This window comes from Tenacibaculum crassostreae (assembly GCF_964512405.1).
Taxonomy (GTDB): domain Bacteria; phylum Bacteroidota; class Bacteroidia; order Flavobacteriales; family Flavobacteriaceae; genus Polaribacter; species Polaribacter crassostreae.
The window spans coordinates 115,344-173,014 of sequence record NZ_CAZELE010000005.1; the positions used below are offsets into that span (position 1 = coordinate 115,344).

General features: G+C 32.3%; 45 protein-coding genes (2 of these 45 cut by a window edge). 23 read left to right on the forward strand and 22 right to left on the reverse strand.

Features of this window, described 5'->3' with window-relative positions:
- The 3 genes from ACKTST_RS05910 to ACKTST_RS05920 form a co-directional block, all read left to right on the forward strand.
- Positions 1–192 carry the end of an NAD(P)-dependent oxidoreductase gene (locus ACKTST_RS05910; protein ID WP_408046824.1) on the forward strand. Its footprint begins 528 nt before the window's first position, so only the last 192 of its 720 coding nucleotides appear in the window; its start codon lies off the left edge, out of view; the stop codon is at positions 190–192.
- Positions 193–202: 10 nt separating this feature from the next.
- Complete coding sequence (locus ACKTST_RS05915) at positions 203–784, forward strand: Crp/Fnr family transcriptional regulator (protein WP_408046825.1); 582 nt, start codon at positions 203–205, stop codon at positions 782–784.
- 64 nt (positions 785–848) lie between these two features.
- The gene (locus tag ACKTST_RS05920) at positions 849–1,784 is read left to right on the forward strand and encodes a ketopantoate reductase family protein (protein ID WP_408046826.1); all 936 of its coding nucleotides are present in this window, start codon (positions 849–851) and stop codon (positions 1,782–1,784) included.
- A 116-nt stretch (positions 1,785–1,900) separates the two neighbouring features.
- Here ACKTST_RS05920 and mnmE read toward each other — a convergent pair whose 3' ends face one another.
- Positions 1,901–3,295 (reverse strand): tRNA uridine-5-carboxymethylaminomethyl(34) synthesis GTPase MnmE, encoded by a 1,395-nt coding sequence (gene mnmE, locus ACKTST_RS05925; RefSeq protein WP_408046827.1) that lies wholly within the window; start codon positions 3,293–3,295, stop codon positions 1,901–1,903.
- 406 nt (positions 3,296–3,701) lie between these two features.
- Between mnmE and ACKTST_RS05930 the strand changes: the two genes are divergently transcribed.
- The 4 genes from ACKTST_RS05930 (at position 3,702) to ACKTST_RS05945 (ending at position 14,790) form a co-directional block, all read left to right on the forward strand.
- On the forward strand, positions 3,702–6,137 hold the full coding sequence (locus ACKTST_RS05930) for a PKD domain-containing protein (RefSeq protein ID WP_408046828.1): 2,436 nt from the start codon (positions 3,702–3,704) through the stop codon (positions 6,135–6,137).
- A gap of 85 nt (positions 6,138–6,222) precedes the next feature.
- Entirely contained in the window at positions 6,223–11,940 is a 5,718-nt protein-coding gene (locus ACKTST_RS05935) for a gliding motility-associated C-terminal domain-containing protein (protein WP_408046829.1), read from the forward strand.
- A 10-nt stretch (positions 11,941–11,950) separates the two neighbouring features.
- The gene (locus tag ACKTST_RS05940) at positions 11,951–12,892 is read left to right on the forward strand and encodes a PorP/SprF family type IX secretion system membrane protein (protein WP_408046830.1); all 942 of its coding nucleotides are present in this window, start codon (positions 11,951–11,953) and stop codon (positions 12,890–12,892) included.
- Between the two features lie 11 nt (positions 12,893–12,903).
- The gene (locus ACKTST_RS05945) at positions 12,904–14,790 is read left to right on the forward strand and encodes an OmpA family protein (RefSeq protein ID WP_408046831.1); all 1,887 of its coding nucleotides are present in this window, start codon (positions 12,904–12,906) and stop codon (positions 14,788–14,790) included.
- 89 nt (positions 14,791–14,879) lie between these two features.
- Here ACKTST_RS05945 and ACKTST_RS05950 read toward each other — a convergent pair whose 3' ends face one another.
- Entirely contained in the window at positions 14,880–15,374 is a 495-nt protein-coding gene (locus ACKTST_RS05950) for a CAP domain-containing protein (protein WP_408046832.1), read from the reverse strand.
- 200 nt (positions 15,375–15,574) lie between these two features.
- On the opposite strand from ACKTST_RS05950, the gene ACKTST_RS05955 reads away from it, so the two are divergent.
- Entirely contained in the window at positions 15,575–15,910 is a 336-nt protein-coding gene (locus ACKTST_RS05955) for a DUF4870 domain-containing protein (RefSeq protein WP_408046833.1), read from the forward strand.
- Positions 15,911–15,917: 7 nt separating this feature from the next.
- On the opposite strand, the gene ACKTST_RS05960 is transcribed toward ACKTST_RS05955, so the two are convergent.
- Together ACKTST_RS05960 and miaE are read right to left on the reverse strand one after the other, a co-directional pair.
- The gene (locus ACKTST_RS05960; protein ID WP_408046834.1) at positions 15,918–16,355 is read right to left on the reverse strand and encodes a DUF4268 domain-containing protein; all 438 of its coding nucleotides are present in this window, start codon (positions 16,353–16,355) and stop codon (positions 15,918–15,920) included.
- Positions 16,355–16,936, reverse strand: coding sequence for a tRNA-(ms[2]io[6]A)-hydroxylase (gene miaE / locus ACKTST_RS05965; protein ID WP_408046835.1), 582 nt, complete (start codon positions 16,934–16,936; stop codon positions 16,355–16,357). Before miaE ends, ACKTST_RS05960 begins: the two co-directional genes overlap by 1 nt.
- A 115-nt stretch (positions 16,937–17,051) precedes the next feature.
- Between miaE and ACKTST_RS05970 the strand changes: the two genes are divergently transcribed.
- From ACKTST_RS05970 to ACKTST_RS05980, 3 genes are read left to right on the forward strand one after another with little or no spacing between them, the layout of a single operon-like run.
- Complete coding sequence (locus ACKTST_RS05970; protein WP_408046836.1) at positions 17,052–22,553, forward strand: alpha-2-macroglobulin family protein; 5,502 nt, start codon at positions 17,052–17,054, stop codon at positions 22,551–22,553.
- Between the two features lie 3 nt (positions 22,554–22,556).
- On the forward strand, positions 22,557–24,908 hold the full coding sequence (gene pbpC / locus ACKTST_RS05975; protein WP_408046837.1) for a penicillin-binding protein 1C: 2,352 nt from the start codon (positions 22,557–22,559) through the stop codon (positions 24,906–24,908).
- Between the two features lie 58 nt (positions 24,909–24,966).
- Positions 24,967–26,793: a cation:proton antiporter gene (locus ACKTST_RS05980; RefSeq protein WP_408046838.1), complete on the forward strand. Its 1,827-nt coding sequence runs from the start codon at positions 24,967–24,969 to the stop codon at positions 26,791–26,793.
- Here ACKTST_RS05980 and dnaX read toward each other — a convergent pair.
- A complete protein-coding gene (dnaX, locus tag ACKTST_RS05985; protein ID WP_408046839.1) occupies positions 26,782–28,476 on the reverse strand; it encodes a DNA polymerase III subunit gamma/tau in 1,695 nt (564 codons plus the stop codon). The genes ACKTST_RS05980 and dnaX overlap by 12 nt on opposite strands.
- 140 nt (positions 28,477–28,616) lie before the next feature.
- Between dnaX and msrA the strand changes: the two genes are divergently transcribed.
- Positions 28,617–29,273, forward strand: a complete 657-nt coding sequence (gene msrA, locus ACKTST_RS05990; RefSeq protein ID WP_408046840.1) for a peptide-methionine (S)-S-oxide reductase MsrA — start codon at positions 28,617–28,619, stop codon at positions 29,271–29,273.
- A gap of 70 nt (positions 29,274–29,343) precedes the next feature.
- On the opposite strand, the gene ACKTST_RS05995 is transcribed toward msrA, so the two are convergent.
- From ACKTST_RS05995 to ACKTST_RS06020, 6 genes are all read right to left on the reverse strand, one after another.
- Complete coding sequence (locus ACKTST_RS05995; RefSeq protein WP_408046841.1) at positions 29,344–31,605, reverse strand: TonB-dependent receptor; 2,262 nt, start codon at positions 31,603–31,605, stop codon at positions 29,344–29,346.
- A 59-nt stretch (positions 31,606–31,664) separates the two neighbouring features.
- Positions 31,665–31,985, reverse strand: coding sequence for a hypothetical protein (locus tag ACKTST_RS06000; protein ID WP_408046842.1), 321 nt, complete (start codon positions 31,983–31,985; stop codon positions 31,665–31,667).
- A 76-nt stretch (positions 31,986–32,061) separates the two neighbouring features.
- Positions 32,062–32,838: a TerC family protein gene (locus ACKTST_RS06005; RefSeq protein ID WP_408046843.1), complete on the reverse strand. Its 777-nt coding sequence runs from the start codon at positions 32,836–32,838 to the stop codon at positions 32,062–32,064.
- Positions 32,839–32,840: 2 nt separating this feature from the next.
- Entirely contained in the window at positions 32,841–33,257 is a 417-nt protein-coding gene (locus ACKTST_RS06010) for a hypothetical protein (RefSeq protein ID WP_408046844.1), read from the reverse strand.
- Entirely contained in the window at positions 33,257–34,600 is a 1,344-nt protein-coding gene (gene purB / locus ACKTST_RS06015; RefSeq protein ID WP_408046845.1) for an adenylosuccinate lyase, read from the reverse strand. The genes ACKTST_RS06010 and purB overlap by 1 nt, the downstream gene beginning before the upstream one ends.
- 72 nt (positions 34,601–34,672) lie before the next feature.
- Positions 34,673–35,269, reverse strand: a complete 597-nt coding sequence (locus ACKTST_RS06020; RefSeq protein WP_408046846.1) for a Crp/Fnr family transcriptional regulator — start codon at positions 35,267–35,269, stop codon at positions 34,673–34,675.
- A gap of 71 nt (positions 35,270–35,340) precedes the next feature.
- Between ACKTST_RS06020 and ACKTST_RS06025 the strand changes: the two genes are divergently transcribed.
- Positions 35,341–35,739, forward strand: coding sequence for a group III truncated hemoglobin (locus ACKTST_RS06025; RefSeq protein WP_408046847.1), 399 nt, complete (start codon positions 35,341–35,343; stop codon positions 35,737–35,739).
- Here ACKTST_RS06025 and ACKTST_RS06030 read toward each other — a convergent pair.
- The gene (locus ACKTST_RS06030; protein ID WP_408046848.1) at positions 35,732–36,070 is read right to left on the reverse strand and encodes a hypothetical protein; all 339 of its coding nucleotides are present in this window, start codon (positions 36,068–36,070) and stop codon (positions 35,732–35,734) included. The genes ACKTST_RS06025 and ACKTST_RS06030 overlap by 8 nt on opposite strands.
- 130 nt (positions 36,071–36,200) lie before the next feature.
- On the opposite strand from ACKTST_RS06030, the gene ACKTST_RS06035 reads away from it, so the two are divergent.
- The 6 genes from ACKTST_RS06035 to ACKTST_RS06060 all read left to right on the forward strand — a co-directional run bounded on the left by ACKTST_RS06035 (position 36,201) and on the right by ACKTST_RS06060 (position 43,139).
- Positions 36,201–38,219, forward strand: a complete 2,019-nt coding sequence (locus ACKTST_RS06035; protein WP_408046849.1) for a VWA domain-containing protein — start codon at positions 36,201–36,203, stop codon at positions 38,217–38,219.
- Between the two features lie 66 nt (positions 38,220–38,285).
- A complete protein-coding gene (locus ACKTST_RS06040) occupies positions 38,286–38,678 on the forward strand; it encodes an acyl-CoA thioesterase (protein WP_408046850.1) in 393 nt (130 codons plus the stop codon).
- A gap of 93 nt (positions 38,679–38,771) precedes the next feature.
- Positions 38,772–39,059 carry a hypothetical protein gene (locus ACKTST_RS06045; RefSeq protein ID WP_408046851.1) on the forward strand — a complete coding sequence of 96 codons (288 nt, stop codon included), beginning with the start codon at positions 38,772–38,774 and terminating at the stop codon, positions 39,057–39,059.
- 100 nt (positions 39,060–39,159) lie between these two features.
- Entirely contained in the window at positions 39,160–41,313 is a 2,154-nt protein-coding gene (locus ACKTST_RS06050; RefSeq protein ID WP_408046852.1) for a TonB-dependent receptor, read from the forward strand.
- A 66-nt stretch (positions 41,314–41,379) separates the two neighbouring features.
- Positions 41,380–42,279 (forward strand): cation diffusion facilitator family transporter, encoded by a 900-nt coding sequence (locus ACKTST_RS06055; protein ID WP_408046853.1) that lies wholly within the window; start codon positions 41,380–41,382, stop codon positions 42,277–42,279.
- A 29-nt stretch (positions 42,280–42,308) separates the two neighbouring features.
- Positions 42,309–43,139: a prohibitin family protein gene (locus ACKTST_RS06060; RefSeq protein ID WP_408046854.1), complete on the forward strand. Its 831-nt coding sequence runs from the start codon at positions 42,309–42,311 to the stop codon at positions 43,137–43,139.
- A gap of 181 nt (positions 43,140–43,320) precedes the next feature.
- Here the strand turns inward: ACKTST_RS06060 and ACKTST_RS06065 are convergent, their stop codons facing one another.
- Together ACKTST_RS06065 and ACKTST_RS06070 are read right to left on the reverse strand one after the other, a co-directional pair.
- Positions 43,321–43,632 carry a monooxygenase gene (locus ACKTST_RS06065; RefSeq protein ID WP_408046855.1) on the reverse strand — a complete coding sequence of 104 codons (312 nt, stop codon included), beginning with the start codon at positions 43,630–43,632 and terminating at the stop codon, positions 43,321–43,323.
- Positions 43,633–43,644: 12 nt separating this feature from the next.
- On the reverse strand, positions 43,645–44,022 hold the full coding sequence (locus ACKTST_RS06070; RefSeq protein ID WP_408046856.1) for a hypothetical protein: 378 nt from the start codon (positions 44,020–44,022) through the stop codon (positions 43,645–43,647).
- Positions 44,023–44,124: 102 nt separating this feature from the next.
- Between ACKTST_RS06070 and ACKTST_RS06075 the strand changes: the two genes are divergently transcribed.
- The gene (locus tag ACKTST_RS06075; protein WP_408046857.1) at positions 44,125–44,481 is read left to right on the forward strand and encodes a winged helix-turn-helix transcriptional regulator; all 357 of its coding nucleotides are present in this window, start codon (positions 44,125–44,127) and stop codon (positions 44,479–44,481) included.
- A 49-nt stretch (positions 44,482–44,530) separates the two neighbouring features.
- Here ACKTST_RS06075 and ACKTST_RS06080 read toward each other — a convergent pair whose 3' ends face one another.
- On the reverse strand, positions 44,531–46,336 hold the full coding sequence (locus ACKTST_RS06080; RefSeq protein ID WP_408046858.1) for a DEAD/DEAH box helicase: 1,806 nt from the start codon (positions 46,334–46,336) through the stop codon (positions 44,531–44,533).
- Between the two features lie 120 nt (positions 46,337–46,456).
- The gene (locus ACKTST_RS06085) at positions 46,457–47,818 is read right to left on the reverse strand and encodes a hypothetical protein (protein WP_408046859.1); all 1,362 of its coding nucleotides are present in this window, start codon (positions 47,816–47,818) and stop codon (positions 46,457–46,459) included.
- Positions 47,819–47,994: 176 nt separating this feature from the next.
- Between ACKTST_RS06085 and ACKTST_RS06090 the strand changes: the two genes are divergently transcribed.
- On the forward strand, positions 47,995–49,617 hold the full coding sequence (locus tag ACKTST_RS06090; RefSeq protein WP_408046860.1) for an ABC-F family ATP-binding cassette domain-containing protein: 1,623 nt from the start codon (positions 47,995–47,997) through the stop codon (positions 49,615–49,617).
- Positions 49,618–49,649: 32 nt separating this feature from the next.
- Here the strand turns inward: ACKTST_RS06090 and ACKTST_RS06095 are convergent, their stop codons facing one another.
- Genes ACKTST_RS06095 through ACKTST_RS06105 form a run of 3 tightly spaced genes read right to left on the reverse strand, consistent with a single transcriptional unit; the run spans position 49,650 to position 51,746 of the window.
- Positions 49,650–50,207, reverse strand: a complete 558-nt coding sequence (locus tag ACKTST_RS06095) for an RsmD family RNA methyltransferase (protein ID WP_408046861.1) — start codon at positions 50,205–50,207, stop codon at positions 49,650–49,652.
- Positions 50,207–51,028 carry a DUF3822 family protein gene (locus tag ACKTST_RS06100; protein ID WP_408046862.1) on the reverse strand — a complete coding sequence of 274 codons (822 nt, stop codon included), beginning with the start codon at positions 51,026–51,028 and terminating at the stop codon, positions 50,207–50,209. Before ACKTST_RS06100 ends, ACKTST_RS06095 begins: the two co-directional genes overlap by 1 nt.
- Positions 51,012–51,746: a hypothetical protein gene (locus ACKTST_RS06105; protein ID WP_408046863.1), complete on the reverse strand. Its 735-nt coding sequence runs from the start codon at positions 51,744–51,746 to the stop codon at positions 51,012–51,014. The genes ACKTST_RS06100 and ACKTST_RS06105 overlap by 17 nt, the downstream gene beginning before the upstream one ends.
- A 102-nt stretch (positions 51,747–51,848) precedes the next feature.
- On the opposite strand from ACKTST_RS06105, the gene ACKTST_RS06110 reads away from it, so the two are divergent.
- Positions 51,849–53,276: an ATP-dependent DNA helicase gene (locus ACKTST_RS06110; protein ID WP_408046864.1), complete on the forward strand. Its 1,428-nt coding sequence runs from the start codon at positions 51,849–51,851 to the stop codon at positions 53,274–53,276.
- Between the two features lie 106 nt (positions 53,277–53,382).
- Positions 53,383–55,887, forward strand: a complete 2,505-nt coding sequence (locus ACKTST_RS06115; protein WP_408046865.1) for a PIG-L family deacetylase — start codon at positions 53,383–53,385, stop codon at positions 55,885–55,887.
- Here ACKTST_RS06115 and ACKTST_RS06120 read toward each other — a convergent pair whose 3' ends face one another.
- From ACKTST_RS06120 to ACKTST_RS06130, 3 genes are all read right to left on the reverse strand, one after another.
- Positions 55,888–56,427, reverse strand: coding sequence for an NUDIX hydrolase (locus tag ACKTST_RS06120; protein WP_408046866.1), 540 nt, complete (start codon positions 56,425–56,427; stop codon positions 55,888–55,890). It abuts the gene before it with no gap.
- A gap of 114 nt (positions 56,428–56,541) precedes the next feature.
- Positions 56,542–57,633 (reverse strand): M42 family metallopeptidase, encoded by a 1,092-nt coding sequence (locus ACKTST_RS06125; RefSeq protein WP_408046867.1) that lies wholly within the window; start codon positions 57,631–57,633, stop codon positions 56,542–56,544.
- 16 nt (positions 57,634–57,649) lie between these two features.
- Positions 57,650–57,671, reverse strand: the 3' end of a protein-coding gene (locus tag ACKTST_RS06130; RefSeq protein WP_408046868.1) for a lysophospholipid acyltransferase family protein. The gene runs 809 nt beyond the window's last position; only the last 22 of its 831 coding nucleotides appear in the window; its start codon lies beyond the right edge, outside the window; it ends in the stop codon at positions 57,650–57,652.

The following is a 57,671-nucleotide window of genomic DNA, read 5'->3' on the forward strand; positions in this document are numbered from 1 at the left end:
AGACCAGATAACTTAATTAACGAGGATAATGTATCTCAATATGAAACTTACCCTTCTCCAATTAGAGATGCTATTTTTGATGCAGGTAAAACAAGCAGAGTTAATGTTGCTCATTTTATGGCTACACTAATTACTGAGAGCAATGTATGGAATACTTGGAAAGGTCAAATGCCAGTAATTTATAATTCTTAATCAAATAAATATGAATAAAGATAAACTCAATAATTATTTTCATTCATTATTTCCTATAAGTAATGATATAGTTGAAGAAATAACTAAGGAGTTTGAATATTTTAAACTAAATAAAAACACAATATTACTTAATAAAGAAATAATTAGTACGGAAACTTATTTTTTAGAAGAAGGTTACTTACATTCTTATATACTTAATGAGGATAATGAAAAAGTAACGACAAATATATATTCAGCTCCATGTTTTGTTAATGATTTCTTATCTTTTTTTAAGAAGGAATCTACTAAGGAAGTCTATGAAACATTGACTGATTGTGTCTTTTGGAAAACCAACTTAGATAATGTTCAAGCTAATTTTCATGATATTCCTGAATTTAGAGAGTTTAGCAGATTACTTTTTGTTATAAACTATTATAAATTGAATGATAGATTAATAGATATGGTAAGCCAAAAGGCAGAAACGAGATATCTAAATTTATTAAAAACACAACCAAATGTTTTTCAAAATGTTCCTTTGAAAATTATAGCATCATTTTTAGGAATTACAGATAGCACTCTAAGCAGAATAAGGAAGGAAGTAGCTAGAATGTAATTTCTTGATATTTGTCAAGAGCTCATTTAAAACAAAGGTCTCACTTTTGTGAAAAAATAAAATCATGAGTAAAAAAAATATAGTTATTGTTGGTCTAGGAGGTGTTGGAGGATATTTTGGTTATAAAATTAATAAGTCAAATGAAATTAAACAGTCTTATAATATTACATTTATAGCAAGAGGAGATACTTTCAAAATTCTAAATTCTAAAGGATTAACCCTGATTTCTCCAGAATTTAAAGACTCTATAACACGACCAAATCAAGTATGTTCTAATATTTCAGAAATAGAAAAGCCCGATCTAGTTTTAGTTTGTGTTAAAGAGTATGATTTGGAAAATGTATGCAGTCAACTGCTAAATGTGATTACAAATAGAACTATTATTATTCCTATGATGAATGGGGCAAATATTTATGATCGAATCCGAAAAATAGTACCTGATAATACAATTTTACCATCATGTGTTTATGTTGCTTCTCACATAAAGGAAAAAGGGATTATTGAACATAAAGGAAAATGGGGGAAATTATTTTTTGGTAAAGACCCTAAAAATAGTTATGAAGATATAGAATGGGTATTAGATTTAATGAGTGATAGTAATATTGACTTTGAATTTAGAGAAAGCGCTTTGGTGGATATTTGGACTAAGTTTATTTTTATAGCAAGTTTTGGACTTGTTACGGCAAAATATGACTCATCAATCGGTAAAGTTTGCTCTATTCCTGAACAAAAAGAAGCTGCAAAAGACATTATGATTGAGATTAATAAAATAGCATTAAAGAAGGGAATTTATTTACAATCTAATATTGTAGAAGAGACCTTTAATAAAGCTGCTACATTCCCTCCAGAAACTCCAACATCATTACAATTAGATATTAATTCAAATAAGAATAATAATGAATTAGAGTTATTTGGTGGGGCCATTATAGAGTATGGTAAAAAACTGAATATTGATACTCCTAAAACAATTAACATTTATAATGAAATAAAATCCCTTTAAAAAAGGGATTTTTTCTTTCTTTTTTAGAATACGCCTAATTTAAGTATAAGTTTATTTTCTTATTTTTTTCCTTTAAATCTAAAAAGAAAACAAAGTACTACTAAAGGAAAGAAAATCTATTTACCGATACAAAAGTTTCCGAAAATATGCCCTAAAATATCTTTGTCAACATCATATTCACCAGTAATATTTCCTAAGTGACGTAAGCATTCACGAATATCGATTGCAAATAAATCAGAAGAAATATCAAGGTCAATTCCGTTTTTTACAGAATTAATACTTTCTAAAGCTAAGGTTAATGCTTCGAAGTGACGAGAATTAGTTACAATGGTTTCATTATTACTTAAAGCACCAGTATTTACTAATGAAATTAGTTCTTGTTTTAATTCGTCAACTCCGATTTTTTGTTTTGCCGATAGTAAAATTAAATTTTCTATTTCAGATAGTAAAATAGAAGAATCGTGACAAGATAAGGTGTCTATTTTATTAGCAATAACTAACAAACGTTTATTAGGAAAACGTTGTTGAATTGTTTGAATTTCATCTAAGAATAAGTCTTTTGAATGAATATACTTATTAGAATCAATCAAAAAGATAATTAGTTGAGCATTTTCTGCTTTTTCATAAGCTTTTTTAATACCGATATTTTCAACAATATCTTCAGTTTCTCTAATTCCAGCAGTGTCGATAAAGCGGAAAACAACACCATCAATAATCAGTTCATCTTCAATAGCATCGCGAGTGGTACCAGCAATGTCAGAAACAATAGCTCTTTCTTCATTTAATAGAGCATTTAATAAGGTAGATTTTCCAACGTTTGGTTCACCGATAATAGCAACAGGAATTCCGTTTTTCATCGCATTTCCAAAAGCAAAAGAATCAATCAATCGTTTTAAAACAGATGAAATTTTAGCGACTAGTTCTTTAAATTTTGTTCTATCAGCAAATTCAACATCTTCTCCAGAAAAATCGAGTTCTAATTCAATTAATGCAGCAAAATCTAACAATTGAGCTCTTAATTCTTTTAGTTCATTGGTAATTCCACCGCGCATTTGTTGAATTGCCATTTGATGTGAAGCAGCAGAATTAGAAGCAATCACATCAGCTACAGCTTCCGCTTGCGACAAATCTATTTTTCCATTTAAAAAGGCACGCATGGTAAACTCACCATTATCAGCCATTCTACAACCATTCTGTAAAAATAATTGAATGATTTCTTGTTGGATAAAACTCGAACCATGACACGAAATTTCTACCACATTTTCACCCGTATACGAATGCGGATTTTTGAAAATAGATACTAAAACTTGATCTAAAATAGTGTTACCATCAACAATATGCCCCAAATGAAGTGTATGAGATTTCTGATTAACTAATGATTTCTTCTTATTAATTGAAGAAAAAAAAGCGTCCACAATTTTTATTGAATCTTGTCCAGAAAGCCTAATAACAGCTATAGCTCCTACACCCGAAGGTGTTGCTAAGGCAATAATAGTATCGTTTTGTATCATATCGCAAAATTACCTAAATAATAAGTAAGTTGATTAAATAATTTTGTTCATATTTTTTCCTGAAGTAGGTAAGGGGAAATCACCCTTTTTTAGTTTTTGGTTTTTAAAAACTAAAAATTAGCTTTACATTTGGTATAACAGTTTTTAAAACTCATAAAACGTTAATCCCTCAAAATAGTACAATTCCCAAATAGTATTATTTATTTTCCTCATAAATTTTATTGAACATACTTGTGTATTAATGTAATGTATTGTGCAAACAATACTTGGACGTGTGTAACCCTTAATTACCCCACCCCATTATACCCCATCCCCGTATGGTTTTAGGTAAGACTAAAACTTTAATTAAGCATTTGTGATCTGAAAAAAATCAGAGAGCAAAATAAACAAATTTAAAAGTTAAGGTATGGGAATGAAAACTACTCATTTAAAGAAACTTATTTTTATTGTGTTGTTGTTATATGGAAATGTAATGTTTTCACAAACAACAGTTTCAATGCAAGCTCCATGTAATATTTCTGGTTGCGGTGCACAAGATGTAGAAATAGGAAGAGTCTACATAGGAGATATTAATGGTGATCAAATTACTACTTGTACTGTTGGAGATGTACTAAATGACGTTTACTTATACGTAGATATTTCTAAAGCAGCAAGTAAAATAGATTTATATATGCAGTTTTATTTGATGAATGGGTCAGATAAAATTGATAAAGATGGTAATGTTTACGTAGGAAATCAAAAAATTAGTATAGGAATATCAGGTTCAATTACTACAGGAACTTATCAGATGTTTGAGTTAATAAATTACACTTGTGGTGAAGAGTTGACTTTAACAGATGTATATCTTTCGTGGCAAACTCCTGGTAGTGTTGTTGGTCCAGGATGCGCTACACAACAATCAAAATGCTCAGGAGAAAATTTGCCTCCAATTGATGTGCAAACACCGATTGCTCCAGATTTTACTTTTGTTTATAATTGTGAAAATAATGGATTTCAGGGAGCTACATTTACAAACGCTTCAACTGGAGGAGATGGAGTTTTAACATACCAATGGAGTTTTGGTACAGGTTCTAGTCCTTCAGTAGCAAATACAGAAGGACCACATATTGTTCAGTATACTAGTTCAGGTACTAAAACAGTTACATTAACAGTAACAGATGAAGATGGTGACTTTAATTCAATTACAAAAAATGTAGTTATAGATTCTACACCTCTGGCAAGTATTATTGGTACAAACGTTAAATGTAATGGAGGAAGTGATGGTGCTGTCGATTTAACAGTAACAGGAGGTAAAACTCCATATACATATTCATGGAGTTCTGGAGAAACTACTGAAGATATAAATAATTTAAGTATTGGTAGTTATACTGTTACTGTAACAGATGCAAATAACTGTACATCGAATGCAACCATTGAAATCACTGAACCAACTGTGTTATCTACTTCTTATTTAGCAAGTGATTTAAGTTGTGGAGGAAGTGATGGTGCAATTGATTTATCGGTTTCAGGCGGAACAGCTCCTTATACATATTTATGGAATACTGGAGCAACAACAGAAGATATTAGTGGTTTAACTGCTGGAACTTATACCGTAACTGTAACAGACACTAATGGTTGTCAACAGGTTGAATCTGTAACTTTAATATCTAATGATAATGAAGATCCTACCATTAGTGTTCCAGAAATGCTAAGTATTGAAGGGTGTAACGAGGATGATATTTCAAGTCTAAATTCCAGATACCCATTTAGTTTAACTGAATCTTCAGATATAAAAGATAGTTTTTTTGCAACAGACTATATTGCTTCTGATGACGGAACGATCGTTTCAATAACATATATAGATGTTGTAGCTTCATATAATGGCTGCATCACTACAGTAACAAGAACGTTTACTGTGACAGATACTTGTGGAAAAAAAGGAACTGATACATTAATAATTACGATTACAGACACAACAAATCCAACATGGACGAATGAGCCAATGGATATGACAAGTGTAGAATGTGATCCATCAACCAATGCCCAAGCATTCAGTGATTGGTTAGCAAGCTTTAGCGGAACCGATAGTTGCGGAACAGCAGCAGTAACACACAACAGTACAGGTTTAAGTGATGACTGTGGAGGAACAGGAAGCGAAACGGTAACCTTTACGTTGACTGACGAATGTGGAAACAGTATAACTAAAGATGCAACATTCACCATTATAGATACTACAGATCCAACATGGACGAATGAGCCAATGGATATGACAAGTGTAGAATGTGATCCATCAACCAATGCCCAAGCATTCAGTGATTGGTTAGCAAGCTTTAGCGGAACCGATAGTTGCGGAACAGCAGCAGTAACACACAACAGTACAGGATTAAGTGATGACTGTGGAGGAACAGGAAGCGAAACGGTAACCTTTACCTTAACTGACGAATGTGGAAACAGTATAACTAAAGATGCAACATTCACCATTATAGATACTACAGATCCAACATGGACGAATGAGCCAATGGATATGACAAGTGTAGAATGTGATCCATCAACCAATGCCCAAGCATTCAGTGATTGGTTAGCAAGCTTTAGCGGAACCGATAGTTGTGGAACAGCAGCAGTAACACACAACAGTACAGGATTAAGTGATGACTGTGGAGGAACAGGAAGCGAAACGGTAACCTTTACCTTAACTGACGAATGTGGAAACAGTATAACTAAAGATGCAACATTCACCATTATAGATACTACAGATCCAACATGGACGAATGAGCCAATGGATATGACAAGTGTAGAATGTGACCCATCAACCAATGCCCAAGCATTCAGTGATTGGTTAGCAAGCTTTAGCGGGAACCGATAGTTGCGGAACAGCAGCAGTAACACACAACAGTACAGGGTTAAGTGATGACTGTGGAGGAACAGGAAGCGAAACGGTAACTTTTACTTTGACTGATGAGTGTGGAAACAGTATCAGCAAAGACGCAACATTCACTATTATAGACACAACAAATCCAACTTGGACGAACGAGCCAATGGATATGGTAAGTGTAGAATGTGATCCATCAACCAACGCACAAGCATTCAGTGATTGGTTAGCAAGCTTTAGCGGAACAGATAGTTGTGGAACAGCAGCAGTGACTCATAACAGTTCAGGGTTAAGTGATGACTGTGGAGGAACAGGAAGCGAAACGGTAACTTTTACTTTGACTGATGAGTGTGGAAACAGTATCAGCAAAGACGCAACATTCACTATTATAGACACAACAAATCCAACTTGGACGAACGAGCCAATGGATATGGTAAGTGTAGAATGTGATCCATCAACCAACGCACAAGCATTCAGTGATTGGTTAGCAAGCTTTAGCGGAACAGATAGTTGTGGAACAGCAGCAGTGACTCATAACAGTTCAGGGTTAAGTGATGACTGTGGAGGAACAGGAAGCGAAACGGTAACTTTTACCTTAACTGACGAATGTGGAAACAGTATAACTAAAGACGCAACATTCACCATTATAGATACTACACCACCAAGTTTAATAGGAGGAGCAGATGGATCTGCTGAATGTAGAGGTTCAGATCCATCATTGAATGCAAATTATATAGCGTGGCGAGATAATTATGCTGGTATTGTAGGTTCAGATACTTGTGGAAATGTAACGATGAGTTATACTGAAGGAAGTTGGTCATCAGATGGATGTACTGATACTATAATAGTTACTTTTAAAGCAACGGATGCTTGCGGTTTAGAAAGTGTTCAAGATCAAAGTTTTACCATTTCAGATACGACTCCACCAAGTTTAGTAGGAGGAGTAAATGGATCAGCAGAGAGTACAGGAGTTGATCCATCGTTAAATGCAAATTATATAGCATGGCGAGATAATTTCGCTGGAATTACGAGTAATGATTTATGTGGTACCCCTGTATTAAGTTATGAAGAAGGTAGTTGGTTATCAACCGCTTGTGGAGATGAGATTTCTGTAACATTTATCTCAACAGATGAATGTGGGTTAACTAGTAATCAAGTTCATACTTTTGTTATTTCAGATAGTACTCCACCTAGTTTGTTGGGAGGAATGGATGATACGGCTGAATGTACAGGTTCAGATCCATCATTAAACCCAAGTTATATAACATGGCGAGATGGTTTTGCAGGAATTACAGCTAACGATATTTCGGGATCTACTACACTTAGTTATTCTGAAGGAAGTTGGGTAACAACAGGATGTAGTCAACGAATAGAAGTAGTTTTTACGGCAGAAGATGAATGTGGCTTAACTACTAGTCAGACACAAGCTTTTGTAATTACTGATACAACAAATCCAACCTGGACGAATGAGCCAATGGATATGACAAGTGTAGAATGTGATCCATCAACTAACGCACAAGCATTCAGTGATTGGTTAGCAAGCTTTAGCGGAACAGATAGTTGTGGAACAGCAACAGTAACGCATAACAGTACAGGTTTAAGTGATGACTGTGGAGGAACAGGAAGCGAAACAGTAACTTTTACCTTAACAGATGAGTGTGGAAACAGTATAACTAAAGACGCTACATTCACGATTATAGACACAACAAATCCAACCTGGACGAACGAGCCAATGGATATGACAAGTGTAGAATGTGATCCAGCAACCAATGCACAAGCATTCAGTGATTGGTTAGCAAGCTTTAGCGGAACCGATAGTTGTGGAACAGCAGCAGTAACGCATAACAGTACAGGCTTAAGTGATGACTGTGGAGGAACAGGTTCAGAAACAGTAACTTTTACCTTAACTGACGAATGTGGAAACAGTATAACTAAAGACGCAACATTCACGATTATAGACACAACAAATCCAACCTGGACGAACGAGCCAATGGATATGACAAGTGTAGAATGTGATCCAGCAACCAATGCACAAGCATTCAGTGATTGGTTAGCAAGCTTTAGCGGAACCGATAGTTGTGGAACAGCAGCAGTAACTCATAACAGCACAGGATTAAGTGATGACTGTGGAGGAACAGGAAGCGAAACAGTAACTTTTACCTTAACTGACGAGTGTGGAAACAGTATCAGCAAAGACGCTACATTCACGATTATAGACTCTACAGCACCAGTTATTGATGAAGTAAACAAGGATAATATTGATATAGAATGTGGAGTAGGTGATACAGGCGCTACTTTACAAGATTGGTTAGATAATAATGCAGGAGCAACAGCAACAGATAATTGTAGTGATGTAACATGGACTAATGACTATGGAAATGATACTTCGATTAAATGTGATGGAAGTTATATTACAGTAACGTTTACAGCTACTGATGCATGTGGGAACTCAAGTACCACAACAGCAGGTTATCTAATTAAAGATGAAACACCACCAACAATAACTCACCAACCATCAGATAAGATAGTGGAGTGTGATGGAGAAGGAAATTTAACAGAGTTAAATGATTGGTTGACGAGTAATGGAGGAGCAACTGCTACGGATGATTGTAGTGTAGTATCATGGAGTAACAATTATACTGATTTGACATATACTTGTAGTTTTACTGGAGAGGTTAAAGTAATTTTTACAGCAAAAGATGCATGTGGTAACCCAATGAATACTAATAGTGCTAAGTTCATCATAAAAGACACCACAGCCCCAGAATTTGTTGATGAGTTACCAGCAGCAGAAATCACGGTAAGTTGTGATAACATTCCAGTGATGGAAACTTTAACAGCGACTGATAACTGTGATGCTTCGGTAACAGTAGTTCCAAGTGAAGTAACCAGTGGCGATGACGACGCATGTGGATCAGAATACTTAATCACTAGAAAGTGGACGGTATCAGATTGTTCAGGAAACACGACAAGTCATATTCAGGTGATTACAGTAGAAGACACTACAGCACCAGAGTTTGTAGAGGAGTTACCAGCAGCAGAAATCACGGTAAGTTGTGATAACATTCCAGTGATGGAAACTTTAACAGCAACTGATAACTGTGATGCATCGGTAACAGTAGTTCCAAGTGAAGTAACCAGTGGCGATGACGACGCATGTGGATCAGAATACTTAATCACTAGAAAGTGGACGGTATCAGATTGTTCAGGAAACACGACAAGTCATATTCAGGTGATTACAGTAGAAGACACTACAGCACCAGAGTTTGTAGAGGAGTTACCAGCAGCAGAAATCACGGTAAGTTGTGATAACATTCCAGTGATGGAAACTTTAACAGCAACTGATAACTGTGATGCATCGGTAACAGTAGTTCCAAGTGAAGTAACCAGTGGCGATGACGACGCATGTGGATCAGAATACTTAATCACTAGAAAGTGGACGGTATCAGATTGTTCAGGAAACACGACAAGTCATATTCAGGTGATTACAGTAGAAGACACTACAGCACCAGAGTTTGTAGAGGAGTTACCAGCAGCAGAAATCACGGTAAGTTGTGATAACATTCCAGTGATGGAAACTTTAACAGCAACTGATAACTGTGATGCTTCGGTAACAGTAGTTCCAAGTGAAGTAACCAGTGGCGATGACGATGCATGTGGATCAGAATACTTAATCACTAGAAAGTGGACGGTATCAGATTGTTCAGGAAACACGACAAGTCATATTCAGGTGATTACAGTAGAAGACACTACAGCACCAGAGTTTGTAGAGGAGTTACCAGCAGCAGAAATCACGGTAAGTTGTGATGAGATTCCAGCAGCAGTAGTATTAACAGGAACAGATAATTGTGACGCTTCTGTAACCGTAAATTATTCAGAAGAATTTGTAGGACAGGATGATGAATGTGCATCAACATATACAATCACAAGAAAATGGATGATTACAGACTGTGCAGGCAATGAAACGTCACATACTCAGGTAGTAACTGTAGAAGATACCACAGCTCCAGAGTTTGAAGGGGAGTTGCCAGCAGCAGAAATCACGGTAAGTTGTGATGAGATTCCAGCAGCAGTAGTATTAACAGGAACAGATAATTGTGATGCTTCTGTAACAGTAAATTATTCAGAAGAATTTGTAGGACAGGATGATGAATGTGGTTCAACTTATACAATTACAAGAAAATGGATGATTACAGACTGTGCAGGAAATGAAACATCACATACTCAGGTAGTAACTGTAGAAGATACTACAGCGCCAGAGTTTGTAGAGGAGTTACCAGCAGGAGAAATCACGGTAAGTTGTGATGAGATTCCAGCAGCAGTAGTATTAACAGGAACAGATAATTGTGACGCTTCAGTAACCGTAAATTATTCAGAAGAATTTGTAGGACAGGATGATGAATGTGGTTCAACTTATACAATTACAAGAAAATGGATGATTGCAGACTGTACAGGCAATGAAACGTCACATACTCAGGTAGTAACTGTAGAAGACACCACAGCACCAGAGTTTGAAGGAGAGTTGCCAGCAGCAGAAATTACGGTAAGTTGTGATGAGATTCCAGCAGCAGTAGTATTAACAGGAACAGATAATTGTGATGCTTCGGTAACAGTAAACTATTCAGAAGAATTTGCAGGACAGGATGATGAATGTGGTTCAACTTATACAATTACAAGAAAATGGATGATTACAGACTGTGCGGGTAATGAAACGTCACATACTCAGGTAGTAACTGTAGAAGACACTACAGCGCCAGAGTTTGAAGGAGAGTTGCCAGTAGCAGAAATTACGGTAAGTTGTGATGAGATTCCAGCAGCAGTAGTATTAACAGGAACAGATAATTGTGATGCTTCTGTAACCGTAAATTATTCAGAAGAATTTGCAGGACAAGATGATGATTGTGGTTCAACTTATACAATTACAAGAAGATGGATGATTACAGACTGTGCAGGAAATGAAACATCACATACTCAGGTAGTAAATGTAGAAGACACTAAAGCACCTGAACTGGTAAGTACTTTAGAAGATATATCAGTAGAATGTGATGATGTTCCAGAAGTACCAACTTTAGAATTTACTGATAATTGTTCATCTAATGTAACTCAAACAAATTTTGAAGAAACGAGTACTTTTGATGGAACTGATAGTGACTATATCATTACAAGAACATGGACAGTTGCTGATGAGTGTGGAAATACAGCTGAATTTGTTCAAAATATTACAGTAACGGTAAAAACAACTGTGACTGAAATAGCAGATTCAAGATGTACAGAAGATGGGGTGATTGACTTAAATGATTACTTAGCTAATCAAAGTGAAGATGGTACATGGGAAGTAACTTCAGGAAATGTAACCTTATCTGATGATGATAGTTTCGAACCGTTAAATTTAAGCTTAGGTGATTATGTATTTACTTATACAGCACCAAATAGCGGATGTTTAACATCAACTAGAGTAACAATTAATATAAACGACGACTGTGTTGTATTACCATGTGGACAAGAAGATGTGGTAATATCAAAAGCAGTAACCCCTAATGGAGATTCATATAATGAATTCTTTAAAATTACAGGAGTAGAGTCTTGTGGATTCATAGCTAATGTAAAAATATTTAACCGTTGGGGAGCAAAAGTCTTCGAATCTAACAATTATGCAAATGATTGGAATGGAGTTTCAGATGGATCAACATTCGGAGGAGCCGAAAGACTACCAGCAGGTACATATTACTACATTGTGATATTAGAAAATAGTGGATTAAAACCATTTACAGGAGCAATTTATTTAGGAACCAAATAATATTATAGCTATGAACCATAATTACAGACTATTACAAACAATTGTTATATTAATGTTTGCAGGTATTTTTGCAATGCAATCACAACAATTACCACAGTTCACTCAATATATGTATAATACCATTTCTATTAACCCAGCATATGCAGGTAGTAGAGAAGTATTAAGTATCGTTGGTTTGCATAGAAGCCAATGGGCAGGACTTGATAGAGCACCAGAAACACAAACGCTGTCGGCTCATACACCATTAAGAAATGAAAAAATAGGTCTAGGCTTATCGTTTATAAACGATAAGCTTGGATATGAAAAATTCACGTATTTATATGGAGATTTTTCATATACAATTAAACTTAATGAAGAAATCAAGTTAGCCTTTGGTTTAAAAGCAGGATTCACACAATATAATATTGATGATGAATTAAGAAATGCAGAAAGCTCTGATCCAGGAATTTCAGGAATTCAAAATAGATGGGAAGCAAATATTGGTAGCGGAATGTTGTTGCATACCAACAGATGGTATGTCGGTTTATCTGCTCCTAGATTATTAAATAGAGATCATAATAATGTAGTAGCTAATGGAATTAACTACGGAGTTGTGGATAAAATAAGTTACTATTTAACAGGTGGATACGTGTTTGATTTAAGTGATAATGTAAAATTTAAACCAGCAACACTTATCAAAGCTACCAACGGAGCACCATTATCGTATGATATAACCGCAAACTTTTTATTCAATGAAAAATTTTGGTTAGGAGGTTCTTATAGAATTAACGAGTTTACAGGAGCTTTAGGAGCTTTGGTAGATTTTCAAGTAACAAAACAATTAAGAGTAGGTTATGCCTACGAGCACCCTTTATCAGACATTAATCAATATTCTAATGGAACTCATGAAATTTTGTTAATGTTTGAATTGCATCCAAAATCATTTAGAACAAAATCTCCTAGATATTTTTAAAAAGCATACTTATGAAAACAAAAATTACATTAATACTACTTTTTTTATCATGCTTTGCTTTTTCTCAAAGAAAGATTGCTGATAAATTTTATAAAGAATACTCGTACATAAAAGCGGCAGAGTTTTATAAGAAAGCAATAGATAGTGGAGATGATGGTGTAGATATGGTTACTAGGTTGGCAGATTGTTATTATAACAATTCAAATTCTGAACAAGCAGCTTATTGGTACGGAGTAGCATCAAATAGAGATGAAGGTTTAAGCAACGAAGCAATTTATAAATATGTACAATCGTTAAGAAGTGTAGGAAAGTATGAAAAAGCCGACGAATGGTTAAGTAAAATACCCGATGCAGCATCTAAAATTGGAAATGTTGATTATGATAAGTTGAAGACCTTAAATAAAGATTCGGTTGAAATTGCAAACTTAGATATCAATACCAAGAATTCTGATTTTGGACCATATGTAAATGGTGAAAAATTTTATTTCTCATCAGCGAAGAATGAAAACGGAGCAATTTACGAATGGAATAACCAACCTTATTTAGATTTATATCAAGCAAAAGTGATAGCTAAAGAAGAAAACGATGCAGATATTGAAGATATCATTCCAATAGTTTCTTCTAAGATAAACACAGGTTTTCACGAGTCAAGTATTGCTATTACTAAAGATGGTCAAACACTTTATTTCACTAGAAATAATTTGGATGATAAAAACAAATTGAAGTACGATAAAAAAGGAACTTCACATTTAAAAATCTTCAAAGCAACATTGGTTGATGGTGAATGGGCTAACGTAGAAGAATTGCCTTTTAATGATAAAGTGCATTCAAGCGGGCACCCAGCACTAAGTCCAGATGATAAAACATTGTATTTCGTGTCTGATAGACCTGACGGATTTGGTGAAACCGATATTTATAAAGTAGCAATCTTAGATAATGGAAGTTATGGGAAACCTGAAAATTTAGGGAGTAAAGTAAATACTTCTGGAAGAGAAATGTTTCCATTCGTTGCAAAAGATTATACTTTGTATTTTTCTTCAGACGGATATCAAAATTTAGGGCTTTTAGATATTTATAAGTCAGATTTACTTAAAAATAATTCATCAGAAGTAATAAACATAGGAGCTCCTTTTAATAGTGGTTACGACGATTTTGCATTTTTTTATAACGAAAATGGTAAATCAGGATATTTTTCATCTAACAGACCAGAAGGTAAGGGGCAAGACGATATTTATAAGTTTAAAACCTTAAAGTGTAAGCAATATATTAAAGGAAAAACATATGATAAGAGAACAAATGAGTTGTTACCTAATACTTTGGTAGAACTTATAGATGCTGATGGTAAGGTGATAAGTAGGTTTGTAACTCAAGAAAATGCTTCTTATATTTTTGAAGTAGAATGTGAAAAAAAGTTCACGTTAAGAGGAACAAAATTAGATTATAAAGATGATTTTATTGATAATGTTCAAACAACAGATGTAAGAGGTAAAGAAATAGAACACGATTTATACTTAACACCGTTAATTATTGATAATGAAATTGTAATAGACCCTATTTTCTTTGATTTTAATAAATGGAATATTCGTCCTGATGCTGCTTATGAGCTAGAATTTATTGTGAAAGTGATGAATAACAATCCGAAGATGATTATTAAAATTGAAGCGCATACAGATAGTAGAGGAAGCGATAGGTATAATGAAATTTTATCTGATAGAAGAGCAAAATCTACTAGAGATTATATTTTTTCTCGTGGTATAGCAACTGACAGAATTCAAAGTGCTATAGGTTATGGTGAGAAGCAATTAGTAAACAAATGTTCAAACGGAGTTAAATGTACCGAAGAAGAACATCAAGAAAACAGAAGATCAAAATTTATAATTATAAATGATTATAAATAGTTAAAATAAGTAATTAGTCTCCCGTAGAGTAGTTTTCTTTTGCCCTGATTCAATCCGCAATATTGAATCGGGGTTTTAGTTTTATTAAACTATTTCTTTACGAATATGTTTGTAAAGTACCACTTACCGTTAGCACCTTTTTCGGCAGTAACATCAAAGTGAGTAAAATTACCTTCAATATTCTTTTTGTGTCCTTCACTTCTAATCCAAGCATTAACTACAGACTCAGCTGAAGAGTAACCGTATGCTACGTTTTCACCAACACTAATAGCACTTGCATTTTTAGTCAAATACTCTTTACGCTGATAAAAGAAATCGTGCGATACTTGCTCTTTTTCAATCATATAATTTGTATGATTGTGAGTTTGCGATTTAATGGTTTGTAATTTACTTAGTGAAGAAAATCCGTTACTAACTCTGTAATTGTTAATAAGGGTTAAAATGTCTGCTTCTATTGATTTCTCAGCGATGTTAGTTGCTACTTCAGTTGGTGTTTCATCAACTATTTCACTTTCATTAGAAGAACAAGATGTCAAAACTAGTGCGCAAAACAGCACTAATAACTTAAGGGGATAGTTATTCATGATCTTTTAGGGGTTAGGGGTTAAATCAAAAACGAGACAAATATATATCTAAAAATTAATATAAAACAAGTTAATGTGTTGATTTTTAATTAAAAAGGGTGTTTTTCCTGTGTCTTGGTTTAGTATTTGGCATGACAATAATTTGTTGTAACAATTAAGCATTATATGCGTCTTATTAGTAAACAAATAAATATAATACAATGAAAAGAAATAAAGAGTTATTAGTACTTACACACTTAAGTCAGTTGTTAGATTTTGTAACAGGTATAGGAGGTTTTATCGTTCCGTTGATACTTTGGGCAGTGAAAAAAGATGAAGTTTTAGGAATGGATGAACACGGAAAAGCGATACTTAACTTTAGAATATCAATGTTTTTATATGTTTTATTATGTATTCCGTTAGTTTTGTTGTTCGGTTTAGGTTTATTAGGATTTTTAGTTATAGGGGTATTCTATTTAATTTTTCCAATAATAAATGCTATTAAAGCGAGTAATGAAGAAGAGCCAATTTACCCTATGACTATTAAATTTCTATAAGAATTAACTAAATAGCTTGTTTAATAAAATCTTCGTATTCATAAAAGAATAGTTCAAACTGTGTCATAGTTTCAACGTAAAACCCATAGCAATCTCTCCATGTATTTTTATTATGAATACTGAATTTTTTTTCGAAAGGAACATATATTCTTCGGATAATTTTACGGTTATCTAGCTCAAAGTTATCATCATAAATCACTTCAGGTAAGTATTCGGTTTCTAAGATTTTCTTTAATGAAAGTAGCTGATCATAAAGTAATTCATTAGCAATATCTTCAGGATGTTCAAAATCTATACAAACCGATGCTTTTTTTCTGTCAGCTTGAAATTTAAAAGAAAATCCTTTAATTTTTGTGTTATACAATAACCATTTCCTCGGAAAAGATTTTCCGAAGCTTGTCCAAAACTCCTTACGTAATTGAGCTGATTCTTCTTTGCTAAACACTATCCGTGAACTTTTGCTGTTTTACCTCTTTCTCTCATCATTTCTGCTTCAAAAGCTAGTAAATCATTCCATTTTTTGTCAACAATTTCACGATTCATATACTTACGAGCATATCCCAAAAATAAGGTATAATGGTTAGCTTCCGAAATCATTAAATCTAAATAAAACTTAGATAGTTCTTCATCTTCCATATTATCTGCAAAAACTTTAAATCGCTCACAACTTCTAGCTTCAATTAAAGCAGCAACTAATAATCGGTGAATTAATGCTTCATTTCTATTCCCTGTGTGAGGAAAGAACTTTTGCAATCTTAAAGCATAATCGTTCTTTGTTGCTTGACCTAAAACCATTCCACGATCTACCATTAAGTTATGTACCATTCTAAAATGCTCCATTTCTTCTATGGCAATGTCACTCATATCTTTAACCAAAGCGGTTTCTTCAGAATAATTAATAATGATTGAAACGGCATTTGATGCAGCTTTTTGCTCAGCAAAAGCATGATCGGTTAATAGTTGCTCCAAACCGTTTTTAGCAACTTCAACCCAAGAAGTTTCTGTGTCAAATTGTAATCCTAACATAATTGCTTAATTGATTTGCAAAAATAAAAAATAAAGGAAGTTTTACCATTTAAAAACCAAATTAGTTATCTTTGAATATCTACGAAATTTTTATTGAAAAAGAACCTCACTTATTATGAAAAAAAGCTTTTCACTACTCCTTATACTTATTGTATTTAGTGTTTTTCAAGCCTGTAAAAAAGAAAAACCTGCAGCGAGTAATATTCAAAAATTTAAAGAGTATGTATCGGTTTTTCCTGAGAAATTAGTGTCTGTTTACCCAGATATTCAGTTTTATTTAAAGAAACAAGTAGCAATTTCTCCTTTACCAAAAGGTGTTATTAGTATGAAACCGATAGTGAAAGGAGAGGTAGTTTTAAACGATAATAAGCTTTCTTTTAAACCTGCGGAAAAACTAAAGGCCAATACCGAATATACCGTTACCTTACATTTATCAAAATTATATGATGATATTGATGAGGATTTGAAGGATTTTACGGTAAAAGTAAAAACCAAAGAGTTGTTGTATAATGTTTCATTGCAATCACCTTACGTGTATGATAAAAATTGGAATTATGTAGAAGGTTTTTTAAATGCCAGCGATGTATTTGAAACCGATCAGTTAGATAAAGTAGTTAAGGCAACCTATAACGGAAAAAATGTACTGGTAAAATTTGCCAGTTCAAGTGAGTTAACATCACGAGTGAGTTTTAAAATTGATAGTTTACAACGTTTTGAAGATGATAAACAGTTAATAGTTACCTGGGACGGAAAACCAATCCAATCCACTTCTAAAGGAGATAGAACGCTTGATATAACTGGAAAGAACAACTTTAAAGTGTTGGATGTTAATGTTGTGAATGGTAATAATCAGCAAATAGAAATTAGTTTTTCTGATCCTATTCACAAGTCACAAGATATTAAAGGACTTATTCAGTTTGTAAATACTAGTAAAAAAACATTTACCTATAAAATTAATAACAATGTGTTGACCTTGTTCCCTAGTTCAGTATTTAAAAACAAGGTAGATATTGAGATTTTCAAAGGAATTAAAAATACAGAAGGTTTTACGTTAAAAGAAAGCTTTCAACGTTCGTTATACTTTGAGCAATTAAAACCTCAAGTAAGTTTTATTAAAAGTGGTGCTATTTTACCAAATTCTAAAAACTTAAAAATCAACTTTAATGCTGCTAATTTAAGAGCGGTAGATGTTACCATTTATAAGATTTATAAGAACAATGTTTTACAATTTTTACAAAGCTATAATTTAAGTCAGCAAGCTAATTTACATTATGTTGGGCGACCAGTGGCAAAATACACTATTAACCTTTCAAACCAAGGATTACAGTTAGATAAGATTAATGCTTTTGCTTTTGATTTAGCCGACGTTCTTCAGGTGGAAGAAGGCGCTATGTATCGAGTGGAATTATCGTTTAACAAAGACTATTCAAATTATAGTTGTGATGGAGTAACTCCGAACAATCCGATAACGTTTGGTAAAAAAGAAATCAACGAAGCTTCTTTTGACAGAACCAGATATTATTACAATGATTATTATGAAGATTATAACTGGAATGAACGTGAAGATGCGTGTACATCATCTTACTACTACAACAAAAAAATCAGTACCAATATTTTAGCAACCAATTTAGGGGTTATCGTTAAAAAAGGAAGTAATAATACAACGTTTATTGCAGTTACAGATATTTTAACTACACAATCTATACAAGGAGCACAAGTAAGGCTGTTTAATTTACAACAGCAAGAGGTTGCCAAAGCAGTAACCAATAATGAAGGAGTAGCAACTTTTACGGGTGTAAAACCTTCTTTTTTTGCACAAATTTCTAAAGATAAAAACACAACCTATGTTCGTTTAGAAGATGGAAATGCACTTTCAATGAGTAAGTTTGATGTTTCGGGTACAAAACTTCAAAAAGGAATCAAAGGATATATTTATGGAGAGCGTGGTGTATGGCGACCTGGAGATCAGTTGTTTTTAACTTTTGTATTGAATGATAAAGCAAATCCGATTCCTGAAAAGCATCCTATAAAATTTGAATTGATCAATCCGCAAGGAAAAATTATTGAGCGTTCTATTCAATATAAAAATGCTCAAAATATGTATGCGTATTCACCAAAAACCAATGACGATGCGTTAACGGGAAATTGGAAGTTAAAAGTAAGTGTTGGTGGAGCAGTTTTTAATAAAACATTAAAAGTTGAAACTATTAAGCCTAACCGATTAAAAATCAAATTAGAAACTGCTGAAGGTGTTGTTAAGTCTAATTCTTCAATTAAAGGAAAAGTAGAAGTAAAGTGGTTACATGGAGCGATTGCAAAAGGATTGAAATTAGATATTAATGGAAAATTCCGTCAAACAAAAACTTCGTTTAAAGGCTATAAAAACTATCAATTTGATGATGTTACAAGAAGTTTTGGAACAGAAGAGTTTAGTGTATTTAAAGGAAATTTAAATCAGGAAGGAAAAACAAGTTTCTCTGTACAACCAAGGTTAGACAACAAAGCTCCGGGAATGTTACAAGCCTCCTTTATAACTAAAGTATATGAAAACGGAGGTGATTTTAGTACCGACGTGTTTACCCAAAAAGTATCACCGTATCCTACTTATGTTGGAGTACAATCACCTATAGAAAAACAATCTAAAAATTATCTGTTTACTAACGAAAGCTATACGTTTGATGTAGCTGCTGTAAATGAAGATGGTAGGGGAGTTGCTACTAAAAACTTAGAAGTAAATGTATATAAAATTTCATGGCGTTGGTGGTGGAATAGAAATGATAATGGACTTTCAAGTTATGACGGAACCAGGTATCACGAGCCTTATAAAAAGTTCAATGTTAAAACCAACGCAAACGGGAAAGGACAATTTGTATTAAAGGTTGATGAAAATGATTGGGGACGTTATTTGGTAAAAGTTACTGATAGAAAAGGTAAACATACGACGTCAAAAGTGGTGTATTTTGATTGGCCTTCGTGGTATGGACGTAAAAAGTCAGATCAAGACAAGTCTAACGCTACAATGTTAATATTTACTACAGATAAAGAAAAGTATAATACTAATGAAAAAGCGTTAGTTAAGTTTCCGTCTTCAGAAGGAGCAAGAGCCCTTATTACTATTGAGAATGGTACTGAAGTGTTAGATCATTTTTGGGTGAATACTATAGATAAACAGACTGAATTTAGTTTTCCTATTCTACCTAAGTACACACCCAATGTATATGTAAATGTTTCGTTGTTACAACCGCATAGTCAAACGGTCAACGATTTACCGATACGAATGTACGGTTCGGTAGCTATTTTGGTGGAAAATTCAGAAACCAAATTAGAGCCTCAAATTCAGTTAGCTGACGAACTAAAACCAGAAAGTAAAGCGACCATTCGTGTAAATGAGAAAAACGGAAAACCAATGACCTATACTATTGCTTTGGTAGATGAAGGATTATTAGATTTAACCCGATTTAAAACACCCAATGCATGGAACACTTTTTATGCACGTCAATCATTAGGCGTTAAAACCTGGGATATTTTTGATGATGTTATTGGGGCTTATGGAGGAAAGATCAATCAGATTTTAAGTATTGGTGGAGATGAGGCTGAAGCAGGAAGCAAAAACAAAAAAGCAAACCGTTTCAAGCCAATGGTTACCTATTTAGGTCCTTTTAATTTAAAAATGGGAGCAATAGAATCCCATGAAATTACGATTCCGAAATATATCGGTTCGGTAAGAGCGATGGTAGTGGCAAGTAATGCAGATCGTGAAGCGTACGGTAGTGATGAAAAAACAGCATTTGTACGTAAACCAGTTATGGTATTAGCGTCGCTACCAAGAAAAATAACACCGCAAGAAACTGTAACGCTTCCGGTAACGGTATTTGCCATGAAACCAAACATTAAAAATGTGCAGGTAACTGTAAAACCTAATGAAGCATTTACGATTGAAGGAAATGCTACTCAAAATGTATCTTTTTCACAACCCGATGAAAAAATGGCGTATTTTAAATTAAAGATCAATGATTTTAAAGGAATTGGAAAAGTGCAGATTGATGCCAGCTCAGGTGTAGAAAAAGCATCATACGAAGTAGAAATAGATGTGTTGAATCCGAATCCGGTTACAACTGAAACCTTGGATTTAGTATTAAAATCAGGTGAAAATAGCGAGATCAATTTCAAGAGTTTTGGTACGAAAGGAACTAATGCAGCGACTGTGGAGCTTTCTACCTTACCACCCATGAATTTTTCGCGAAGATTACAGTATTTGATCCGTTACCCTCATGGTTGTGTTGAGCAAACTACGTCGAGTGTGTTTCCGCAGTTATATTTACCAGAATTGTTTGATTTAGCAGACGATAAAAGAGTATCTATAGAAAGAAATATAAAAGTAGCCATTAAACGTTTATCCGATTTTCAAATGTCAAACGGTGCGATGGCGTATTGGCAAGGAGGAAATTATGTAAGCCATTGGGGAACCTCGTATGCAGGTCATTTTATGTTAGAAGCCAGTAAAAAAGGATATGCATTGCCTATTGGTTTTACAGATAAATGGATTGCATATCAAAAAAAAGCGGCAAGAAATTGGAGAGCTAACATGCATAATGATGACGACGATTTAACACAAGCGTATCGATTATATACGCTTTCTTTAGCGAACAAAGCAGATTTAGCATCGATGAACCGTTTACGAGAAACAGCAGGTATTTCTAACGAAGCAAAAATGCGTTTAGCTAATGCATACGCATTGGTTGGTAAACGATCTATTGCCGAAACTATTTTGAAATCGTTATCAAATGTTGAATACACCAAAAATTACTATACTGGGTACGGTTCAGAAACACGTAACAAAGCGATGTCGTTAGAAACATATACGTTGATGAATAACAAATTGGAAGCTATAAAATTAGCAAAAGAGGTAGCTGCTAATTTATCGGGTGACCAGTGGATGAGTACACAAACAACAGCTTATAGTTTGTTGGCAATGTCTCAATATGCATTACAAAATGGTGGTAGTACAAGTATTAATGCCAGTGTAAACCTAAACGGAATGCCTACAAATGCAACTACGAACAAATCGTTATTCAGTATGGAGACGAGTCAGGTTTTAGCAGATAATTCAGTTAAAATTACTAACAAGGGTAGCGGAGTGTTGTATGCACGTGTTTTTAACAGAGGAATTTTACCCGTTGGGGAAGAAAAAGTAGTTGAAAAGAACCTATCAGCAACTGTTACTTTCAAATCAAAAGATGGAAGTGTAATGAATCCGGATAATTTGAGCCAAGGAACTAATTTCTTAGCTGAGGTAACGTTGAAGAACAACACAACTAACAAGATTGAAAATATAGCCTTAACACAATACATTCCGTCTGGTTGGGAAATTATTAATACTCGTTTTACCGATTTTGGAAATAATACAGCATCCTCACAAGTGGATTATACCGATATCAGAGATGCGAGTATCAGTAATTATTTTACATTGCATGGAAACGAATCTAAAACATTTAGAGTATTGTTGAATGCATCATATTTAGGTGATTATTATTTACCGGGGGTTCAAGCCGAAGCCATGTATGATAATGATTATTTGGTGCGTACTAAAGGACGATGGATTAAAGTGGTGAAGTAGTGAATGCAAAATGTAAAGCAATTTATTATTAGAAATAAATATAAGGTATCTGCAATAGTTTTGTTGCTGATACTTTACTATTTCTGCTTACCAAAACAACTTTTTAAAAACCCAACATCCACAGTTGTTACAGCCAGTAATAATGAATTGTTGGGAGCTATTATTGCTAAAGATGGTCAGTGGCGTTTTCCTGAGCTAGATTCAGTTCCTACGAAATTTGAGCATTGTATTTTACAGTTTGAAGACGCTCATTTTTATCATCATTTCGGATTTAATCCTATTTCAATAGGAAAAGCATTGGTGGAGAATATCAAAGTCCAAAAAGTGGTAAGAGGAGGAAGCACACTTACACAACAAGTTGTTCGTCTATCTCGTAAAAATAAACAACGTTCCTATATTGAGAAGCTAAAAGAATTGGTATTAGCTACCCGATTAGAGTTTCGATATTCTAAAAAAAGGATATTAAACTTGTATGCTTCTCACGCACCTTTTGGAGGAAATGTTGTGGGATTAGAAATGGCATCGTGGCGATATTTTGGGTTGCAACCACATCAATTATCATGGGCAGAAAGTGCAACATTGGCAGTATTACCGAATGCTCCATCATTAATTTACCCGGGAAAGAATCAGCAAAAACTTAAACAAAAAAGAAATCGCTTACTCAAAAAACTATTAAATAAAAAAATAATAGATCAGTTAACGTATGAGTTGGCTATTGAAGAGGAACTGCCTCAAAAACCGTATCCGTTGCCGCAAACTGCACTCCATTTTGTACAACACTTAGGACAGAAAAATAGAGGAGAGCGAATTCAATCTACTATTGATTCACATTTACAACGTCAAGTAAATTATTTAGCAAAAAGACATTATGAACGTCAAAAACAAAACGAAGTTTACAATTTAGCTGTCCTAGTGTTAGATGTTGAAACTCGTAAGGTTTTAGTTTATGTTGGTAATTCACCTACAGATACACCACACCATAAGCACGTAGATAATGTGATTTCTGCCAGAAGCACAGGAAGTGTGCTAAAACCACTATTGTACGCTCAAATGTTACAGTCGGGAGATTTGTTACCTACACAATTAGTTGCTGATGTTCCTACAGAAATTGCTGGATATTCCCCAAAAAACTTCAATTTAACCTTTGATGGGGCTGTACCTGCAAATCAAGCGTTAACACGTTCTTTGAACATTCCTGCAGTACGAATGTTACAACGTTACGGACTGGAAAAATTTCGAAGTGATTTACAAGATTATCACATAAATGATATTACCAAATCGGCTGATTATTATGGATTATCACTTATTTTAGGTGGAGCCGAAGCCAGTTTATGGGATTTGTGTAAAACCTTTACTGGTTATGCGAGTATTGTTAATCATTTTGATATTACTAAGTATAAGTATTATCAAAAAGAATTTGTTGAACCTGTGTATAGAAAGGAAGATAAAATTGATTTAGGAAAACTTCAGAAGAATTTTCAAACGATTGATGCAGGTTCAGCGTATACAACATTACAAGTACTCACAGAAGTTAACAGACCAGAAACCGATCAAGCATGGAAATATTACGATTCTTCACAAAAGATAGCTTGGAAAACTGGGACTAGTTTTGGGAATAAAGATGCTTGGGCTATTGGTACTACGCCAAAATACACGGTAGGAGTGTGGGTTGGGAATTCAGATGGAGAAGGAAGACCCGATTTAACTGGAGTAGGGAGTGCTGCTCCATTATTATTTGATGTGTTTGATGTATTGCCAAAATCGGATTGGTTTTTAGAGCCTTTTGAAGATTTAATTGAAGAGAACATCTGTAAAAAAAGTGGTTGTTTGGCGTTGCCTATTTGTGAGAGTGAAGTAAAACGTATTCCTAAAAACGGTATTCGCGGTAAATCATGCCCGTACCATCAATTGGTACAAGTAGATAAAAATGAACAGTTTAGAGTGAATTCTAATTGTGAGCCTGTTTCAGCAATCAAATCTAAACCTTGGTTTGTGTTACCTCCTTTAATGGCATTGTATTACCAGCAAAACAATTCAGATTATCGACCTTTGCCAAGCTTCAGGAGTGATTGTAATGAGTTGTCATCTAACAAAATGGATTTTATTTTTCCGACGAAATACAAATCAACTATTTCTCTTACCAAGGATATTAGTGGCCAACAAAGTAGCATTATTTTAAAACTCACACATTCCAATCAAAATACTACTGTTTTTTGGTATTTGAACGATGAATTTATCCAGTCTACACAAAATTATCATGAACTTTCTGTACAACCAAAATCAGGAGTTTATAAAGTAACAGTAGTTGATGATTTTGGTAATGAAGTAGATAGAATTCTTGAAATTAAAAATTAATTCTGTTTGAATTTGTTTTTATATTAAAATGATTATTTTAGTTTTTTAAAAATAAGTTATGTTAGAACTAGCGGGGATAATTATTTTAGGAATTTTAGCACAATGGGTAGCATGGAGGTTTAAAATTCCAGCGATTTTACCTTTAATTTTAATTGGTTTATTAGTAGGTCCTATTGCATCAGAGTTTTTTAATGAAGATGGAAGCAAATGGATAGAACCCATTTGGAATGGAGAAAAAGGGTTGTTTCCTGGTGAAGGCTTGTACTATTTTGTATCATTAGCTATTAGTATAATTCTTTTTGAAGGAGGTTTAACGTTACGAAGAGGAGAAATTAAGAATGTAGGACCAGTTATTACAAAACTGATAACATTAGGGTCAGCAGTAACATTTTTCTGTGCAGGTATTGCAGCTCATTATATTTTTGGATTAAGCTGGGAATTATCTTTTTTATTTTCAGCATTAATTATTGTTACAGGACCAACCGTTATAACACCAATTTTAAGAAACATTCCTCTAAAAAAAGATGTATCAGCAGTTTTAAAGTGGGAGGGTATTTTAATCGACCCTATCGGAGCTTTAGTTGCCGTATTAGTTTTTGAGTTTATAAGTGTAGGTGGAGGAGCAGGCTTTACACAAACCGCTTTATTAGAGTTCTTAAAGATTATTTTATTCGGAACTACTTTCGGTTTCACCTTTGCGCATGCCTTAATTTTTATAATCAATAAAAAATGGGTGCCACATTATTTACTAAATGTAGTATCATTATCAACTGTATTATTAGTATTTGTTGAATCTGAATTATTTGCTCACGAATCAGGATTATTAGCAGTAGTAGTAATGGGAATGGTGTTAGGAAATAGTAAGTTAAAAAACTTAAAAGAGATATTATATTTTAAAGAATCATTGAGTGTACTGTTAATTTCTATTCTATTTATTTTATTATCAGCAAACATTGACTTTAAAGAGATGATGTTACTTTATGAATGGAAAACATTATTACTTTTTGCTCTAATAGTTTTTATAATAAGACCGTTGGCAGTCTTTTTAAGTACTTCTCAATCTAACCTAAAAGTAAACGAAAAGTTATTTATAAGTTGGGTAGGACCCCGAGGTATTGTAGCAGCGGGTATTGCTTCTCTTTTTGGAGGAAAACTGTTAAAACAAGGTGTTGATGGGGCAGAATATATTACACCGTTAGTATTTATGGTGGTACTAGGCACAGTGTTATTAAATGCAACAACGGCAAGATTATTTGCAAGAGCAGTAGGAGTGTTTTTAAAGCGTTCTAACGCAATTATGATTGTTGGTGCTTCAGATATGGCAAGATTGGTAGCTAAGTATTTAAAAGATAATAAACGCAGAGTAGTTTTAATAGATTCGAATGCTGAGAATATAGAAAAGGCCAAAAGTGAAGGAATTGAGTCGTTAGAAGTAAATATTTACGATGAAGAACTTACTGATAATATTGAGTTGAATGATGTAGGTTATTTAATAGCAATGACAGGTAGTGATTCAATCAACAAATATGTGATTTCAAATTTTTCTTCAATTTTTGGTGAACAAGGTGCTTATCGTTTAGCAACTTCACAAGAAGTTATTACGAAAGATTATGAAGATGAAGATCATTTATTTACTGTAGAAGATGATTATATCAACATAATGGAAGCGGTACGAGAATTCCCAGAAATTCATGAAACAGCGGTAGAATCTGTACAAGAATATAAAACTAAGATTGAAAAGATTCACGAAGAAATAAAGTCTATTCCTGTTTTAGTTAAGAATAAAAAGACTAATGAAATCTTATTAATTTCAGAGTTTGAGCACGATGTAAAGAAAATAGATGGTTGGGTTATTGTTTACATAGGTAAGAACTTAAACATCTAAACCAAAAGTATTCTTTAACTTTTCAAGTAAAGGATTTTTCTCTTTAAGTTTGTCATACTTCTCTTGTGGTGTATAGGCAAACTTTTTTTCTATAGTTTCATTAACCTTAACGTTAATTTGAATACCGTAGTTGTTAAGTTTTTCTCTTAAAAAACGTAATAATTTTGGTTTTCCTTTTTCTAATTGAGACTTCATTAATTCACTAGGAACCGCAAAATTGATAGTAAAATTTTCTAGTAGTTTAGGTTCGTCTGAAGCTAAAATAGCAGCGATACTTTGTTCACCTAATCGTTGTAGTTGAAAGTAATACTTTTTCCACGCATCTTTTAAATCATCATGAGAAAATAACGCCTTTGGATGGTTGTCGAAATTTTCTTCTTCATCAGAATTTACTTTAATTTCTTTCTTTTCCTGTAAACTTTTAAAAGACAACGCAGAAGTACGACGTTTAACATTCTTTAAAGTTGGTTTAGGTACTTCAGAAGAACTTATAGTAGTTGGTTTTTCTACAACTTTTACTGGAGTTTTAGGAACAACTGGTTTTACTTCAGTTTTTTTAACTGAAGGAGAAAGAGAAGTAAAAAAAGTAGCGGGAATTATGTAGTTGCTAGATTTTTTTTTTGCTCCATCAAAAGTGATAGAGGCAATTTGCATTAAAGTAAGTTCTACCAATAAGCGTTGGTTTTTACTTCCTCGATATTTTAAATCGCAATCGTTTGCCTTATCTATAGCTGACATTAAAAACTGCATGCTAGCCTTTGTAGCTTGATCTAAATATTTCTTTTTGGTGTTATCACCAACTTCTAATAAAGCAATAGTTGCTTGATCTTTGGCAACTAACAAATCTCTAAAGTGAGAAGCTAATCCGTTAATAAAATGATGTCCTTCAAAACCTTTGCTCAACACATCATTAAAAGCCATTAACACTTCAGGAATTTTATTGTCAAGTAGTAAATCCGTTATGTTAAAATATACGTCGTAATCTAAAACGTTTAGGTTTTGAGTTACCGCTTCACGAGTTAAATTATTTCCAGAGAAACTTACAACTCTATCAAAAATTGATAAAGCATCACGCATTGCTCCGTCAGCTTTCTGAGCAATTACATGTAGTGCATCATCTTCAGCAGTAATATTTTCTTTAGCACAAATTGTTTTTAAATACTCTTTAGCATCTAAAACACCTATTCGTTTGAAATCAAAAATTTGACAACGTGATAAAATTGTTGGAATAATTTTATGCTTTTCGGTAGTTGCTAAAATAAAAATAGCATGTGCAGGTGGTTCTTCTAAAGTCTTTAAAAAAGCGTTAAAAGCTGCTTGCGAAAGCATATGAACCTCATCAATAATATATACTTTGTATTTTCCTGTTTGTGGTGGAATACGAACCTGATCGGTTAAATTACGAATATCATCAACCGAGTTGTTTGATGCTGCATCTAATTCAAAAATATTAAAAGCAAAATCCTCATCATTTGTAGTTGCATCTTCTTGATTGATGCGTTTTGCTAAGATACGAGCACACGATGTTTTACCAACTCCACGAGGACCTGTAAACAATAAAGCTTGTGCTAAATGGTTGTTTTTTATAGCATTTTCTAACGTATTGGTAATAGCTTGTTGCCCTACCACATCTTCAAAATTTTGAGGACGATATTTACGTGCTGATACTATAAAATGTTCCATTAAAACTTAATCTTTATACGAACAAAAATAGAAAACCCATTGGCAACTCGCAAACAAATTTCTTAAGGAAATATTAAAGTTGTAAACAATTGTATAAAAGTAGATTTTAGAACGACAAAGACAGTATATAACGATAAATTATGAAGATAGTAAAGATAACAGCATCTATAATTGGTGTTTTTTTAATTACAATTTTATTTGGCTTTTCTACGGAAAAGAAACTTGAAAAAAATGTATTATCAAATTATTCAACAAAAGATACGAAAGTAGCATATTTTGCAAGTGGTTGTTTTTGGTGTGTAGAAGCAATTTTTGAAAGTGTAAAGGGAGTTGAGGAAGCTGTATCAGGATATGCTGGTGGACATACTAAAAACCCTACTTATAAAAGTAGTAATACAGGTACAACAGGACATGCTGAAACGGTAGCTGTGTATTATAATCCTAAAGAAGTAAGTTTTGAAACTTTAGTAACGGTATTTTTTGGATCACATGACCCAACAACCAAAAACGGTCAACATCCTGATTATGGAACTCAATATCGCTCGATAGCTTTTTATGACACCAATGAAGAAAAGAAAGTAATTGATAATACTATTAAAAAACTGAATAAAGAAGTTTATAAAGGTAAGATAGCAACAGAAGTCAAGAAGATTGATAAGTTTTATCCTGCGGAAGATTATCATCAAAATTATGAGAGGTTGCATCCTGAAAATCCATATGTACAAAGAGTTTCAATCCCTCGATTGAATCGCTTTAAAAAGAAATTTCCTGAGTTGCTTAAAAGAGAAAAAGAATAAAAACTTTATTAAGTTAAAGTTTGTTTATATAAAGAGGCACCCTAACAATTTTATTAGGGTGCTGTTTTTATTATAGAGTAATGTTAAGACCTAAAACAATATTTCTACCAGGGTTAAAAATATTTTCACTTTTTAAACGAGATAGGTGATTGATGTATTTTTTATCAAATAAATTATTTACTGATAATGAAGTTGTAAACGTATATTTATTGACTTTTATATCACCTCCTAAACCAACATTTACTAAGTTATATGCTGGTGTAGATGTTTCAAATTGACTAACATTTTCCTGCTTAAAGAAAGAGTGTAAACTAACCATAGCATATCCGTGAGGTAACCATGAATCATTTGAAAATTCTGTACGTAAAGTATTTTTCAATGCATTTGCTGGAATTAAAGGTAAATAATCACCGTTATTTTGCTTACCGATAACAGTTTCAAAACTACTTTCTAAATGTAACCAGTCATATGGGTGTGGGTGTAAATGGAATCCAAACTCACCCCCATACAATTTAGCATCTTCTTGTAAATACGTAAACACAGGAGCTTCATCTTCTATTTCACCAGTAGGAGACAGATAAATATAATCGTTTAACTTGTTGTAAAATCCGTTTGCAAACAATTCAAAATGTTCAGCATTATAATCAAAAGAAAGATCAAACTGTAAGTTTTTTTCGTTTACAAGGTTGTTATTTCCTTCTTCGAAACGATTTGTACCATGATGAACTCCGTTTGAAGTTAATTCAGCAAGGTTCGGAGCTCTAAATCCGCTAGCAATATTTAAACGAGTACTAATAACATCAAAAAGTTTAGTTTTTGCTCCAAAAGAAGCAGTAAAACTATTAAATGATTTATCAATAGCTTCAAAAACATGCACCTCAGCTTCATGAACTACTTCGTGTCTTTCTGTAGTAATTGTTCTATTGTCGTAACGAATACCCGCTTGTAAAGAAGTATTTTCATTCCATTCAAAATTGGTAGTGGCAAACAAACCAAAGTCATTCATTGTTGCATTTGGAATTAACAATTCTTCTCCAAAATTTGTGTTTGTTTGACTTAATCCTTGTGTACCTACTAATACTTCAAACTTCCCAAATTTAGGAAGGTGGTATTTAGCATTGTAACTAAACGTTTTAAGTCTCATGTTTAAAGCCGCTTCGCCTTCTTCGTGCACTTCATGTTCTTCTTCAGTTTCACCTTCAACATGCTCTTCGTGTTCTTCAAACTCTTTTCTATTATTAATTGTATATCCTAAATCGATATCTAATTTTGAGTTTTTAAAGAAAACATGATTGTGTAAACTGATAATATGATTATCAATATCTTGATAAGGAACTTCTAGATGTGTTTCTTTTGTTTGTTCTCCAATTCCTTCGGTTAATCCTAATCTCGAATTATTAAAGTTATAACGTAATTCAGAAGAAAAATTCTTTTCGTGAAAACCAATACCTAATTTTAAGTCTCTTTCGTTAAATCGTGTATTTGTAACTCTATAATTAGGAGTTTTATAGTCTGAATGTTGCGCATACGTTCCTCTTGCTAAAAATTGCCAGTTATGAACTGAAGATTTTAAACCAATGGATGTGTTGGTTCCTAGTGTGTTACTGAAAAAACGCTGATTAAAATTTAGTTTTGTTTTGTTTTCAGGAGCAAATTTTTCTGGTTGAATGTATAGAACACCTCCTAAAGCGTCCGAACCGTATAAAAGTGATGCTGGTCCTTTAATAACTTCAATTCCTTCAATACCAGCATCGTTAATACCTAAACCATGCTCACCACCAAATTGCTGATTTTCTAAACGAATTCCTTGAGTATATACCAAAACTCTATTTCCACTTAAACCTCTAATAACGGGTTTACCGATAGAAGTTCCTGTAGAAACCTGTGAAACTCCGGCAATATTTGTGATTCCTTCAGATAGGGTAGTAGCACCCGTTTTTTGAATAGCTCTAGCTGAAAGACGTTCAACCTTAACTACATTTTCTGATTGTAACTTGTTAAAGGGTGTAGAAATGATAACTTCATCAATCTTAAAAATTGATTCTTCTAAACTAAGGTCAAAAGAAACATTTTCGTTATTAAATGTAAATTCTTTTGAAACACTTTTAAATCCTAAAAAAGTAAAATTGATAGCTACTTTTCCGTTTGGGATATTTTGTAAAGTATAGCTTCCGTCTTCATTGGTAACGGTTCCTTTATGCAATTGTTCAGAGTAAATTTCTACTCCTAAAAGAGGATTATTATCGGTATCAGTAATTTTTCCTGATAAACTGTTTTGTGCATATATAGCAGATACTCCCATAAATAATAGGAGATTTAATATTTTATTCATGTAATTGTATGTTACTATTTTATTTAAAAAGTTTGAGTTGTATTAAAACAACAATGCGATTAAATAGTAACGATTGGAGGGCCTCTGGAAGATTTTTTATCAACATAAACAAAAGAGATTAACTGAGGTTGTGTCTCGTAATCTGTTTTGTAAAAGTGTTTTGGAACTACAGTGTAACTTTCAGCAGCTTTAGAAGTAAAAGTGCTAAAATGATAATGATCTAAAGAACAGTCGAGTTCTTTTTCATGAAAGTGGTGATCATTTACAGAAGAACAAACTGTGTGTTCGTGATTTTCAAAAAGATGTGCCGTTAATACTATTGTTGGTAACAGTAGCATAAAAATACTTAGTAAGGCGATATGTTTTTTGAAACGTAACATTACAGCAAATGTATAAAATAAAAATCTGATAGTTATTAACTACCAGATTTTTTATGTTTTAAGAAAGAAAATACTATTATTTGTTAGATTTTCCTCTCATTTTCATGTTTAACATTTCTACTCCTAAAGAAAAAGCAATAGCGAAGTATAGATATCCTTTAGGAATTACACCTACTGTTGAACCTAATATTTCAGCATGAGATAAATGTGCTCCTTCAGCAATAAGCATAAAGGCAATTAAAATTAAAAATGCTAACCCAAGCATTTGAATTGTTGGATGTTGATTTACAAACTTACCAACAGGATTAGCAAACAACATCATAATAACCATTGATAAAATTACCGATGCAACCATAATTATCATCGCTCCTTCAATACCATTGGTCATACCTACAGCTGTTAAAATTGAATCAAAAGAAAACACGATGTTAATTAATGTAATTTGAACAATAGCTTGAGATAATGTATATCCTTTTTTTGGTTGTCCTTCAATTTCATCATCATCATGTCCTTCAACTTTATGGTGAATTTCTTGAGTACTTTTATATAATAAGAAAATACCACCTGCAAATAAAATTAAACTTTGACCTGTTACTCCAGCTTTAATCCATGATAAATCTATGTGGAAGAATGGTTCTTTCATTTTAATTAAATAACCAATACCAAAAAGTAAAATGATACGTAATATCATTGCTAAAACAAGACCAATGTTTGTAGCTTTTTTACGTTGATTTTCGGGTAATTTATTTGCTGCAATAGAGATAAATATAATATTATCTATACCTAATACTATTTCTAAAAAAGTTAGTGTAAGTAAGGCAATCCAAGTGTCGGCTTGTAAAAATATTTCCATAGTTATTTAATTTTAAATACAGTTCCTTTAGGTTTAAAATTAGTGTAACCGATTCTTGCTGTAAAGTTATAGGAGCTATCGGTTACTTTTGTTATTTGAACAAATATAGGATCTTTATCTAAATCTGTTTTCGGGTTTTTCATTCGCAGAGTATAGGCGAAGTTGTTTTTCCACTTAATATAAAAAGTATCGATATGAATATCTTCTTTTGCTGTAGTTAAATTACCATTTTTAACACTTACTTTTTTAGTATATGTTTCTATTTGTAAACTATCTTTTCTTACGATTATAGATTTTCCTATGTTATCATTTGCTGGAACTTCAAATGTTCCATGAACAAAACGAGTAGGATCTCCATTTTTCTCTGAAGTACAAGAAATTGCTAAAAATATAACTAAAAAAGTAAGTAAATATTTCATTATATACCTGTATAATTTGATGGTGTAATTTGTTTTAATTCATTTTTAATTGCTTCTGAAACGTCCAGGGTATCAATAAAATTAGCAATAGAATCTTTATTGATTTTTTCGTTAGTACGTGTTAATCCTTTTAAAGCTTCATAAGGATTAGGATAGGATTCACGACGTAAAATAGTTTGAATAGCTTCAGCCACTACCGCCCAGTTATTTTCTAAATCCTCAGCAAATTTAGCTTCGTTTAATAATAACTTGTTCAACCCTTTTAAAGTAGAAGCAAAACCAATTAATGTATGTCCAAAAGGAACTCCAACGTTACGTAATACCGTACTATCAGTTAAATCACGTTGTAATCTTGAAACTGGTAATTTAGCTGCCAAATGTTCAAAAATAGCGTTAGCAATTCCTAAATTTCCTTCAGAGTTTTCAAAATCTATCGGATTTACTTTATGTGGCATTGCAGATGAACCAACTTCACCTTTTTTAATTTTTTGTTTGAAATAATCGTTAGAAACATACGTCCAAACATCACGGTCTAAATCAATTAAAATAGTATTAACACGCTTTAATCCATCGTATAAAGCCGCCATATGATCGTAGTGCTCAATCTGAGTAGTAGGGAATGAATGGTGTAAACCTAAAACTTCTTCCACGAAATGAGTTCCGAAGTTTTTCCAATCGATATCTGGATACGCAACTTTGTGCGCGTTAAAATTCCCCGTAGCACCACCAAACTTCGCTGCATGTGGTGTGTGTTGTATGTGAATTACCTGATTGTTAATACGCTCTACAAAAACGAAAAACTCTTTTCCTAAACGAGTAGGAGAAGCTGGTTGCCCGTGAGTTCTTGCTAGCATAGGTACGTTTTCCCATTCTTCTGATAAATCAGCTAATTTGCAAACTAAACTATCTAAAGTAGGGTAGTAAACTTCTTCCATCGCATCTTTAATAGATAACGGAATAGCAGTATTGTTAATGTCTTGAGACGTTAATCCGAAGTGAATGAACTCCTTATATTCATTCAAGCTTAGCTTGTCAAACTTTTCTTTAATAAAGTACTCAACAGCTTTTACATCATGATTGGTAACGCTTTCTATTTCTTTAATTTTTAAAGCATCTTCCGCAGAAAAAGCTGTGTAAATTGTACGTAAATCAGCATATAAATCTTTATTGAAATCAGCCAACTGAGGTAAAGGAATCTCGCATAAAGCAATAAAGTACTCAATTTCTACTTTTACACGGTATTTTATTAGTGCTTCTTCTGAAAAATAGTTAGCTAAACTAGCAACTTTGTTGCGGTATCTACCATCAATAGGAGAGATGGCATTTAATTCTGTTAAGTTCATTTTTTGTTGTTGTGTTGAAAGGCACAAAAATAGAAAATACTTATCTTTTTAAGAGATAAACCAATGAAAATTTTAGCGATACACTTTTCGTTTGTTAATTTCTACATCACCATTTTTTTCTAATAATTTAATTACTCTAATTACGGTTTCTACTCGTAACCCCAAAATATCTGCTATTTGTTGGCGAGTGTACTCTACCTTAAACGAATGTTTACCGGTTACTTTATAGACATCTTCTTTTAAATAATCAATAAATCTAAGAATTCTATGCGCTGGTTCTTGACTAGAAATTTCAGAAGCAATAATTGCTTTATAGTACAAACGTTTTGCTAAACTTTGAGTAATTTTTAAATGAATTTCAGGATTGTCTTGTAATAATTTAAATAAGTCTTTTTTTGATAAAGCTAAAATTGTACTGTCAGATATAGTAACTGCATTGGCTGGATATTTTACATCGATAAAAAGTGGAGGCTCTCCAAAACTTTGGTTTTTATAAAAAACTCCCTGAATAAACTCTTTACCGTCATCATTAAAGTTATTCATTTTCACTGCACCATTAACTATTTGATAATAATAATGTGCAGTTTGCTTTTCAGAAAAAATGGATTCTTCTTTTTTGAAATCTTTAGTTTCAGCGTTGTATTTTAATAAGAGTTCTTCTGGTATCATTATGATTTAAGTCATAAATTGCGGTAGCCTAAAGATATACTTTTGAGGCGGATTTTAATTATAATTTATAAATGGATAAACAAGATATTCAAAATAGAGAAGATGTTTATAAGCTAGTATCAACTTTTTATAATGATAAAATAAGAAAAGATGATTTTATAGGACCAATCTTCTTAAAAACGATTCCTGAAAACACTTGGGATAGCCATTTAGAAAAACTTACCGATTTTTGGGAAACCAATTTGTTTTTTGTTAGAAAATTTAAAGGAAACCCAATGAAAGCCCATAAAGATGTTGATAAAGATTTTGATTATTCAATTTATCAAGAACATTTTGGACGTTGGTTACAATTGTGGTTTGAAACGGTTGATGAACTTTTTGATGGTATAAAAGCTCACGAAGCTAAAGAAAGAGCACGAAATATTGCATCCATGCTTTTCTTTAAAATGTTTGAAGCCAAACCTAAATAGTTAGTAAATAGATAATTGATAAAATATTTCCTATAATATTGATTATAAATGCCCAAACTACCGTTTTAAAAGAACGTTGACTTATTGCTGCTGCATTTGCACCCATTGCAGATATACATGCAAACATTAAAAAGAACATATTAATTTTTTCATGAGCGGCTAGTGCAGCTGTAATTGAAGCAATCATTGTTCCTACCATTATTAATATTACAGATATACCAATTGCGTTACTTTCATGAGCTTTAATTTTGTTATTTATAGCAGTTATAAGGTTTACATTTAGTTTTTTACTAGTAGTATTGTTTACCGTTAATTGTTGTACTGTATTCATGCCTGATATATTTTACGACAAAGTTATTAGGCATATTCAAGTTAATTTATGACCTAAATCATAAATGAAAAAGCGGATGTCTTTCTTTATTTCATAGCTTTTTTTATCTTCACATATTAAAATAGTTTATTTGGAAACGTCAACTCTCATATATTTAGTTTTAGCAGTTTTATTAAGTGTTGCTATTGCTTTTTTTCAATATTTCTACAAAATAAAAAGAACTCCTAAAGTACATATCTTATTATTTGCTTTAAAAGCGTTGACACTCTTTTTAATAGGATTATTACTCATCAACCCTAAAATAAAAACATTAGAAACAGAAAACATCAAACCAGTATTATCTGTATTGGTAGATAATTCGCTTTCTACACAGTTTTTTAAAGAAGATAAAACTATTAGAAATTTATTATCAGAAGTTCAAAATCAGAATAAAATTCAAGAAAAATTTGCAGTACAGTATTTTTCATTTGGAAAAGAAATTAGCGTTTTAGATTCTCTTTCTTTTTCAGATACACATACTAATATTTACAAAGCAATAAATGCTGTTAATGAACTGAATAAAGAGACTAAATCAGTAACTATTTTAATTACTGATGGTAATCAAACTCAAGGAAATGATTATGAGTTTATTCACTCGGCTAATAAGATTTTTCCAGTAATAGTAGGTGATACAACTCAATATCAAGATGTGCAAATTTCACAGTTAAATGTTAATAAATACAGTTATTTAGAAAACAAGTTTCCTGTTGAAGCATTATTGTACTATGAAGGAAAAGAAAGGGTGAAATCTACCTTTGCCATACTTCAAAACGGAAAAAGAATATTTTCAAAGCAGGTTGAATTTTCGCCTGAAAATCCTACGCAAACGGTTTCTACAAATTTGCTTTCTTCAACTAAAGGAATACATTATTATACAGCTTCTATTAGTAAAATAGACAACGAAAAAAACACAAAGAATAATTACAAGAGTTTTTCTGTTGAAGTTCTTGATGAACAAACCAAAGTGTTATTATTAGGTTCTTTTTTGCATCCAGATTTAGGAGCATTAAAAAAAGCAATTGAAAGTAACAAACAACGAAAGGTTGATATCAAATTTATTCAAGATAATGATATAAATTTTGAAGATTATCAAATGTATGTTTTGTATCAACCAAATGGATCTTTTAAAAATGTATTTGAGAAAATATCATCTAATTATTTGCTAGTTTCAGGTACAAAAACCGATTGGAATTTTATCAATGCTCAAAATTTAGGAGTTCAGAAGAAGGCAATTAATCAGAAAGAAGAATATAGTCCTGTTTATAATCCTAATTTTTTAACCTTTTTGCAAGAAGATATTGGTTTTGAAGGATTTCCTCCTTTAGAAGATAAGTTCGGAGAGGTTCAATTAAAGAAAGAAGTACAAGGATTGTTATATCAAAAATTTGCAGGAGTAGAAACCACACAACCTTTATTAGCAACGTTTGAAGAAAATGAAAAGAAAAGTGCAGTATTGTTTGGTGAAGGAGTTTGGAAATGGAGAGCTTCAAGTTATTTAAAAGAGCAAAATTTTGAAACTTTCGACAAATTTATAGGTAATTTGGTACAGTATTTAGCTTCCAACAAAAAGAGAAAGAGGTTAGAGGTTACTTCTGAACGATTGTATCCAGCAAATGCGCCTATTACTATTTCTGCATTTTATGTAGATAAAAATTATCAGTTTGATAACAGAGCTAATTTAGAACTTACGCTAACTAATAAAGAAACTAAAGAGCAAAAAAAGTTACCATTTTCGTTGATTAACAATTCATACCAAGTATCTGTAGAAGGTTTGATTTCAGGTGATTATTCCTACAAAGTTTCGGTAGTCAATCAAAAAATAAACGCTTATGGTGAGTTTAAAATTACTGATTATCAGATAGAAGAACAGTTTACCAATGCAAATCAGCAAAAATTACAATCATTAGCAACAAAAACAAACGGAGCTGTTTTTTATCCAAATTCAATTAATCAATTATTGCAAGAATTGATTAACGATGAATCGTATTATACCACGCAAAAATCAATTTCTAAAGAACAAGATTTAATAGATTGGAAATGGATTTTATTTTTGATAGTTGCCTTTTTAAGTGCAGAATGGTTTATCAGAAAATATTATGGTAAAATCTAAGAAACCAATCGGTTTTCATTGGATAAAGAAGTATAGTTACCGAAATTTGTGGTAAAAGAAAATAAGATGAGATTTCACACAAGAAAATGGGTAAAACCAGAAGATTTAAATCCTAATGGAACTTTATTTGGCGGACGATTATTACAATGGATAGATGAAGAAGTTGCCTTATATGCTATTATTCAGTTAGAAATTCCGAAGACAGTTACCAAGTTTATGTCTGAAATAGATTTTGTAAGTTCAGCAAAACAAGGTGATATAATTGAAATAGGAATTAACGTTGTAAAATTTGGAAGAACTTCTATAACGCTAAGTTGTGAAGTTCGTAATAAAATTACCAGGAAAACAATTATTTCAATAGATAAGATTATCATGGTAAGTTTAGACGAAGAAGGAAATCCTGTAGCTCATGGCAAAACAAAAATAGAATATGTTAAAGATAGGTTAGAAGAAGAATAGCCTAAAGAAATTGTATATTTTTGCAGACTATAATTGTAAGAATTGAAAAACTTTTGCATCATATTGTTAACCTTATTACTAATTGCACCTCCAATGCAAGCACATACTGATGCTATTGTTTTTGAAAATGAAGTTGAAACACACTTTGATGAGATAGATGATTTGCATCATGATGAGCATCATCAAAACGATACAGAAGAAGAAAAAAGCAAAGAACACCATCATCATTGTAATGTAATTAACTTGTCTGTAGAATTTATTCTTATTGATTATAACTTTGAATTTATTCCTTTTTTTGAAATAATAGAAAAGATTAATTTTTACGAAACTCCTTATAACTTTTCCTTTTTAAAAGGAATCTTCCAACCACCAAAACTTTAAATTAATTATAGTTTGCTTTCGTTAACTTGAAAGCTTTATACGCATCTTTTTAAGAAAAAAGATGTCGGTTTTATACGCATAATTAATTTAAAGAAAATACATGTTTAAAAATATAATTTTTGCAGTAGCATTTATGCTATCTGCTATTCAAATACAGTCACAAAACTCAATAAAATTTAAAGTAATTTCAGATGAAAAAGAACCTATTGTAGGTGCATCAGTCTATATAAAAAATTCAACAATAGGAACAGAAACCAATTTAGATGGAGTTGCAGTTTTAAACAATATTTCCAACGGAAAACACACATTTATAATATCATTTATAGGTTTTGAAACGGTACAAAAAGAGATTTCATTTCCAACGAGCGAAAAACAAATTATTATTGAACTTCATGAGGATGAAGAAACCTTAGACGCAGTGGTTATTCAATCCACCAGAAGTAAACGAACCATTGCAGAAATCCCGACAAGAATTGAAGTAGTGGCAGCGGAAGAATTAGGTGAAAAAGCGATAATGAATTCTGCCAATATAGCTATGGTGTTACGAGAAAGTACAGGAATACAGATGCAACAAACTTCTGCTAACTCTGCAAATCAAAGTATTCGAATTCAAGGGTTAGATGGTCGTTTCACTCAGTTATTAAAAGATGGATTTCCATTATTTGGTGGATTTTCAAGCGGATTAAGCATCATGCAAATTCCGCCTCTAGATTTGCAACAAGTAGAAATTATTAAAGGAAGTTCTTCTACTTTGTATGGTGGAGGCGCAATTGCAGGTTTGGTAAATTTAGTGTCTAAAAAGCCGAAAGAAGAACGAGAAATAAACATAATGTTCGATCAAACTTCAAGAAACGGAAGTACTTTAAATGCTTTTTATAGTGAACGGTTTAACAAATTCGGAGTTACTTTATACGGTTCAGCTAACAGACAGCAAGCTACTGATGTAAATGACGATCATTTTACTGATATTCCAAAAGTTAGAAGTTTTAGCATCAATCCTTCATTATTTTATTATCCCAATGAAAAAGAAGAATGGCGTTTGAATTTTGGAACAACTATCGAGAATCGTATAGGAGGAGATACTGATGTTATTGAAGGAAATATGACTCCAGATCATAATTTCTTTGAAGAAAATAAAACAGAACGATATGCTTCTCAATTGTCTTATGATAATAGTATTTCAGACAGTAAAAGTTTTCATTTTAAAAATAGCGTGAGCTACTTTAAAAGAAACCTAACTTTACCCAATTATGAGTTTGACGGAAAACAATGGGCAACATTTACTGAAGCAACTTATAATTTATACAGCAACACATCCGATTGGGTTTTTGGAGGGAACATTATTACAGAAAATTTTATAGAAAATCCTAAAACGACTACAGATAGAAGCTACCAGCAATTTACCGGAGGAGTTTTTGCGCAAAACAATTGGAAACTAGCCAATAATTTAACATTAGAAAGTGGTTTACGTACAGATTATAACAACAATTACGGAACATTTGTATTACCAAGAGTTTCATTATTTATAAAATACAACGATAAGGTTTCAAGTAGAATAGGAGGAGGTTTAGGATATAAAATTCCAACAATATTTACTGAAGATGCTGAGTTACGTTCCTATCAAAATGTGTTGCCTATTGCTATTAAAGAATTAAAAGCTGAAACTTCAATTGGTTTTAATGCAGATGTAAATTATAAAACCAAAGTTTTTAATGATAATGTGTCTTTTTCATTCAACCAATTAGTGTTTTATACACAGTTAGAGAATTCATTAATACTACAAAACAATGGAACTGATTATGAGTTTATAAATGCTTCTAATTCTTTGCATAGTTACGGAGCAGAAACCAATGTAAAGCTGAAATATAAAGATTTTGTGCTGTTTACTAATTATGCATATAACAATGTAAAATTAAACGGAAATCAAAAAGCATTAACACCAAAACACAGTTTTGGAGGTGTGTTAATGTATGAAGTACATGATAAATGGCGAATTGGTTACGAAGCCTATTATAAAAGTTCGCAGTTAAGAAATAACTTAACTGAAACACCTGATTATTGGACGATGGGCTTTATGCTTATGAGAACTTTAGGTAAAGTAAGTTTGTATGCAAATTTTGAAAATTTTACTGATACCAAGCAACAGAATTATCAATCAATGGTAATACCTCCACATAATAACCCTACATTTACTGATATTTGGGCACCAACCGACGGTTTTATTTTTAATACAGGAATTTTAATTAAATTATAAAAGAAGAGGAGTTTATCTCCTCTTTTTTGCATCTTTTTAGTATTTTAAAAGTCTTAAATTAAAAAAATGGGACACAGTCATAACCATCATTCGCATCATACAACTACAAAGAATATAAAGAGAGCTTTTTTTCTCAATTTAGCGTTTACAATTATAGAATTAATCGGAGGGATTTTCACGAATAGTTTGGCTATTTTATCTGATGCTTTACACGATTTAGGAGATAGTTTAACCTTAGGATTGTCGTGGTATTTTCAAAAATTATCTGGAAAAGGGTCCAATGAAAAGTTTTCGTACGGATATCGTCGTTTTTCTTTGCTAGGAGCTATTGTAAATTCTGTTGTTTTAATTATCGGTTCAATTTTTATCATTAAAGAAGCAATTCCTAGAATTATCAATCCAGAACAAGCCGACGCAAAAGGAATGATGTGGATAGCCATTTTAGGTGTAATTGTAAACGGAGCAGCAGTTGTAAACTTGAAAAAAGGAAAAACTATTAACGAACGTGTAGTTATGCTTCATTTGCTTGAAGACGTCTTAGGATGGATAGCAGTTTTAATAGCAAGTATTGTAATGCAATTTTGGGATATTCCTATTTTAGACCCAATTCTATCAATGCTTATAGCAGGTTTTGTCTTGTTTAATGTATATCAAAACGTTAGTGAGAGTTTGCGAATTTTACTACAAGGAACTCCAAAAGAGATAAATCTTGAAGATATTCAACAGCGATTATTAACTTTTGAAGAAATAGAAAACGTACACGATTGCCATTTATGGACGATGGATGGAGAATATAATATCTTAACACTTCATATTGTATTGAAAAATAAAGCAATTAGCATTGCTGATAATGCAGAATTCAAAAAGAAAGTTAGAAAAATATTGCATGATGAGTTTCAGTTAGAACACGTTACTTTAGAGTTTGAACTATCTGAAGAGAATTGTGAGTATTTTGATTGTGATTAATTACCTATTTTTACAAAAAACTAATAAAAATGTCGAGAAATCAAATAGATTTAAAATTTCCAAAATTTGGAATGATGATTCCAATAGCAATTATTTTAATTGTATTTATAGCAAAATCAACCGAAACTATAAAATCTGGTCAAGCAGGAGTTTTATACAAAACTTTTAGTGGTGGTGTAGCTGTAGATGAGCCAGCAATGGGAGAGGGGTTTCATTTTGTAATGCCATGGAATAAAGTGCATGTGTATGAAGTTCGTCAGCAAGAATTATTTGAACAAATGCAGGTATTATCTTCAAACGGATTAGAAATTCGTTTAGATGCTTCAGCTTGGTATCAACCACAAGTAGATAAATTAGGACTGTTACATAGAGAAAAGGGAGAGAAGTATTTAGACAGAGTTATAAAACCAGCAATTCGTTCTGCTGCACGTAGCGTTGTAGGTCGGTATACCCCAGAGCAATTGTATTCTAGTAAGAGAGATGTAATTCAAGAAGAAATTTTTGAGGAAACTAAAAAGATTTTAGACAAACAGTATATTCAATTAAACGAAGTTTTAGTTCGTGATGTAGAATTACCTCCAACAATTAAAGATGCTATCGAACGTAAACTAAAGCAAGAACAAGAAGCTCTTGAGTATGAGTTTAGAATAGCTAAAGCTAAAAAGGAAGCTGAGCGTCAACGTATTGATGCTGAAGGAAAAGCTGCAGCAAACAAAATTTTAAGTGCTTCGTTAACTGACAAGATTTTACAAGAAAAAGGTATTGAAGCAACGTTAAAGTTATCAGAATCTCCTAATAGTAAAGTAGTAATTGTTGGTTCAGGTAAAAACGGAATGCCTATTATTTTAGGTAATCAATAGTTTATTTTAAGCCTAAATAAATACGTTTAAGCATAAAAGAACTACGTTTAAGGTATTTTTTTAAATAGAAGATGATTCTTGTAGCATCTTTGGAATACTCAGAGAAATTTGAGTATTTAATTTATGGGGAATTAAATTATTTATAAGGGGTGAAAAGCAGCTTTTTTAAAAGCTGCTTTTTTTATTGTAGTGGAGCATTATTAATTTTGCTTACATCTTCTAGTATGTCAAAAACATGGTCTTTAATATCTGTGATTCCTATGCTATTTAATCTTTTAACATGCATTTCTTTGTATTTGTTAAGAAAATCGATGTTTTTAAATAAATAGGTTGATCCGTAATGATTTGTACCCTCTTCATGAGTCCATATTTTCCAGATTACCCCCTCTTCTTGTGCAATACTTTCTGCAAGTTTAATATTACCTTCAAGAAATTCTTTTGTTACAGGACCGTCATATTTTAAATGCAAATCCCAAATTTTTAATGTACTCATTTTATTATTTGTTTAATTATTTCGTTTTAGTTGTATATAACTTAGAATTGATAGTAAAGTAAAAAATGCTGGATCTGACCAACCAAAGCCATAAAATATGCCTTCATAGATAGCGTATAAAGTGATAATAACACCTAAAATGTTTGTTATTAAAAGACCTTGCAAAATTTTCTTAGCATATTTACTTTTTTCTTCTACGTCTTTAAATAAAAGGCTTATTGCTGCTATACCTCCTAAAAATATAGTAGTGTGTTGTGAAAGAAACACGGCATATTTATCATTTAACTCAAGTCCATAATTTGGCCATAATAAATTTGGAATAAAAAATAAGCCTAAACCAAATGCAGCATATATTATTCCGTGAATGGTTAAAAAAGTTTTTGTTTTCATCTTTTAAAATTTTATGCTACAAAATTAAACAGAATAGTTTATTTTTGTTACTAAATACAAAAAAGAAATTAGTTTCTTAAAAGAAACTATTAATATTTAAAGATGGAACAACAAGGTTTGTCAAAAGAGTGTATTGCTCAGCTGAGGGCAATTAGAGATACTATGGAGTTACTTTCGGGTAAGTGGAAAATACAAATCATAGGTACTTTACTAAGAGGAGGAAGTATGAGGTTTATGGAATTAAAAAGAGCATTAGAAGGTATTGCTCCTAAAAAGCTATCTAATGATTTACAAGAATTAGAAATTAATATGCTAATAACCAGAACTGTTATGGATACAAAACCAATTACGGTAGAATATGCTTTAACTGAACACGGTAAATCATTAGATGGGTTTATTGGTGAAGTTATTGATTGGGGTTTGAATCACCGAAAAGAAATTATAAGTGCAGATAAATAAAAAGCAGCTCATTGAGCTGCTTTTTTACTTTATAAATATAATAGAGAAATTATCCTCTTCTACGTTTTCTGCCAAATCCAGTAGCTGGTTTGTTATCTCCTTTTCTAGAAGAAGGCTCACTACTGCGTCTTCTACCAAATCCTTTTTTAGCATCCGTAGGCTTTTCACTTCTATCGCTCCTACGTCCTCTTCCACTAAAATTACCTCCGCCGCTTCTACGAGGCTTTCTTCCACCACCATTACCACGGTCAGTTTTTGTTATTTCAACATTTACTGAACGCCCATTAAAATCAGGAGTATTCACAGCAAAAGCATCTAGCGTTTCTTTTTCAAAGTTTTTATCAATTTCAAAGAAAGAGAAAGTGTCTAGAATATCAATTGCACCAATTTCAATCTTATCACCAATATTTTGATCGTTGATTAAACCTATTAATTTAGCAGGATTTAAACGGTCTTTTCTTCCTAAATTAATGAAGAAACGTGTCATATTTTCACTAGAAGAACGACCTCTTGAGTTTTCTCTTGAAGATAAGTTGTTTAAATCAGGAGCGTTTTCATAGTATGATAAGAAAGTGTTAAATTCTAACGAAACAAACTTCTGAATTAATTCCTCTCTACTTAAATCTTCTAATTTTTCGTAAATACTTGGTAAAAAGTTTTCAATCTGATCTGTATTTACCTCAGTATTATGTACTTTATCAATTAAATGGAATAATTGATTTTGACAAATTTCTTTACCAGAAGGAACAGGAGTATGGATAAACTCTTTTTTGATAATACGCTCGATTGGGCGTAATTTACCTTGTTCCTTTTTTGTTACTAATGCAATTGAAATACCTTTATTACCAGCTCTACCTGTTCTACCACTACGGTGGTTGTAGTTTTCTATTTGATCTGGTAATTTATGGTTGATTACGTGTGTAAGGTTGTTAACATCTAAACCACGAGCAGCAACATCAGTAGCTACTAAAATTTGAATGTTCTTTTCACGGAATTTCTGCATTACAGAGTCACGTTGTGCTTGCGATAAATCACCATGCAAAGCATCAGCATTATAACCGTCTTTAATTAAATTGTTTGCAACCTCTTGTGTTTCTCTACGTGTTCTACAGAAAACAATTCCGTAGATATCAGGATTTAAATCAGCAACTCTTTTTAAAGCAGGGTAACGTGTTTTTTCAGTCACTAAATAATATTCGTGACTAACATTATCTGAACCTTGATTTTTTTGTCCTGAAGTAACTTCAACAGGGTTTTTCATGTAGTTCTTAGCAATGTCTTCTACTTCTCTAGGAAAAGTTGCAGAGAACAGCAATGTTTGTTTGCTTTCTGGTGTTGCTTCTAAAACTTGATCTAATTCATCTTTAAAGCCCATGTTTAGCATTTCATCAGCTTCATCTAAAACTAACCACTGAACATTACCAAGCTTTAGAGCTCTTCTTTTAATTAAATCGACAGTTCTACCAGGAGTACCCACAACGATTTGTGCTCCTCTTTTTAATTTTCTAATCTGCTCCTCAATATTAGCACCACCGTAAACGGTTGCTACTTTTAAATTTGGTAAGTATTTAGAAAACTCTTCGATATTATTACCAATTTGAACAGCTAACTCACGAGTAGGTGATAAAATAATAGCTTGGGTATGTGTGCTAGTTTGATCAGCAAGTTCTATAATTGGTAAACTAAAAGCAGCTGTTTTACCTGTTCCTGTTTGAGCAAATGCTTTTAAATCTTCAGTTGAAGAAATGATTTGAGGAATTGCTTTTTCTTGAATAATTGTTGGCTTTTCGTAACCTAAATCGGTCAACGCCTTATTGATAGGTTCTTGTAAACCTAAATCTAAAAATGTAGACATACTGTGTTTTTTCGAGAACCCACAGATGCCCCTCCGCGAATTCTATTAATTATTAATAATCGTTAATACGATTTTTTTGGACGGTGCAAAAGTACACTAAATAAAATGAATAGCAGCTAACTATTTGCTTTTTTGTAAGTTGCTGATTTCTTGGTTGATATTTGATGAAGAAAGACTAGTATATCCGTTTTTGATAATTCCGTTTTTATCAACTAAAATCATACGAGAGAATTTACTAGAAGAATATTCGCAAGTAGCACTTTCTTCAGGCAAAGTGTATTGATACTTTACATCAATGTTTTTAGTGTACCTTCTAGAGGTATCACATAAATTGACCAAAACAAAATTAACCTCAGGATTGTTTTTTATCAAGTAATTAAAGCGAGAAGATACCCAATCATCAGAAGCATATTTGTAATTTTTAAATAAAACTACCGTACTTTTTCCTTTAGAAATGTCTTTAATATCAACTAAACCTCCATCAGCAGCTATTAACTTTAAAGAAGGTAACTCTTCTCCCTGGGGTAATAACTTTAAGTCATTAATTAATCGTTGAACATTTTTTTTATGGTCATTATTTGTGTTTAACTTAAAAAAAGTAAAGAACGCCTCGTTTTTCTTTTCGCTATTTGGTTCTTTTAAAAAGTGACCAACAACAGTATTGTATAAAAGTTTGTTTTTAACCTCTTCTAATTGTATGTTTTTATCAATAGAATTAAGTAGGTCAACCGTAAAGTTCTCAGACTTGTTTAGGTGATTTTTTTGATATAAGTCGTTGTATATCTTTTCGATAACAAAACGATAGTAAGGGCCAAAAAACATTAAAGAATCCTTGTCTACCTGAACATTTTCTCTGTATTTATAATAAGATTCGTTAAATACTTCAGGCTCTTTTTTATTGATACTTTTTATAGCATATTCCTCTAAACTTGTATAAAGAGGATAGTTTAAAGCAATATCAATAAGAGAATTATATTTTTCTGATGGATTTTCAGTGTTCCTATGATAGTTTTCTAAAATTTTAGTTTTAGTCTTTATTAAAGAATCAATCTTATAAGTAAAGTCTTTCGAAGGTAAATGAAAGAATTTATTTATGTTTTTTTCATCTACCTCATGTTGTAAAAAAGTTTCAATTAATAGATTGTTTCTTTCGGCATTATCACCACTAAAAACTAACGATTCATCAAAATCCCATGTGTTTAAACGTATAAGAATGCTGTCAGATGGTTGTATAAACACATACTGATGCTCATTACCATGTTCAAAAATATATAATCCTTCTCTTAAATTCTCAAAGCTTCCTAAAAAAGTATTATCTCTTTCTAAATGAATCGTATCTTTAAAATTGTAGCTATCAGTTAAAAGAACAAATCTAGACTTAGGGTTTATTATTTTACCTCCAAAATAGGTAGGCTTAGACGTGTCAGAACTTTCACATCCAATAAATATAACTAATATGAGAGGTATTATGTACTTAATCATGTTTAAAATTTACCCTAAATATCAATGATCAAAAATAGAGAACTCTTAATAATTAGGCTGTTAATTCGTTGTTAAAAGAATTAAAAGTGTCAAAAGTAATATGTTAAATATTTCCGTGCAAATTCTTTTATACTCTTTAGTTTTTATACTTTTGCACGGAATTTAAAAAAATATACATGTTATCAGTTTCTAATTTATCAGTTCAGTTTGGGAAACGTGTTTTGTTTGATGAAGTAAACACTAAGTTTACTCAAGGAAATTGCTACGGAATTATCGGAGCAAATGGAGCAGGTAAATCTACATTTTTAAAGATTTTATCAGGTAGGCAAGAACCAACTTCTGGTCAAGTTCATTTAGAACCAGGAAAAAGAATGTCTGTATTAACCCAAGATCATTACGCTTTTGATGAGTATACTGCTTTAGAAGCTGTTTTAATGGGTAATAAAGAGTTACACAAGATAAAAACTGAAATTGATGCATTATACGCTGATTATACCGATGAAAATGCAGAGAAAATAGGGGAGTTACAAGTTCGTTTTGAAGAAATGGATGGATGGAACGCCGATGCTGCTGCTGCAAGTTTATTATCGAATTTAGGTATTAAAGAAGAAGACCATTATACGTTATTATCAGAAATTGATCCAAAGAAAAAAGTACGTGTTTTATTAGCACAATGTTTATTTGGTAATCCTGATGTGCTAATCATGGATGAGCCTACCAACGACTTGGATTTTGAAACCATTTCTTGGTTAGAAAATTTCTTAGCGAACTATGATAATACGGTAATTGTGGTATCTCACGACCGTCACTTTTTAGATGCGGTTTGTACACATATTTCAGATATCGATTTTGGAAAAATCAACCATTTTTCAGGTAACTATACGTTCTGGTATGAGTCTTCTCAATTAGCGGCAAAACAAAGAGCTCAACAAAACAAAAAAGCCGAAGATAAGAAGAAAGAATTAGAAGAGTTTATTCGTCGTTTCTCTGCAAACGTTGCGAAATCTAAACAAGCTACTTCTCGTAAGAAAATGATTGAGAAGTTAAATGTAGACGAGATTAAACCATCTTCACGTCGTTATCCTGCGATTATTTTTGAAAGAGATAGAGAAGCGGGTGATCAAATTTTAAATATTGAAGGATTATCAAAAAAGGATTCAGAAGGAGAATTGTTATTCTCTAATGTAGATATTAACTTGAATAGAGGAGATAAAGTAGCAGTTATTTCTAAAAACTCGAAAGCTACTTCAGCATTTTATCAAGTAATTTCTGGTAACGAAGAAGCTGATTCTGGTAAATATAGTTGGGGAGTAACTACAACACAATCATACTTACCTGCTGATAACTCAGCATATTTTCAAAATGGGGAGTTAAACTTAGTGGATTGGTTACGCCAATACGCACAAACAGAAGAAGAGAGAGAAGAGGTATTCTTAAGAGGTTTCTTAGGTAAAATGATTTTCTCTGGTGAAGAGGCTTTGAAAAAGAGTAATGTTTTATCAGGAGGAGAAAAAGTACGTTGTATGTTATCTCGTATGATGATGACTAGAGCAAATATATTAATGCTTGATGAACCAACAAACCACTTAGATCTTGAGTCTATTCAAGCACTTAACAACTCGTTAATTAATTTTAAAGGAACAGTATTGTTTACAACTCATGATCATGAGTTTGCTCAAACAGTAGCTAACAGAATTATAGAAATCACGCCAAAAGGAATCATTGATAAATATTCAACGTTTGATGATTATTTAGACGATCCTAAAGTAAAAGAATTAAGAGAACAGATGTACTCGTAATAGAAAAGGGAACCAAATTGGTTCCCTTTTTTTTATTCTTCTTCGTCACTACTTTTAACTTCAAAAAAACTAAAAACATTTCCACCATAACGCTTATCGTAACTATGGTTTGGGTGAGAAGTTAAATCGGTATGTTTAGAGTGCTCTATAATTAAAACACCGTCGTCATTTAGCAAATCACGCTCAAAAATTACATCTGCAATTTTCAAAAACTGAGCTTCTTCAAAATCATAAGGAGGGTCAGCAAAAATTACATCAGTTTTTAGGGGAGTTTTTTCTAAGAATTTATATACATCGCTTTTGTAGGTGTTAATATCCATATCTAACTCTTTTGAAGTTTGATTGATGAACTTTACACATCCAAAATTAGCATCAACAGCATAAATTGTTTCTGTTCCTCTTGAAGCAAATTCGTAACTTATATTTCCTGTTCCTGCAAACAAATCTAAAACTGAAATATTCTCGAAATAGTAGAAATTGTTTAAGATGTTAAAAAGTGATTCCTTAGCCATATCAGTCGTAGGACGTACAGGTAAGTTTTTCGGAGCAGAAATTCGTTTACTTTTATATTTTCCAGAAATAATTCGCATTAGCTTATTAGTATAAAATTAGCGTGGTTTGTAAAATCTTCACTGTCAGCAAAGAAATTGTTAATAGTGTTCATAAAGTGAATATTACGAACGTAAGCATATGTTATTAAGTATAAGTCTGATTCTTTTTCAATATCGCCAATAAAGGTCAATTGAAAGCTATCAGGATCCATTTCAAGCTGTTCAGCAGTAAATAGTATATAGTATATAAAATCTTCTTTTGTACTATAAGAAAATGAATTGTAAAAAATAAGCTTACCTTCCTTACAAATAACAATATCAAGCTCATTTTGTGAAACATAAACAAAAAATTGTTGCTCTGAATTTTCTTTCGAATAGCTCAGTAACTTATCTATTAATACTGTTGAGTGGTGTTTGTATTCAAATTCTCCAAAATTTTGAAACAGATAGTTGTTGATGTTTACATAAGGGATGTACACATTACTTGCACTTGTAGTATCCAATACATCGTATGTAATAAAATCTGTTTTTAATGTTTTAACTGTGTAGTTTAGGTAAGGAGCTAAGTTATTTCTATCAAAAAGTTGATTAGGAACTAAAGTAGCCAAATTGTTTTGATGTATGGCAAATACTGAAGAAAAATCTTGTTGTAAATCTTTATCAGAATTAAAGATTTTTATGATTTCTTCTAACAATAACTCAGGTGTTTTTATTGAATTAGAGAAGTTGTATTTACTAAAGAGTATGGGCTCTTTAGTCTCTGAGTTAGAGATACAAAAAGAAAATCCATCCAAACTAAATTGGATGGATAGACTTTTATATTGCGCAATAGCGCTTGTTTTTTTAGTCTTCTTTAACAACTACTTCACCTTTATCGTAAAATGGAGGCCAGTTACCACCAGTAGTTACTTCAGTTAATGAACCTACAGATACAAATTCTCCTTTTACTTGGTCAGATTCGATAGCTTCTAACTCTTGTTTAATTAATGAAGGATTCATTCCTTTTAAGATTGGCTTTTTAGCAACTTTTGCTTCAAAAACAGGTACTTCTAATCCTGCAACTTTTTCAACTTGTCCAGTAGCTAATTCAAATTGTTCATCAGTACCTGGTACACTAAACATGTTTTTGTAATCTTTACCTACAAAATACTTAGAAACAGGTTCGTAACCAATAGTGTCTACTTGTTTTTTAGATACTTTTACTTTAATTCCACCACCTCTGTCTTCTTCAACTTCAATGTTTTTAGTTTCAGTTAACGCTAATTGTCCGTTTTCAATAAAGCTAAGTAATGAGTCTTTACTATTTGTATATGTTCCGTGTACTTCTTTATATTTTACTTCAGCATCACGAATTAATTTTAAATTCTTAATAACTTTAGCATAACGTACTTTTTTATCTTTGTTAAAATTAATTGGCTCCATAATTCCACCATAAATTTTATACGCTAAAAATACAGTTGCACCTAATAATAATAATGAAACTAACCATCTCATTTTTAGAGGTACAAATTTAACAACAAGTACAGCTAAAATAAATGCAACTACAACAGCTGCTAAAATCATTAATAATAAATTCATTTTTTTAATTTTTAATATATGATATTCGCAAATCTACAACTTTTTTTCAATGAAGAAAATAATTATTTAGAAATAGCTTTATCTTTGAATATTATTTAAAATATGATACAAACTGCCCCAAAATTCTACAAAGAAATACTTCAAAAGTTTCCGTATGAACCTACACAAAAGCAAAGTGAATTATTAGATGTTTTAACGAATTTTATTTTTTCAGATGATAATCGTGCGTTGTTTATGTTAAAAGGATACGCGGGTACAGGTAAAACAACAATAATTAGTACGGTAGTACATAATTTATGGAAGATTGGGCAAAAAGCAGTTTTGCTAGCTCCTACAGGTCGTGCAGCTAAGGTAATCTCTGGGTACTCGAACAGACAAGCATTTACGATTCATAAAAAAATTTATTTTCCTAAAAAGCAAGGTAATGGTGGAGTGAGTTTTGTTATGCAACCGAATAAACATACCGATACACTTTTTATTGTAGATGAAGCTTCGATGATTTCTGACGAAAAGCAACATGCTAAATTGTTTGAAAATGGTTCTTTGTTAGATGATTTAATCTCGTATGTATATTCTGGAAAGAATTGTAAAATTATTTTTATAGGTGATACAGCGCAGTTACCACCCGTTAAATTAACGATGAGTCCTGCTCTTGAAGCGGATAGACTTTCGCTTGAATTTAATAAAGAAGTTACTGAGATAGAGTTGGATGAAGTTGTACGACAAGAAGAAGGTTCAGGGATTTTAGCAAACGCAACAGATTTACGTTTGCTAATTCAAAATGAATCTACTCATTTTCAGTTTGATGTAAATTACCCTGATATTATCCGTTTACAAGATGGGTATGATATTCAAGATGCCATTACAACTGCTTACGATGGCGATATAGGTGTTGAAGATACTGCGATTATTGTACGTTCTAATAAACGAGCCAACCAATACAATCAGCAAATACGAACGAAGATTCGCGGACAAGAAAACGAGATTTCTACAGGTGATTATGTAATGGTAGTGAAAAACAATTACTATTGGCTAAAAGATTCGTCTTCTGCTGGTTTTATTGCTAATGGAGATATTTGCGAGGTAATGCGTATCAATCAAATTAAAGAGTTATACGGGTTTAAATTTGCTGAAGTAGAAGTTAGAATGATTGATTATCCTGATATGAAACCTTTTGAAACGGTATTGTTATTAGATACATTAAGCAGTGAAAGTCCGTCATTAACTTACGAAGAATCCAATCGTTTATACGAAGCCGTAAAAGAAGATTTTGCGCATGAAAAATCGAAATACAAGCAGTTTATGGGCGTAAAAAAGAATAAGTATTTTAATGCACTTCAAGTAAAGTTTTCGTATGCGATGACTTGTCATAAATCACAAGGAGGTCAATGGAAAACTGTTTTTATTGAGCAACCTTATTTACCAGATGGTGCATCAGTAGAATATCTACGATGGCTATATACAGCAGTTACCCGTGCGCAAGAAAAATTGTATTTAATTGGTTTTAAAGATGAGTATTTTTTAGAGTAAGGGTAAAATCAACAGTATTTTACTTTTCAATATGTTAGGGTTTTGTTAATACGATTTAAACTCACGCTAAAAAAGTTACATTTGTGTATCAATCAAACTATGTAATATGCACAAAAAAGTACTTTTTCTGTTTTCTTTTTTATTGATTTCTACATCAATAAATGCACAAAAACCACAAAAGTTAACTTCAAATCAGATTTACGAGAAAATTCAAAAACTAAACTTTTTAGGTTCGGTTTTATACGTAGCGGCGCATCCTGATGATGAAAACACGCGTTTAATTGCCTATTTAGCAAATAAAGAAAAAGCAAGAACAGCATATCTATCATTAACTCGTGGTGATGGTGGGCAGAATTTGATTGGACCAGAAATGCGTGAGTTGTTAGGTGTTATTCGTACACAAGAGTTGTTAGCTGCGAGAAGAGTAGATGGAGGTGAGCAACGTTTTACCAGAGCTAATGATTTTGGTTATTCAAAGCATCCAGATGAAACACTACAAATTTGGGATAAAGAAAAAGTATTAGCCGATGTAGTTTGGGCAATTCGTACGTTTAAACCAGATGTAATCATCAATCGTTTTAACCACAGAACACCAGGTACTACACACGGTCATCATACATCATCAGCAATGTTAAGTGTTGAGGCTTTCGACTTGGCAGGAGATAAATCGAAATATCCTGAACAATTAGAACATACCAATATTTGGAATCCGAATCGTTTGTTTTTTAATACTTCATGGTGGTTTTACGGAAGTGAAGAAATGTTTGAAAAAGCAGATAAAAGTAAGATGCTAAATTTTGATATTGGAACGTATTATCCTTTAAAAGGATTGTCGAATAATGAATTGGCATCTATAGCAAGCAGCCAACATTTATGTCAAGGATTTGGTAGGTTAACTACAAGAGGAAGTCAAACCGAATATGTCGAATTTTTAAAAGGTGAATTTCCAAAGGATAAAAAAGATATATTTTCTGGAATTAATACTACTTGGAACCGAATAAAAGGTGGTGGAGAGATTGGTGATATTTTATACAAAGTTGAAGAAAATTTCGATTTTGTGAATCCGTCTAAGCATCTTCCAGAATTATTAAAAGCCTATAAAATGGTTCGTCGATTGGAAGATTCGCATTGGAGAAATATTAAAACTAATGAGCTAAAAGAAATAATCAAAGCTTGTGCTGGTTTGTATTTAGAAGCTTCAGCAGAAAGTTCAAGCGCCACACCAAATAGTACGGTTGATGTTACTTTTGAAGTGTTGAATAGGAGTACTATTTCTATGGATTTAGCATCAATCACAATTCTTCCCAAAGGAAAAAACATTAAAAAACAACTAGATTTAGCTCCGAATAGCAAACAAAACTTTAAAGAAAAAATAAGTATTGCTAATAACATTACTTATTCTTCGCCATATTGGTTAACGAATCCTTGGGATTTAGGAATGTACAATGTAAAAAATCAAAAACTTAGAGGAAATCCTGAATCTAACAGACCTATTCAAGTTCAATATAATTTAGTTGTCGAAAATCAGCCAATTGCATTTACAATTCCTGTAATACACAGGTATGCAAAACGTGATGCAGGAGAAATTTATGAACCGTTTGAAGTACTACCAAAAGTAACCACAAAATTGAACAATAAGGTATTAATTTTTGCTGATGCAATTGCTCAAAAGGTTACTGTTGAAGTTAGATCTGGAGATAAAAACACTGTTGGAAAAGTGAGTTTACAAGCTCCAAAAGGTTGGAAGGTTACTCCGAGTGAAGTTGATTTTTCGATAGCTCAAAAAGGAGATATTCAACAAGTTGAATTTACAGTAATTCCTACCGAAAAAGAATCAGAAGGTGTACTTAAAGCTATAGCTACTGTTGAAAGAAAAGAGTATGATAAAGAACTGATTGGGATTAATTACAATCACATACCTAAGCAATCGGTTTTATTACCATCGCAAGCAAAAGTAGTACGTTTAAACATTCAAAAAGATGGAAGTAAAATAGGATACATACAAGGTTCTGGTGATGCAATTCCCGAAAACTTACGCCAAATAGGTTATGAAGTAACTGAGTTAAATGTAAATGACATAAACGGAAATTTGAGTCAGTTTGATGCCGTTGTTGTGGGGATTAGAGCATATAACACAAAAAAAGAGTTGCAGTTTAAGCAAAAGTATTTGTTAGATTATGTAAAAAACGGAGGTAATTTAATTGTGCAATACAACACCAATAGAGGAGTAGATGTACAAGCGCCTTATGAGTTACAACTGTCTCGTGATAGAGTAACAGATGAACATTCAAAAGTAACCATGATAGCTAAAGAACATTCGGTTTTAAATTATCCAAATACAATTACTGATACAGATTTTGATGGATGGGTACAAGAGCGCGGACTGTATTTTCCTAATAAATGGAGTAAAGAATATACACCAATACTATCAATGAATGATAAAGGAGAGTCTGCTAAAACAGGAAGTTTATTAATAGCTAAGTATGGTAAAGGTAATTATATATATACCGGTTTAAGCTTTTTTAGAGAATTACCAGCTGGTGTTTCAGGAGCGTATAAATTGTTTGCTAATCTATTATCGATTAAAGAAAATAAGATTGATGAGAAATAATTAAAAAGATTTTATTATTTCATCATACACAAAACAATAATAATCATGAAACCTTGGAAGCAATATGTTTTCGAGGTTTTTTGTTCTTTTTAAAGTTTCTAAAGGAAATAATTTTAACTCGTCTACTTCTTCTTTTTGAAGTGTTAAATCACAAATAGGAGAAGTTAATTCAGCAATAAAAACATGGTGGAATTCATTATCAATAACTCCGTTTGGATGCGTAATCATATGTTTACGAGTTCCTATTTTATATAGATTTTCAGGATGGAGCGAAAAACCAATTTCTTCTTTTACTTCACGTAGTGCAGCGATTTTCACATTCTCACCAGCAGCTATATGGCCTGCAACGGATATATCCCAAAGTCCAGGAAAAACCTTTTTTGTTGAAGCGCGTTTTTGTAATAAGATTTGTTGTTCTTTGGTATATAACCAAACGTGAATAGTGGGATGAAAATAACCGTGTTTATGCGCTTCGGATTTTAAACAAGTTTTACCAGTGTACTTACCAAATTCGTCAACAATATCAATTAATTCATCCATGACATAAAAGTAATAAAAATAAAAGCGTCATTCCGAGGAAGAATAACAAAGGAATCTAAAAAAGATTACTTCACTTCGTTCGCAATGACGCTTTTTTAATTTATGTTTTTTAGTTTATTTAAAATAAGAGAAATCTTCTCCGTCTTCAATCTTTAATAAACTTTCGTAAATCATTTTAATCACGTTTTCTACATCTTCACGATGAACCATTTCAACCGTTGTATGCATATAGCGTAACGGTAATGAAATTAATGCAGAAGCAACACCACCATTACTATAAGCAAAAGCATCAGTGTCAGTCCCTGTTGCTCTTGATAAAGCAGAACGTTGAAAAGGAATGTTGTTAGCTTCAGCGGCATCAATAATTAAATCGCGTAACTTTTGTTGCACAGCAGGAGCATAAGCTACCACAGGACCTTTTCCTAGTTCTAAATGACCTTCTTTTTTCTTATCGATCATTGGGGTAGTGGTATCGTGAGTTACATCGGTAACGATAGCTACATTAGGCTTAATAGTTTGTGTAATCATTTCAGCACCACGCAAACCAATTTCTTCTTGCACAGAATTGGTGATGTATAAACCGAAAGGTAATTTTTTCTTGTTTTCGTGTAGTAAACGAGCAACTTCAGCAATCATAAATCCACCCATACGATTATCTAAAGCACGACAAACAAATTTATTTTCGTTTAAAATATGGAATTCATCAGGGTAGGTAATAACACATCCTACATGCACACCTAGTTCTTCTACTTCTTCTTTAGTAGCGCAACCTACATCAATAAAAATATTATCTGGTTTAGGTGCTTCTTCTTTAGCTTTGTTACGAGTATGTATAGCTGGCCAACCAAAAACACCTTTTACAATTCCGTTTTTGGTATGAATGTTTACAACTTTACTTGGTGCAATTTGATGGTCAGATCCTCCATTACGGATTACATAAATTAATCCGTTTTCTGAAATATAGTTTACATACCAAGAAATTTCATCAGCATGTCCTTCAATAACTACTTTATATTTTGCATCTGGATTGATAACTCCAACAGCAGAACCATACGTATCGGTGATAAATTCATCAACATAAGGTTTTAGATAGTCCATCCAAATTTTTTGCCCTTCCCACTCGTATCCTGTAGGGGCAGCATTGTTTAAATATTTTTCTAAGAAGTCTAACGACTTTTTATTTAAGATTGATTTATTTTTAGCCATACTATTTTATAATTAGTTATTCTTCTTCCTCTTTTTTA

Bases quoted from the DNA above. Each gene is read 5' to 3' on its own strand.
- ACKTST_RS06040 (WP_408046850.1), top strand. From the start codon at position 38,286: ATGAGATTTCACACAAGAAAATGGGTAAAACCAGAAGATTTAAATCCT.
- ACKTST_RS05920 (WP_408046826.1), top strand. From the start codon at position 849: ATGAGTAAAAAAAATATAGTTATTGTTGGTCTAGGAGGTGTTGGAGGA.
- ACKTST_RS06005 (WP_408046843.1), bottom strand. From the start codon at position 32,838: ATGGAAATATTTTTACAAGCCGACACTTGGATTGCCTTACTTACACTA.
- ACKTST_RS06050 (WP_408046852.1), top strand. From the start codon at position 39,160: ATGTTTAAAAATATAATTTTTGCAGTAGCATTTATGCTATCTGCTATT.
- msrA (WP_408046840.1), top strand. From the start codon at position 28,617: ATGAAGATAGTAAAGATAACAGCATCTATAATTGGTGTTTTTTTAATT.
- ACKTST_RS06115 (WP_408046865.1), top strand. From the start codon at position 53,383: ATGCACAAAAAAGTACTTTTTCTGTTTTCTTTTTTATTGATTTCTACA.
- ACKTST_RS05930 (WP_408046828.1), top strand. From the start codon at position 3,702: ATGGGAATGAAAACTACTCATTTAAAGAAACTTATTTTTATTGTGTTG.
- purB (WP_408046845.1), bottom strand. From the start codon at position 34,600: ATGAACTTAACAGAATTAAATGCCATCTCTCCTATTGATGGTAGATAC.
- miaE (WP_408046835.1), bottom strand. From the start codon at position 16,936: ATGTTAGGATTACAATTTGACACAGAAACTTCTTGGGTTGAAGTTGCT.
- ACKTST_RS06080 (WP_408046858.1), bottom strand. From the start codon at position 46,336: ATGTCTACATTTTTAGATTTAGGTTTACAAGAACCTATCAATAAGGCG.
- ACKTST_RS06030 (WP_408046848.1), bottom strand. From the start codon at position 36,070: ATGAATACAGTACAACAATTAACGGTAAACAATACTACTAGTAAAAAA.
- ACKTST_RS06105 (WP_408046863.1), bottom strand. From the start codon at position 51,746: ATGAATTTATTATTAATGATTTTAGCAGCTGTTGTAGTTGCATTTATT.
- ACKTST_RS06090 (WP_408046860.1), top strand. From the start codon at position 47,995: ATGTTATCAGTTTCTAATTTATCAGTTCAGTTTGGGAAACGTGTTTTG.
- ACKTST_RS06075 (WP_408046857.1), top strand. From the start codon at position 44,125: ATGGAACAACAAGGTTTGTCAAAAGAGTGTATTGCTCAGCTGAGGGCA.
- ACKTST_RS06125 (WP_408046867.1), bottom strand. From the start codon at position 57,633: ATGGCTAAAAATAAATCAATCTTAAATAAAAAGTCGTTAGACTTCTTA.
- ACKTST_RS06120 (WP_408046866.1), bottom strand. From the start codon at position 56,427: ATGGATGAATTAATTGATATTGTTGACGAATTTGGTAAGTACACTGGT.
- ACKTST_RS05945 (WP_408046831.1), top strand. From the start codon at position 12,904: ATGAAAACAAAAATTACATTAATACTACTTTTTTTATCATGCTTTGCT.
- ACKTST_RS06025 (WP_408046847.1), top strand. From the start codon at position 35,341: ATGGATAAACAAGATATTCAAAATAGAGAAGATGTTTATAAGCTAGTA.
- ACKTST_RS06110 (WP_408046864.1), top strand. From the start codon at position 51,849: ATGATACAAACTGCCCCAAAATTCTACAAAGAAATACTTCAAAAGTTT.
- ACKTST_RS05915 (WP_408046825.1), top strand. From the start codon at position 203: ATGAATAAAGATAAACTCAATAATTATTTTCATTCATTATTTCCTATA.
- ACKTST_RS06060 (WP_408046854.1), top strand. From the start codon at position 42,309: ATGTCGAGAAATCAAATAGATTTAAAATTTCCAAAATTTGGAATGATG.
- ACKTST_RS05950 (WP_408046832.1), bottom strand. From the start codon at position 15,374: ATGAATAACTATCCCCTTAAGTTATTAGTGCTGTTTTGCGCACTAGTT.
- ACKTST_RS06020 (WP_408046846.1), bottom strand. From the start codon at position 35,269: ATGATACCAGAAGAACTCTTATTAAAATACAACGCTGAAACTAAAGAT.
- pbpC (WP_408046837.1), top strand. From the start codon at position 22,557: ATGCAAAATGTAAAGCAATTTATTATTAGAAATAAATATAAGGTATCT.
- ACKTST_RS06085 (WP_408046859.1), bottom strand. From the start codon at position 47,818: ATGATTAAGTACATAATACCTCTCATATTAGTTATATTTATTGGATGT.
- dnaX (WP_408046839.1), bottom strand. From the start codon at position 28,476: ATGGAACATTTTATAGTATCAGCACGTAAATATCGTCCTCAAAATTTT.
- mnmE (WP_408046827.1), bottom strand. From the start codon at position 3,295: ATGATACAAAACGATACTATTATTGCCTTAGCAACACCTTCGGGTGTA.
- ACKTST_RS06045 (WP_408046851.1), top strand. From the start codon at position 38,772: ATGCAAGCACATACTGATGCTATTGTTTTTGAAAATGAAGTTGAAACA.
- ACKTST_RS06055 (WP_408046853.1), top strand. From the start codon at position 41,380: ATGGGACACAGTCATAACCATCATTCGCATCATACAACTACAAAGAAT.
- ACKTST_RS06065 (WP_408046855.1), bottom strand. From the start codon at position 43,632: ATGAGTACATTAAAAATTTGGGATTTGCATTTAAAATATGACGGTCCT.
- ACKTST_RS05970 (WP_408046836.1), top strand. From the start codon at position 17,052: ATGAAAAAAAGCTTTTCACTACTCCTTATACTTATTGTATTTAGTGTT.
- ACKTST_RS05995 (WP_408046841.1), bottom strand. From the start codon at position 31,605: ATGAATAAAATATTAAATCTCCTATTATTTATGGGAGTATCTGCTATA.
- ACKTST_RS06070 (WP_408046856.1), bottom strand. From the start codon at position 44,022: ATGAAAACAAAAACTTTTTTAACCATTCACGGAATAATATATGCTGCA.
- ACKTST_RS06000 (WP_408046842.1), bottom strand. From the start codon at position 31,985: ATGTTACGTTTCAAAAAACATATCGCCTTACTAAGTATTTTTATGCTA.
- ACKTST_RS05980 (WP_408046838.1), top strand. From the start codon at position 24,967: ATGTTAGAACTAGCGGGGATAATTATTTTAGGAATTTTAGCACAATGG.
- ACKTST_RS05955 (WP_408046833.1), top strand. From the start codon at position 15,575: ATGAAAAGAAATAAAGAGTTATTAGTACTTACACACTTAAGTCAGTTG.
- ACKTST_RS06010 (WP_408046844.1), bottom strand. From the start codon at position 33,257: ATGAAATATTTACTTACTTTTTTAGTTATATTTTTAGCAATTTCTTGT.
- ACKTST_RS06095 (WP_408046861.1), bottom strand. From the start codon at position 50,207: ATGCGAATTATTTCTGGAAAATATAAAAGTAAACGAATTTCTGCTCCG.
- ACKTST_RS05940 (WP_408046830.1), top strand. From the start codon at position 11,951: ATGAACCATAATTACAGACTATTACAAACAATTGTTATATTAATGTTT.